The sequence below is a fragment of the Pseudomonas sp. RA_35y_Pfl2_P32 genome, assembly GCF_963970735.1.
Lineage (GTDB): Bacteria > Pseudomonadota > Gammaproteobacteria > Pseudomonadales > Pseudomonadaceae > Aquipseudomonas.
The window spans coordinates 115343-172405 of the sequence record NZ_CAXAQF010000012.1 but is presented as its reverse complement, the minus strand read 5'-3'; the positions used below and the strand labels follow the sequence as shown (position 1 = coordinate 172405).

At 59.8% G+C, this 57063-nt stretch carries 54 protein-coding genes, 2 tRNA genes and 2 pseudogenes (2 of these 58 only partly in view); 17 read left to right on the top strand and 41 right to left on the bottom strand.

Translation table 11 applies throughout. From position 1 onward, the window contains the following. Nucleotides 1-100, bottom strand: the beginning of a protein-coding gene (gene ppa, locus AACY45_RS14260) for an inorganic diphosphatase (protein WP_339546075.1). The gene continues 431 nt to the left of window position 1, outside the view; the window shows 100 of its 531 coding nt (coding positions 1-100); its start codon is at nt 98-100; its stop codon lies off the left edge, out of view. Between the two features lie 9 nt (nt 101-109). Then, a pseudogene (locus AACY45_RS14255) lies at nt 110-452 on the bottom strand (DUF190 domain-containing protein). 284 nt (nt 453-736) lie between these two features. On the opposite strand from AACY45_RS14255, the gene AACY45_RS14250 reads away from it, so the two are divergent. Next, nucleotides 737-868 carry a DUF2256 domain-containing protein gene (locus AACY45_RS14250; RefSeq protein ID WP_339546074.1) on the top strand — a complete coding sequence of 44 codons (132 nt, stop codon included), beginning with the start codon at nt 737-739 and terminating at the stop codon, nt 866-868. A 47-nt stretch (nt 869-915) separates the two neighbouring features. Here the strand turns inward: AACY45_RS14250 and AACY45_RS14245 are convergent, their stop codons facing one another. Continuing rightward, nucleotides 916-1281, bottom strand: a complete 366-nt coding sequence (locus tag AACY45_RS14245; RefSeq protein WP_339546073.1) for a histone-like nucleoid-structuring protein, MvaT/MvaU family — start codon at nt 1279-1281, stop codon at nt 916-918. Nucleotides 1282-1752: 471 nt separating this feature from the next. Between AACY45_RS14245 and AACY45_RS14240 the strand changes: the two genes are divergently transcribed. Continuing rightward, nucleotides 1753-3369 carry a DUF1254 domain-containing protein gene (locus AACY45_RS14240; protein WP_339546072.1) on the top strand — a complete coding sequence of 539 codons (1617 nt, stop codon included), beginning with the start codon at nt 1753-1755 and terminating at the stop codon, nt 3367-3369. A gap of 414 nt (nt 3370-3783) precedes the next feature. Here AACY45_RS14240 and AACY45_RS14235 read toward each other — a convergent pair whose 3' ends face one another. The 4 genes from AACY45_RS14235 to AACY45_RS14220 form a co-directional block, all read right to left on the bottom strand. Continuing rightward, the gene (locus AACY45_RS14235) at nt 3784-4149 is read right to left on the bottom strand and encodes a histone-like nucleoid-structuring protein, MvaT/MvaU family (protein WP_339546071.1); all 366 of its coding nucleotides are present in this window, start codon (nt 4147-4149) and stop codon (nt 3784-3786) included. Nucleotides 4150-4428: 279 nt separating this feature from the next. After that, complete coding sequence (locus AACY45_RS14230) at nt 4429-4671, bottom strand: hypothetical protein (RefSeq protein ID WP_339546070.1); 243 nt, start codon at nt 4669-4671, stop codon at nt 4429-4431. Between the two features lie 110 nt (nt 4672-4781). Continuing rightward, a complete protein-coding gene (locus tag AACY45_RS14225; protein ID WP_339546069.1) occupies nt 4782-5405 on the bottom strand; it encodes a hypothetical protein in 624 nt (207 codons plus the stop codon). A 153-nt stretch (nt 5406-5558) separates the two neighbouring features. Continuing rightward, nucleotides 5559-5858, bottom strand: coding sequence for a hypothetical protein (locus AACY45_RS14220; protein ID WP_339546068.1), 300 nt, complete (start codon nt 5856-5858; stop codon nt 5559-5561). A 198-nt stretch (nt 5859-6056) separates the two neighbouring features. Here AACY45_RS14220 and AACY45_RS14215 point away from each other — a divergent pair, with 198 nt between their 5' ends. Beyond that, complete coding sequence (locus AACY45_RS14215; protein ID WP_339546067.1) at nt 6057-6356, top strand: hypothetical protein; 300 nt, start codon at nt 6057-6059, stop codon at nt 6354-6356. A gap of 358 nt (nt 6357-6714) precedes the next feature. Here AACY45_RS14215 and AACY45_RS14210 read toward each other — a convergent pair whose 3' ends face one another. The 5 genes from AACY45_RS14210 to AACY45_RS14190 form a co-directional block, all read right to left on the bottom strand. After that, on the bottom strand, nt 6715-7071 hold the full coding sequence (locus AACY45_RS14210; protein ID WP_339546066.1) for a hypothetical protein: 357 nt from the start codon (nt 7069-7071) through the stop codon (nt 6715-6717). A 49-nt stretch (nt 7072-7120) separates the two neighbouring features. Further along, nucleotides 7121-7525 carry a DUF6957 family protein gene (locus tag AACY45_RS14205; protein ID WP_218425403.1) on the bottom strand — a complete coding sequence of 135 codons (405 nt, stop codon included), beginning with the start codon at nt 7523-7525 and terminating at the stop codon, nt 7121-7123. Between the two features lie 108 nt (nt 7526-7633). Further along, nucleotides 7634-8362 carry a metallophosphoesterase family protein gene (locus AACY45_RS14200; protein ID WP_339546065.1) on the bottom strand — a complete coding sequence of 243 codons (729 nt, stop codon included), beginning with the start codon at nt 8360-8362 and terminating at the stop codon, nt 7634-7636. A 106-nt stretch (nt 8363-8468) separates the two neighbouring features. Beyond that, nucleotides 8469-8891 carry a hypothetical protein gene (locus AACY45_RS14195; RefSeq protein ID WP_053154046.1) on the bottom strand — a complete coding sequence of 141 codons (423 nt, stop codon included), beginning with the start codon at nt 8889-8891 and terminating at the stop codon, nt 8469-8471. A gap of 42 nt (nt 8892-8933) precedes the next feature. Further along, nucleotides 8934-9341 (bottom strand): DUF6957 family protein, encoded by a 408-nt coding sequence (locus AACY45_RS14190; protein ID WP_339546063.1) that lies wholly within the window; start codon nt 9339-9341, stop codon nt 8934-8936. 155 nt (nt 9342-9496) lie between these two features. On the opposite strand from AACY45_RS14190, the gene AACY45_RS14185 reads away from it, so the two are divergent. Continuing rightward, a complete protein-coding gene (locus AACY45_RS14185) occupies nt 9497-9985 on the top strand; it encodes a helix-turn-helix domain-containing protein (protein WP_150763534.1) in 489 nt (162 codons plus the stop codon). Between the two features lie 164 nt (nt 9986-10149). Here the strand turns inward: AACY45_RS14185 and AACY45_RS14180 are convergent, their stop codons facing one another. Further along, nucleotides 10150-11805, bottom strand: a complete 1656-nt coding sequence (locus AACY45_RS14180) for an NAD+ synthase (RefSeq protein WP_339546062.1) — start codon at nt 11803-11805, stop codon at nt 10150-10152. A gap of 304 nt (nt 11806-12109) precedes the next feature. Between AACY45_RS14180 and nadE the strand changes: the two are divergent. Next, nucleotides 12110-12418 (top strand): annotated as a pseudogene (gene nadE, locus AACY45_RS14175) (NAD(+) synthase); the annotation flags it as partial. Between the two features lie 189 nt (nt 12419-12607). Here nadE and azu read toward each other — a convergent pair. Then, a complete protein-coding gene (gene azu / locus AACY45_RS14170; protein WP_339546061.1) occupies nt 12608-13054 on the bottom strand; it encodes an azurin in 447 nt (148 codons plus the stop codon). 342 nt (nt 13055-13396) lie between these two features. On the opposite strand from azu, the gene AACY45_RS14165 reads away from it, so the two are divergent. Then, nucleotides 13397-13984: an LOG family protein gene (locus AACY45_RS14165; RefSeq protein ID WP_339546060.1), complete on the top strand. Its 588-nt coding sequence runs from the start codon at nt 13397-13399 to the stop codon at nt 13982-13984. A gap of 68 nt (nt 13985-14052) precedes the next feature. After that, nucleotides 14053-14244: a hypothetical protein gene (locus AACY45_RS14160; RefSeq protein WP_339546059.1), complete on the top strand. Its 192-nt coding sequence runs from the start codon at nt 14053-14055 to the stop codon at nt 14242-14244. A 68-nt stretch (nt 14245-14312) separates the two neighbouring features. On the opposite strand, the gene AACY45_RS14155 is transcribed toward AACY45_RS14160, so the two are convergent. The 11 genes from AACY45_RS14155 to rnr all read right to left on the bottom strand — a co-directional run bounded on the left by AACY45_RS14155 (nt 14313) and on the right by rnr (nt 31107). Next, nucleotides 14313-15206, bottom strand: a complete 894-nt coding sequence (locus AACY45_RS14155) for a transglutaminase family protein (RefSeq protein WP_339546058.1) — start codon at nt 15204-15206, stop codon at nt 14313-14315. Continuing rightward, the gene (locus tag AACY45_RS14150; RefSeq protein ID WP_339546057.1) at nt 15203-17689 is read right to left on the bottom strand and encodes a circularly permuted type 2 ATP-grasp protein; all 2487 of its coding nucleotides are present in this window, start codon (nt 17687-17689) and stop codon (nt 15203-15205) included. Before AACY45_RS14150 ends, AACY45_RS14155 begins: the two co-directional genes overlap by 4 nt. Nucleotides 17690-17746: 57 nt before the next feature. Then, on the bottom strand, nt 17747-21037 hold the full coding sequence (locus AACY45_RS14145; RefSeq protein WP_339546055.1) for a transglutaminase family protein: 3291 nt from the start codon (nt 21035-21037) through the stop codon (nt 17747-17749). A gap of 271 nt (nt 21038-21308) precedes the next feature. Continuing rightward, on the bottom strand, nt 21309-23615 hold the full coding sequence (locus tag AACY45_RS14140; protein WP_166589841.1) for a YgiQ family radical SAM protein: 2307 nt from the start codon (nt 23613-23615) through the stop codon (nt 21309-21311). 187 nt (nt 23616-23802) lie between these two features. Then, complete coding sequence (dnaB, locus tag AACY45_RS14135; protein ID WP_017336265.1) at nt 23803-25197, bottom strand: replicative DNA helicase; 1395 nt, start codon at nt 25195-25197, stop codon at nt 23803-23805. 123 nt (nt 25198-25320) lie between these two features. Next, nucleotides 25321-25767: a 50S ribosomal protein L9 gene (gene rplI / locus AACY45_RS14130; protein ID WP_095169562.1), complete on the bottom strand. Its 447-nt coding sequence runs from the start codon at nt 25765-25767 to the stop codon at nt 25321-25323. Between the two features lie 19 nt (nt 25768-25786). Then, the gene (locus tag AACY45_RS14125) at nt 25787-26680 is read right to left on the bottom strand and encodes a hypothetical protein (RefSeq protein ID WP_166589840.1); all 894 of its coding nucleotides are present in this window, start codon (nt 26678-26680) and stop codon (nt 25787-25789) included. 36 nt (nt 26681-26716) lie between these two features. Then, on the bottom strand, nt 26717-26947 hold the full coding sequence (gene rpsR, locus AACY45_RS14120; protein ID WP_002551829.1) for a 30S ribosomal protein S18: 231 nt from the start codon (nt 26945-26947) through the stop codon (nt 26717-26719). Between the two features lie 28 nt (nt 26948-26975). Then, the gene (rpsF, locus tag AACY45_RS14115; protein ID WP_003217491.1) at nt 26976-27398 is read right to left on the bottom strand and encodes a 30S ribosomal protein S6; all 423 of its coding nucleotides are present in this window, start codon (nt 27396-27398) and stop codon (nt 26976-26978) included. A gap of 314 nt (nt 27399-27712) precedes the next feature. Then, on the bottom strand, nt 27713-28480 hold the full coding sequence (rlmB, locus tag AACY45_RS14110) for a 23S rRNA (guanosine(2251)-2'-O)-methyltransferase RlmB (protein WP_339546054.1): 768 nt from the start codon (nt 28478-28480) through the stop codon (nt 27713-27715). Continuing rightward, nucleotides 28477-31107, bottom strand: coding sequence for a ribonuclease R (rnr, locus tag AACY45_RS14105; protein WP_339546053.1), 2631 nt, complete (start codon nt 31105-31107; stop codon nt 28477-28479). The genes rlmB and rnr overlap by 4 nt, the downstream gene beginning before the upstream one ends. A gap of 225 nt (nt 31108-31332) precedes the next feature. Here rnr and AACY45_RS14100 point away from each other — a divergent pair. The 4 genes from AACY45_RS14100 to AACY45_RS14085 all read left to right on the top strand — a co-directional run bounded on the left by AACY45_RS14100 (nt 31333) and on the right by AACY45_RS14085 (nt 34445). Then, nucleotides 31333-31419, top strand: a tRNA-Leu gene (locus AACY45_RS14100). Between the two features lie 165 nt (nt 31420-31584). Next, nucleotides 31585-31671 (top strand) — tRNA-Leu (locus AACY45_RS14095). Between the two features lie 198 nt (nt 31672-31869). Then, nucleotides 31870-32880 (top strand): extracellular solute-binding protein, encoded by a 1011-nt coding sequence (locus AACY45_RS14090; protein ID WP_339546052.1) that lies wholly within the window; start codon nt 31870-31872, stop codon nt 32878-32880. Further along, on the top strand, nt 32880-34445 hold the full coding sequence (locus AACY45_RS14085) for an ABC transporter permease (RefSeq protein ID WP_339546051.1): 1566 nt from the start codon (nt 32880-32882) through the stop codon (nt 34443-34445). Before AACY45_RS14090 ends, AACY45_RS14085 begins: the two co-directional genes overlap by 1 nt. Nucleotides 34446-34487: 42 nt before the next feature. Here the strand turns inward: AACY45_RS14085 and AACY45_RS14080 are convergent, their stop codons facing one another. From AACY45_RS14080 to AACY45_RS14025, 12 genes are all read right to left on the bottom strand, one after another. Further along, entirely contained in the window at nt 34488-36422 is a 1935-nt protein-coding gene (locus AACY45_RS14080; protein WP_339546050.1) for a methyl-accepting chemotaxis protein, read from the bottom strand. Nucleotides 36423-36560: 138 nt separating this feature from the next. After that, a complete protein-coding gene (locus AACY45_RS14075) occupies nt 36561-37850 on the bottom strand; it encodes an adenylosuccinate synthase (protein WP_339546049.1) in 1290 nt (429 codons plus the stop codon). Nucleotides 37851-37904: 54 nt separating this feature from the next. After that, nucleotides 37905-39092 (bottom strand): ATP phosphoribosyltransferase regulatory subunit, encoded by a 1188-nt coding sequence (locus tag AACY45_RS14070; RefSeq protein ID WP_339546048.1) that lies wholly within the window; start codon nt 39090-39092, stop codon nt 37905-37907. Between the two features lie 306 nt (nt 39093-39398). Then, nucleotides 39399-40268 carry a protease modulator HflC gene (hflC, locus tag AACY45_RS14065; RefSeq protein ID WP_339546047.1) on the bottom strand — a complete coding sequence of 290 codons (870 nt, stop codon included), beginning with the start codon at nt 40266-40268 and terminating at the stop codon, nt 39399-39401. Further along, nucleotides 40268-41434: an FtsH protease activity modulator HflK gene (gene hflK / locus AACY45_RS14060; protein ID WP_339546046.1), complete on the bottom strand. Its 1167-nt coding sequence runs from the start codon at nt 41432-41434 to the stop codon at nt 40268-40270. The genes hflC and hflK overlap by 1 nt, the downstream gene beginning before the upstream one ends. Before the next feature lie 96 nt (nt 41435-41530). After that, a complete protein-coding gene (hflX, locus tag AACY45_RS14055) occupies nt 41531-42832 on the bottom strand; it encodes a ribosome rescue GTPase HflX (RefSeq protein WP_339546045.1) in 1302 nt (433 codons plus the stop codon). A gap of 12 nt (nt 42833-42844) precedes the next feature. After that, complete coding sequence (gene hfq / locus AACY45_RS14050) at nt 42845-43105, bottom strand: RNA chaperone Hfq (protein ID WP_010221594.1); 261 nt, start codon at nt 43103-43105, stop codon at nt 42845-42847. Nucleotides 43106-43200: 95 nt separating this feature from the next. Beyond that, nucleotides 43201-44172: a tRNA (adenosine(37)-N6)-dimethylallyltransferase MiaA gene (gene miaA / locus AACY45_RS14045; protein WP_339546043.1), complete on the bottom strand. Its 972-nt coding sequence runs from the start codon at nt 44170-44172 to the stop codon at nt 43201-43203. Further along, nucleotides 44172-46094: a DNA mismatch repair endonuclease MutL gene (gene mutL, locus AACY45_RS14040; RefSeq protein WP_445261186.1), complete on the bottom strand. Its 1923-nt coding sequence runs from the start codon at nt 46092-46094 to the stop codon at nt 44172-44174. The genes miaA and mutL overlap by 1 nt, the downstream gene beginning before the upstream one ends. After that, nucleotides 46091-47518 carry an N-acetylmuramoyl-L-alanine amidase gene (locus tag AACY45_RS14035; protein ID WP_339546092.1) on the bottom strand — a complete coding sequence of 476 codons (1428 nt, stop codon included), beginning with the start codon at nt 47516-47518 and terminating at the stop codon, nt 46091-46093. The genes mutL and AACY45_RS14035 overlap by 4 nt, the downstream gene beginning before the upstream one ends. 3 nt (nt 47519-47521) lie before the next feature. Then, on the bottom strand, nt 47522-47992 hold the full coding sequence (gene tsaE / locus AACY45_RS14030) for a tRNA (adenosine(37)-N6)-threonylcarbamoyltransferase complex ATPase subunit type 1 TsaE (RefSeq protein ID WP_095169577.1): 471 nt from the start codon (nt 47990-47992) through the stop codon (nt 47522-47524). Further along, nucleotides 47980-48840: an NAD(P)H-hydrate dehydratase gene (locus AACY45_RS14025; RefSeq protein ID WP_339546041.1), complete on the bottom strand. Its 861-nt coding sequence runs from the start codon at nt 48838-48840 to the stop codon at nt 47980-47982. Before AACY45_RS14025 ends, tsaE begins: the two co-directional genes overlap by 13 nt. A 63-nt stretch (nt 48841-48903) precedes the next feature. On the opposite strand from AACY45_RS14025, the gene queG reads away from it, so the two are divergent. Then, on the top strand, nt 48904-49974 hold the full coding sequence (gene queG / locus AACY45_RS14020) for a tRNA epoxyqueuosine(34) reductase QueG (RefSeq protein WP_339546040.1): 1071 nt from the start codon (nt 48904-48906) through the stop codon (nt 49972-49974). On the opposite strand, the gene AACY45_RS14015 is transcribed toward queG, so the two are convergent. Both AACY45_RS14015 and orn read right to left on the bottom strand, forming a co-directional pair. Then, nucleotides 49956-50567, bottom strand: coding sequence for a trimeric intracellular cation channel family protein (locus AACY45_RS14015; protein ID WP_339546039.1), 612 nt, complete (start codon nt 50565-50567; stop codon nt 49956-49958). The two genes, queG and AACY45_RS14015, sit on opposite strands and share 19 nt — an antisense overlap. A gap of 89 nt (nt 50568-50656) precedes the next feature. Then, a complete protein-coding gene (gene orn, locus AACY45_RS14010; RefSeq protein ID WP_339546038.1) occupies nt 50657-51199 on the bottom strand; it encodes an oligoribonuclease in 543 nt (180 codons plus the stop codon). Between the two features lie 107 nt (nt 51200-51306). On the opposite strand from orn, the gene rsgA reads away from it, so the two are divergent. The 4 genes from rsgA (at nt 51307) to AACY45_RS13990 (ending at nt 54404) form a co-directional block, all read left to right on the top strand. Next, entirely contained in the window at nt 51307-52338 is a 1032-nt protein-coding gene (rsgA, locus tag AACY45_RS14005; protein ID WP_339546037.1) for a small ribosomal subunit biogenesis GTPase RsgA, read from the top strand. Between the two features lie 211 nt (nt 52339-52549). Further along, on the top strand, nt 52550-52957 hold the full coding sequence (locus AACY45_RS14000) for a TIR domain-containing protein (RefSeq protein ID WP_339546036.1): 408 nt from the start codon (nt 52550-52552) through the stop codon (nt 52955-52957). Nucleotides 52958-52959: 2 nt separating this feature from the next. Beyond that, complete coding sequence (locus AACY45_RS13995) at nt 52960-53919, top strand: caspase family protein (protein ID WP_339546035.1); 960 nt, start codon at nt 52960-52962, stop codon at nt 53917-53919. Continuing rightward, nucleotides 53919-54404: a toll/interleukin-1 receptor domain-containing protein gene (locus AACY45_RS13990; protein ID WP_339546034.1), complete on the top strand. Its 486-nt coding sequence runs from the start codon at nt 53919-53921 to the stop codon at nt 54402-54404. The genes AACY45_RS13995 and AACY45_RS13990 overlap by 1 nt, the downstream gene beginning before the upstream one ends. A gap of 50 nt (nt 54405-54454) precedes the next feature. Here the strand turns inward: AACY45_RS13990 and motB are convergent, their stop codons facing one another. Together motB and motA are read right to left on the bottom strand one after the other, a co-directional pair. After that, nucleotides 54455-55483 carry a flagellar motor protein MotB gene (gene motB, locus AACY45_RS13985; protein ID WP_339546033.1) on the bottom strand — a complete coding sequence of 343 codons (1029 nt, stop codon included), beginning with the start codon at nt 55481-55483 and terminating at the stop codon, nt 54455-54457. Nucleotides 55484-55486: 3 nt separating this feature from the next. Further along, entirely contained in the window at nt 55487-56338 is an 852-nt protein-coding gene (gene motA, locus AACY45_RS13980) for a flagellar motor stator protein MotA (protein WP_339546032.1), read from the bottom strand. 166 nt (nt 56339-56504) lie between these two features. On the opposite strand from motA, the gene AACY45_RS13975 reads away from it, so the two are divergent. Beyond that, a protein-coding gene (locus AACY45_RS13975; RefSeq protein WP_339546031.1) for an HDOD domain-containing protein crosses the window boundary here: on the top strand, nt 56505-57063 show its 5' end (the start). 971 nt of this gene lie beyond the right edge of the window; only the first 559 of its 1530 coding nucleotides appear in the window; it begins with the start codon at nt 56505-56507; its stop codon lies off the right edge, out of view.

Here is a 57063-nt window from a genome sequence, read left to right as displayed (position 1 = left end):
CCACCTCGTGTGTAACCGGAGAGTGGTTAGCAGGAGTCTCGATAACCGTAAAAAAGTCATTGGGGATCGCGATACCTGGTGGAACATCCGTATAGCTCACGTTCGTACCTCAAAGGTTTAGGAATGGCTTGGAGGCCTTTCTGCCGACGGTGCCCATTTCAATTGGGGTTTTTACGTAGAATACGGAAATCTCCTAAACCTCCAACCTCTTGAACAACATTTCGGATTCGTCCTCGGTGATAGCCATGCGAATCTCCGTAGGTTGATCTGCCAGCTCAAAAAAAATGCGATGAGTGCAATTTACCTGTGTGCCCAAATCCTTCAATTGCTGTGCAGAGGCTCGCGCCGCGCAACCCCATCTCTTTAGCCACGTCGACGATCCATTCGCCCAGCATCTTTCCCTGACAACAACGGTTCTGCTGGGCGAAGAAAATCGCTAGATAACCTCTCATGTTCGTCTCCTCAACGTGGCCCCAGAGTGGAAATAGCGTTGCTGTGCGAGCGACTGGTATCAAGCAGATGTGTGACTATCGCCGTGACTGCGCCTACAAGGTGAGCGGAAACACCAATCACGCGCTCTACTGTCACCTCCGAATGCGTCACGGCAGTCCTTCAGTGTGGTAATCAGAACATGAGTATTGCCTACAAAACCTCGACAAGATGACTGAACCCGAACGACAAGCGCTCTGGGACGTGTTCAGAAGCTGCTCGCCAGACTTGATGCAAGGGAGTTGTTTTGAAGGAGAGTGGACTTCCAGTCAAAACTTGCGTGACTTGCGGCCTTCCCTTCTCATTGAGGAAAAAGTGGGCACACTGCTCGGAGAAAGTTCGCTACTGGTCGGAAAGCTGCCGGCGTAGTAAACGCTGAACTAAAGAAAAAGGGCCATTCCTGGCCCTTTTGTACTCAAACCAAGATCACTTGGTCAGCCAGGACTCTACTGTCGTGGAGCCGTGTTCTGCTTTCCATTCTTTCAAGGTCTTGTGGTTGCCACCTTTGGTTTCGACGACTTCACCGGTGTGAGGGTTTTTGTAGACCTTCACCTGACGAGGCTTGCGAGCGCCAGATTTTGCCTCGACTACAGGGGCACGACGACTAGCTTGCGGATCGAGCAGATTGATCACGTCCTTCAAGCTGTAGCTGTACTCGCCCAACAACGCGCGCAGTTTGGTCTCAAATTCAATTTCTTTCTTCAGGCCGTCATCGCCTTTCAGGGCTTCAAGAGCCTGGAGCTGTTCGGCGAGGTTTTTTTCGAGCTGGCGGTATTCGGCGAGTTTGGACATGACAGGTCTCTTTTCAGTAGTTACCTAACAGTATATTGCAAATCGGTCAGCGCAATAGAGGCTGCTTGCGACAACTGAGTTAGCAGCCGAAAATTATGGCTCAGCAATAATTATGGCGGAGCCATAATTTGGAATAATCCAGTTTTGCTGCGAAATTTCACTCCACGTGACCACTTGCATGCGTTCTGACCAGCGATTGCATCGGATTTGACCAGCACGTGTTGTAACCATGATCGGCAGAGAACGGCCAAAAGCCGCCTGTGGTTGGAGCAATGGCAAATGTGCACCTATGCTCTGCCTGCTGGAAGAACTGATCACGCAGAACGTGCTGCTCCGACAATGGTGCGCAATAACTGTAGTAGGTCAGCGGTTCCGACGGTGCTCACCGTGACGCTGGCCTCAGCTGAAAAGGAGTGAACCCCCGGATTAAGAGCTATGCGAGGCATCGCAAACACACAAGGAGTGGTATCCATGAAAACGTTCCCCCGCACCACCATCGGACAGGGCGGCGCTGTGATTGCCAGCCTGTTGCTCGCTACCTGCGCATGGGCCGAGACGATCCCTGAGTCGCTCACGACGCCCGCCAAGAGCGAAACCCGCCTCGGCACGCTGGAATTCCTGGACGGACAGCCGAACGAGGCGACGGTCGACAAAGTCTATGACCAACTGGACTTCTCGCACGCGACTCGCGCGTTTTCGGACACTCTGCAAGGCGTCAGCATCCACGCTATCCGCAAGGGTCTGCAGGACATCGGCGTGAAAGACAACGAGGTGATCGTCTTCTCGGAGCTGATGGATTCCAAATCGCTGTTCCTGACGCCCAATGCCGACACGATCTATATCATCTCCGGTTTCGACCTCTCGAAGGGGCCGATGGTGGTGGAAGTCCCGCCTGGAGTCCTCGGCACCGTCCAGGATGCTTGGTTCCGCTGGGTTATCGACATGGGCGTGCCAGGCCCTGATCGCGGCCAAGGAGGGAAATATCTAATCGTGCCGCCGGACTACGAAGGCCCATTGCCAGAAGGGGAGTTCAACGTCGCCCACTCCAAGACCACACACGGCGTTTGGTTCGCGCGCGCGTTCATCGAGAACGGCAACGATCCCAAGCCGGTGGTCGAACAGATCAAGAAAACCACCAAGGTCTATCCCTACAAAGCTGGCGGTGTCGGGACACCGATCGCCGAGTTCTTGGCGGACAAGGCCAAGCTTAGCGCGGTCACCCCGCCACCGTCGACCGCGTTCCATGAAGGCAGCGGCAAGGTGATGAACACCATTCCGCCGAACGACTTTTCATATTTCGAAATGTTGAACGAGGTCGTGCAGCAGGAACCGGCCACCAGCCTCGACCCCGAGTTGATGGGGCCAATCGCCGCCATCGGGATCGTTAAGGGCAAGCCCTTTGCACCTGATGCGCGAATGAAGAAGATTCTCATGGAAGCGCTGGTGGTAGCCAACGCGACCTCACGCAGCCTGTTCATGAGTCCGCGCGATAAGTCATGGTATTACTACGACAATGCGAATTGGCAGAACATGCTGTTCGCAACTGGCCACGAGTTCGAAACGCCAATTCCGCAGATCACGCCGGAGGGAGTGAAGCCTTTTCCTGCGACCGGCTACCGCCAACTGGATGCGCGTTCAGCCTTCTTCTACGGCGTCACCGGCATCACACCCGCGATGGCCATGCGACTACCCGGCGCTGGTTCGACGTATTTGTGGACTATGGTCGACGCTCAGAATAACTACTTCGATGGCGCCAAGACCTACAAGGTCAGCCTGCCGAAGGACATCCCCGCAGAAAAATTCTGGTCGTTCACGCTTTACGACAACATGACTCGGTCGATGCTCGACACACCACAGCGCTATCCGCGCTCCGGCAGCCAAAGCTTCCCATCACCGGCTGCGGAGCCAAACGCTGACGGGACGACGACGGTCTACTTCGGGCCGCAGCAACCTAAAGGAGTGGCACGCGGCAACTGGATCCAAACCATACCCGGCAAAGGCTTCTTCCCATGTCTGCGCCTCTATAGCCCGCTGGAGCCCTTCTTCGCCAAAACGTGGCGTCCGAGCGAAGTCGAGTTGGTGAAGTAAGCGAATTTCGATTTTGAACAGCGTGGATCGGTACCTACAGGGATCGGCTTCACGCATTCAAACGCGAGATCACAGCCTTGCACATCCCAGAGACGTTAAACGATGGTCGTGGTTGGCATGGCAGTTATCTGCCTGCCCCCCCTGCACTGATCCGTACGTACGGAACTACCGCATACGGCTCCTGGATTGGGTACTTAACGCGAATCGATCCTCAGGACGTAGACGCTTACGCCGAATTGACCCACGTGCTTAAGTAAGACTGCTCCACCCACAAGTCGGCAAAGATCCAGTACTGGCAACGGTTCGCGAAGAGACAGACTGGGTCAATATTAACTCGGCAACTGGCTTAACTCGGCGTCGGCGCCAACAATTAAGTAAAGGGCCCTCTCGGGCCCTTTTGTACGCAAACTAAAATCACTTGGTCACCCAGGACTCAACAGTCGCGGAGCCGTGTTCTGCTTTCCACTCCTTCAGAGTCTTGTGGTTGCCGCCTTTGGTTTCGACGACTTCGCCAGTGTGAGGGTTTTTATAGACCTTAACCTGGCGAGGCTTCCGCGTGCTGGCTTGAGGCTCAGCGACTGGTGCACGACGACCAGACTTCGGATCAAGCAGGTTGATCACGTCTTTCAGGCTGTAGCTGTACTCACCCAGCAGGGCGCGTAGCTTGGTCTCGAATTCGATTTCCTTCTTGAGGCCTACATCGCCTTTCAGTGCTTCGAGAGCCTGGAGCTGTTCGGTAAGGTGCTTTTCCAGTTGGCGAAATTCTGCGAGCTTGGACATGGTCGTTCTCTAGGTAGTTAGTCGCCTAACAATATACCAAAATCTGTAAATCGGATTAAGGCTCAGCGCTTCCGATGTACCGAAATGTCACTGCTGCTCACCCTTAAAAGAAAATTGCGACTTTGCTCCCAATGGGATCGCGCAGATATGTTCCCTACTGCCTTTTGGACAACGAGAGTCGCACAAAACCATTCGGAGTCGCCAGCCGCGTTGAGTATAGAAATCATGGGTAAGGATCAGTGAGCCCCGCATCCAGCGAGTTAGGTTCGCAGCCCTGGTTTACTCGTCCTCCGCTGCAAGCGGTGAATTGAGGTCAACATCTACCTGACCGAGTAGCGCAAAGATTCGAGCGACCAGACGCGTATCCACAGGCAGCATTCGCTCCGGATACATGTCCATGTCAGCAGCCAGAAGCCCGAGAGTTCGGGATACGGATAGATAGGCTTCCATCGGTTCATTCGCTTGCGAAGTCTTCTGAACGTGGTGCGCAGACTTGATGTTGGGGATACGAGGGTCACTCATGACTCAACCTCATGCGGTTCGACGTTGCAGCAACTGCGGCAGGTTCCGCCTGTTCTGATGCCGAAGTGTTGCTCCGGTTAAAGGGAGCTTTGAGATGTGAAAATTATGGCTCAGCAATAATTATGGCTGAGCCATAATTTGAAATAATCCAGTTTTGTCGCTTCGCCACCGATCGTGGAACTCAAATCACCAGCAGGACACCGTTCAAAGCTCAGCGACCAACGTCGCGATGTACCTCTATGGTGACGGAGCAAACCGAGAGGCCAGTGCCTTGAAAGCTCTGCAAGCATTCGCGCGTCTAGCAATGCATGGTGCGGCAGATCAGATAGATCCTGCTCCTCAAGAGCTTCCGCACTTACCTGATTGGAAAGGATCGTGAGGTCGTTTGGTTGATCCATAACGTGGATTGGCCAGGGTTGATGATCTACACAAACGAGATCACGGAACAACTGCCAATCCCAATGTGGCGCATCTGAACACACCTCAAGTTTCTCATCGAAGCTGCCTAGAAATCTTCGAAGCGAGGCTCGAGCTTCGACAAGCGACTGACCACATCGCAGAGGATCAAGCTGTGGTAGAACGTTCTGAATAACGAAATCACTACAGTCTTCGACCAAATAGGTGTCGGTCAGTTCAACGTAGAACTCTTGGCCCGACTCTGATACCAGAGCTAGGGATATCAGCTTCGAGTCCCGATTGAGCTGAGTAAATTCGCAATCAAGGAATATCTTCAACGCCCTGTCCTTTTCATCGAGTGTTAGCGTGGCCCGTCATTGGCGCCCATGCTCGTCCCACTATTTAGAGTACCGATCGCTCTGCGAGGAGCATGACTACCAAGTCGGCCGAGTATGATGTGGCGCTGCATTTGTGATTGGGCGTGGGGTTTGTCAGTCATCTCCCCAGGGATCGAATTTGTCCCCATACCTAGCGTGTAAGGCGCGATTGCGCTCGATCCGCCTGATCCACGGATCGTAGTCCGCGGGCAAAGCGGTGATCTTAGCGCTGATGATCATTTGCACCGCATTGTCACGCAGTAAGCTACTGGTCAGCTCGCGGTATTCGCCACGCGTAACCACACCATAAATATCGTGATTATCCTTTACATAGAGATCGGTCATTCCTACCCGCATATGGCCATATTTTTTTACGTCTTCGGGGTAGATGTCCTCTAGGCTTAGGTATCCCATTTCGAACTCCGTGCCAAGAATGTACTCACTGAATAGCACTGCCTCTACGCTCCGCAATGTTCAAAGGTGCCACCGATACCGTGCACCATCATTGAAATCGCTCCTTCGCGCCAGCGCCTACGTAAACCAGCCAACAACAAGTGATTTAGTGTGCGCATGATAGCCTCAGCTCAGTTATCACCGTTCCGAGAATCCGCTTTGAACACACATGACGCACGTGCCGATTTCAACACACTGATCAACGCACCGAAATTTTCCGACGACCCCGTTGGGAACCGCCAGAAGAAGCGGTGGCAGCTCATTGCTGGCGACATTTTCAAAAGCACTTCCATCGAAGCCCTGTTGGAGGCGAGAGGAAAAGCTGAAGGCTACATCCATGGCTTGGTGGACGCCGGGCATCTTTCAACAACCGATACCGACCGCGACTATCTAATCCTGTGCGCGGTTCGTAGGCGCCGTGGTTTTTTGCAACAGCTGCTGAACGAGCTCGGTTACTGAGCTAAGGCGAGCGGTGACTCCGCTCGATGGCGAGCGTTACAGGACAGATGCCGCTTGAAGCGCTCCGCATGGTGAACTCGGAGCGCAGCAAACTAAAACCGTAAGAGGCCCAGCAAGCGAAAGTTCAGAGGTTTAGGGGAGCTCGAGCAATGAGCTTGTCCTGAATCGACAGCCATTCCTCCATTGAAATGAACACCGCAGTCCTGCGTTCTCCATCAACGAAAACTGGTTTACGAGTCGTGATCACCTGGTCGAGCAACTCGTCAAAATGGGCTATTGCCCTAACGACTGACCATCGTTCATCTGCCATATGACACGGCCCTACCAGGTTATCAAATGATGGCTTTCATACTACCGATTAGAATCTATCGGCGGACTGGAGAAGCTTCAAAAAGCTAGCTCTGCCGAGGTCTCGCCTGAAGCTAGCGATGACGTAATTACCATCTTGAGTCTCGAGTAACCAAAATCGCCCTTCTTTCCTCGCCGACTGAATTTTACCCGTGTGAAGAATTGAACCATCAGCTCTGTGGTAGGCATCATCCTTCGCAGAGTGATCGAATGACACCCCGACGCATGTGTCATCTGCAATAAAAGCGTCGCTGATGAATGCCGTGACAGGCACCGTGTATTTGCGAAGGCTTGCTCGCACCAACCGGCGCAGCTGAAATTCGCTGACATCTTTACTATGAAATTCCAGCTCAATTACTTCAGGCATCCAACTCAAGCTCCAAAACGACCATGAATATACCGTCGGCAAGCATCGCTCACCCTGCCTTCATTGAAAAAGCGGCACCAATGCTAGCCTCTTTTCTCAGTCCTGGCCCAAGCAGGAGATAGACAGTATTTTTGGTTTCAAACATACAGCCTTCAGTGAAAGAGACACCGAAATTGCTACGAACCCACATTCGAGGCTGGAAGCGTCCTTTGCTGTCCAGGACTATCTCATGAGCAAAAAGCGTCGCGGGAAGTAGACCAAGCCCGCTTAGCTTTTCTTTCTCATCAGGGTTAACCGTAAGGTCGATCAGGATCCACTGCTTCACCACGCAGAATGCTTTGCCTGGGAATGTTTTTGCTGCCAATGCAATCAGCTCATCTTGGGTGCCCTGCCAGCCAAGTGCTTCCTTCCCTGCTCCGTAAAGGAGCTGGGAAATCTCTTCTAACGTAACCATGTGAATTTCTCGATCGATTGGGGTTTAGATCGCAAAAATGGAATTGATCCCAGCGCCAGACGTAGGAAAAAACTCAAATTGCTGAGGTTCATCGCTGCATGCCGCCCCTCAAATCTCGAGCAAAAGATCCTGATCGAAACCGGTATCTTCGGTTGGGTATCCGCGAGGATTTGACACAACTCTGCAACCTCGTTTAACGAAATCCGCAGCGATGTGGGTATGTCCATAAATCCACAGATCGGCATTTTCCAAAAGCTCAGGCCAGTTATTTGCGTACGCAGCAACGAGGTGTTCTGGAAAATCCCCACTTACGTATTCCGACGTAGGGGCATGGTGCGTGACGACAACAGTTTTACCGTCGAAAGGCTTGTCCAATTCCCCAGTAAGCCAGGCGTACGCCGCCTGAGATTTAGCGATCAAGTCATCAGGACGCAAACGTCGGAAATTTGCATCCGTTCTGATCACAGTGAAATCGTTCATCCAGTCCCAAGCGACTCTTTTCGCGGCAACGACATCTCCGGTCGACGAGTAATCTGTCCAAGCAGTCGTGACCAAAAACCTGGTTTGATTCAGGATCAAGGCCTCGTTTTCGAGGACGTGCACATGAGGCGCTGCCGCGTCCCTCATTTTTTGAAGTGTGTGATCAATGTGGCCGCCGTAGTACTCGTGGTTTCCACAAACGTAAATCACAGGGCATTGGAATGTGTCGTTTGCCCAGGAGACTCCACGCGATTTGATATCAATGTCACCGGCGAGAATGACTACGTCCGCGTCGGTTATTACGGGCTCGAACGGAGCGAAGCCGAGGTGCAGATCTGAGTAAATCTGAATCTTCATAGCAGACGACCACTTTCGTTTTAGTTGTACATTGTATACAGCTGTGGCGGGCGGCCTCCGACCATGGCGCGCCTTGCCAGGAGAGGCTGCGATTTACGTACTCGGATTAAAAAATCACTCGAAGCCCTTTGAGAGAGTGAGGGTCAACAAGACAGCCTGGGGCATCCGTATAAGCCTTTTCGTCGCCAATGTTATGAAGGCAAACACGAGCACCACTAGAGTCATATCCGACCAGCAACCCCGAAAGCCCCTCCATAATCCATTTGCCGGCTTTGTTCATCCACCCAGGCGTGACGACCTGAATTTCCGTAACGACAAACTCGCTGGTTTGTTTGGAAAGTATTTCTTCGAGCATATCGACGTCACTAATCATCATGGTGCTTGACCATACCGTGCCCTCCAAGCGCTCCTGAAGGACGACGTGATACCAAGGATGAGCCAAGTGGCGTTCAAACATCCGCCAGTTCGAATACCCATCCCCAAAAATATTAGGAGTGCCCTCGGCAACAGTTTCATGACTTCTAAACATTTCACATTCCCGTGGATCTACAGGCCGCTGTTGCAGCTGACATCACTGATAAAGAGACAGTATCGCGGCGAGGCTGGCTGCCTTTTCGTCGCCGTCTCCCGCCAAAACGTACACCGTGTTTTTGGTTTCAAAGAGAAAGCCATCTTGGAATGAAATGGCCATGGTGCTGCGAACCGAGTTTCCGTAATCGAAGCGTCCTCGGCTGTCTAGGATGACTTTTTCGGCGAAAACAAAGAGCGGCAAGTGGCCATGAACGTGGATTTTGGTGAGATCCGCATCGCTAGCTATCGCGCGTACGATCGTCCACTGCTGGACGATGCAAAAGCCTTTGTCGGGGAAGCGGGTCTGCGCGATATGAATTAGCGCTTCTTGGCTTTCTTCAGATCCAGAGCGTGGCTCTCCAGTGGTGGAGAGGAGCTCGCTGGCTGCTTGGATTTTTTCGATTTCCAATCAAAAAGCCTCTGACAATACATGTGATATGTTTGCGCGGGATCTCGCTCCCTGATCGGAGCGCGGATGATACCGGTGATTCCCAAATAAGAACTATATTGCATAGATGGGAATTTATCAATGTGGCCTTATCCTTTCCTTTGTGGGAAGTACTCATGCCACTGCGATTAGCGCTAGCCGCGATCCTACGATTGACCAGGAAAGCACGCGGCTTGTCCCAAGAGCAGCTTGCTGCCGCAATAGAAGCGAGGCACCTACACAACCTTGAGCACGCAAAGTCCAGCGTGACCCTTGACACTCTTGAAGGGATTGCCAAGCGTCTTGATGTCGATGCTGTAGCTTTACTGGCTGTGGCATCCAAATACGAGAGGCAACAGTCCACCGCTGACTATCTTTTATTCCTGAGCGATGAGATCCAGAAGCTTGAACAGCTAGGTGTGCTGGCCAGCCTGCCAAATGAATTTCAAGATGGTGATTTGCGGACGGGTAAAGCAGGCAAGCGACCGGTGCCCGCTGACAAGATCCAGGCAGTGCTTGCCTGCAAGGGACAGGGTTTAACTCAGAAACAAACGTGCTCAGAGCTTGGCATGGCGGCTTCAACGGTGAACAAGATTTGGCACTCGGATGCAGTTGATGCATCGTAGCTGAGTTCATCCGATAGGTTGAGCAGTTTGGTCGTTGAGCAAGAGGCCTGAAGCGCTAGCAAAAAAACCGTTCAGGTATTTCGAGAAGATCTCCATACCTACGGTCTGAGCGTAAACGGTAAGCAAAATAGGCCGACCATTGCGGACGGCCTAACTCTGCTCATCTATTCGCCAATGCTCCAACGCGAAGTAATTGGATATCGTCGATCACGTCCAAATCCTCGCTCAGTTACTCGCGGGCCAACTGCAGCCTGGCGGCGCTTGTACTCGTTGATATCAACTAGCCTAATCACCTTGTGCACCACTTCTTTGTCGAAACCGGCATCAACAATGGCATCTGCCGAGTAGTCATGCTCAACGTATAAACGCAAGATTTCATCGAGAACAGGATAAGGAGGAAGCGAATCTTCGTCCTTCTGATCTGGTGCAAGTTCTGCTGACGGAGGTCGATCAATAACACGCTGAGGAATGACATATCCAAGAGTATTTCGGTATTCGCACAAGCGGAACACCAGAGTCTTAGGAACATCCTTCAATACATCGAAGCCACCTGCCATATCGCCATAGAGGGTTGCATAGCCGACTGCCATTTCGCTCTTGTTACCAGTGGTTAGAACCAAGTAGCGTTTTTTATTGGAGATAGCCATGAGAATCACCCCACGACAACGGGCCTGCAGGTTTTCTTCGGTGGTGTCTTTGGGCAGCCCTTCGAAAGCGGGTGTAAGTGTACTTAGGAAAGCCTCAACCATCGGCTGAATCGGCATCACGCTGTACTTGACGTTAAGCAGCTCGGCCTCTTCCTTCGCGTCGTCCTGGCTCATTTGGGCGGTGTAGTGGTACGGCATCATCACCGCTTCCACGTTTTCAGCTCCCAAGGCATCGACCGCCACGGCAAGGGTTAAGGCCGAGTCGATACCGCCAGACAAGCCTAGCACAATGCCCTTAAAGCCGTTGCGCTGAACGTAATCACGTACACCAATAACCAATGCTTGGTAAACACTCGCCTCTACGCTCAAAAGTTCAGCTTTCCCTGCCTCAACTGGTACGAGGGAATTTTCTTTTATGGCGAAGTCAGCATGAAAGAGTCCTTCTTCGAAGGCAGGGGCTCGTTGAGTAACTTTTCCGTTCCCATCAACAACGAAGCTGTTGCCATCGAAGACGAGTTCGTCTTGGCCTCCAACTTGGTTCACATAAATCATCGGAATCGAGCATTCATTTGCTCTCTGCGCAAGAAGCTCTTCGCGCTCAGCTTGTTTGCCGCGATGGAAAGGTGATGCATTCAGGGTGAGCATGATTTGCGCACCTGCGGCACATGCTTCATTCAAAGGTTCCGGGAACCATATATCTTCGCAAATACCGAGAGCTATCTTTACACCAAAAAGATCAACAACACACGGCCCAGTGCCAGGCACGAAATATCGTTTCTCATCAAAGACTCGATAATTCGGAAGTTTCTGTTTATGGTAACGACTGAGCTCTGCCCCATCAACAAAGATAGCGCAGCTGTTGTACCTATTACTTTGTAGCTCTTCGTGGCCAGAACCACTTTCAACCCAAGGAAAGCCAACCACTACAGCTATACCTTGAGAACTTTGGCGAACTTTATCTAGGGCCTTTTCAATTCGGAGCTGCATGCTAGAGCGCAGCAAAAGATCCTCCGGTGGATAGCCGCACAAAGTAAGTTCAGGGAAAACGATGATCTGGGCATGGAGTTCGTCACGCGCTTTCTTCGCAGCGTCGATGATCTTCTCAACATTGCCTTGAATATCCCCCACTCGGATATTCAACTGGGCCATTACCACCCTTAAACTCTGCGCCATGGTTCCTCCTATGCCTTTGAGCCGAACGCCAAAATGTAGCTCCCCAGCCGACTCATCATCAGGTCGCTTGCCTTGCCAGGCTCGAACGAGAACCTATTAAAGGTAGAGCCGCATCTCGCCAATGTCGTTCATTATGCCTCATCCATTCCTCGAGCCTAGGACTCGAATGGAGACAAGGTAAGGGGGTGTCCGAAAACTCTTACACTTTTTTTCTGACTGTGCAGCTTTTCCTTTTGCACAACGCACAAGCTAGCTTTTACGCTAATATTTACAACGGATTGGGCACTTTTTTGGGGGGCGGAAGGTTTTGGGCTTCTTCACCAAGTTCGGAGACGGCGCCTGCGACCTCGCCCCCCTCAGCGGCCTGGTGAAACACCAGGTACGGGCCATCGCCCGGCACTTCGGCGCACCTGAGTCACTGGTGGAAAAAGTCCCTACCGCCGACCTCGAAGACCTGTCGCCGGGTAAACCGGACGAAGCCTCCCATGGTGTCACCTACACCGAGATCGATGCCTTCCTGCACGGCGAGCCGGTGCGCGAAGAGGCATTCAGGATCATTTGCGACACCTATAAAAAGACCCAGCACAAGCGGGTGATGCCGTTTGCCCCGTGATTGACCAAAGGGGTCTGTGGCGCGATCAAACGCCAGGCACAAAAAAAGCGTCCCAGCGGGTAATGCCGATCAGTTAAGGAGAAACGACCCCCTATGTGGGAGCGAGCAAGCTCGCTCCCACAATGGTCGGCGTCGCTTAACTGCTCGGCATGAGTGCCAGAGGGACGCTTTTTTGTGGGCGCTACAGGCTTACTTCAGGGTAATGGTGCCTTTCATCATCGAGATGTGGCCAGGGAACGAGCAGAAGAAACCGTATTTTTGCGCAGCGTCGAGTTTCGACACGTCAAAGGTCACGGCGTCTTTCTCGCCAGCACCGATGATCTTGGTGTGAGCGATCACGCGGGTATCGCCGTCCTTGAGGTAGTTTTTGTCGATGCCGGCAGCCAGGCCATCGGTGGCGATCGGCTGCATGTCAGCTTCAGTGCTGATCACCAGGTTATGGCCCATGACGTTCTTCGGCAGGTTGCCGGAGTGGGTCAGCTCGACGGTGAATGTTTTGCAGCTCTTGTCGATTTCAATGGCCTTGGTGTTGAAGGACATCTGGTCAGTGGAGTCAACGGTGACCTTGCATTCGGCAGCCATCAGTTGGCTGCTGGCCAGTGTCAGCAGGGATACCGCAACAAGTTTGGCAAACATGGTGAATCTCCAAGGCAGGGTTAAAAAATCCATATCCTGTAAAGACTGCCTGAAATATTCGTAAGTTCCTATGACCTGAATCAAGAATTGTATACAACTTTCGAGCTATGACACTCATCGAAACAATCTACCAGCCAGACCGCACGCTCGCGCCTAAGATCACCCCATTGCCCCCTAATGGAGTGTCCGTCATGTCCCTCAATAGCCTGTTGTGCAGTTTGCTCGCCGCCTACGCCTGTGGGGCCAGTGGCACCTTTGAAGAAGCCCGCGCCCCGGATTAATTCTTGGAGCAACCCGGCGCCAGCCATTACTCTGCGCTCGTCACTGATCACGGAGGAAGGCATGTCTTTAACATCTGTTTGTGTGTTTTGCGGCGCCAGCACCGGCACTGACCCGGTCTATCGAGAGGCGGCGATTGCCTTGGGCCAGGCGCTGGCCCGGCGCAAGCTGACGCTGGTGTATGGCGGCGGCGCGGTCGGTTTGATGGGGATTGTCGCCGACGCCGCACTGGCGGCCGGTGGCGAAGTGATCGGAATTATTCCCGAAAGCCTGAAAAACAAGGAAATCGGCCACAACGGCCTGACGCGCCTGGAAGTGGTCGATGGCATGCACGCCCGCAAGGCGCGCATGGCAGAACTGAGCGACGCCTTCATTGCCCTGCCCGGCGGCCTGGGGACCCTCGAGGAACTGTTCGAGGTCTGGACCTGGGGCCAGCTCGGCTACCACGGCAAACCACTGGGCCTGCTGGAAGTGAATGGTTTCTACAGCAAACTCACTGCATTTCTTGATCATGTCGTCGGTGAAGGCTTCGTTCGCGGGCAGCACCGTGACATGCTGCAAACGAGCGAATCGCCGCAGGATCTGCTGGATGCACTGGATGCCTGGCAGCCGGTGGTCAGCCCCAAATGGGACGGGCAAAAACCCGATTAACCCTTGCCCCCGGTTTAAAGGCAGAATACGCGCCGCTCAACCTCACCTTCGACCCCAGAGGATCGCCCATGGCTAAACCTAATTACTCCTTCGCCAAGCGTCAAAGAGACTTGGCCAAAGAGCAGAAGAAAGAGGAAAAGTTGCAACGCAAGAAAGCGGCTGCCGATGAAGAGGCCGGTGCACTGAGCCCGGATGCAGAAGGCGAAGTGACTGCCGAAGACGCTGTAGAAACACCGAAAGAGCAGGCGCCAGACGCCTGAGCCCCACCGGACAGTGTCCCGCCTATCTTCTGTAGGAGCTGGCCAGCCAGCTCCTACGGCGGACCGCGCTAGTCCAACGGCATGACCGTCACCCGCACCTCCGGGTCATGGCTGCCGCCCCCCAGAATCACCCCACGCAACGGCGACACATCGGAAAAATCCCGGCCCCAGGCCAGGGTGATGTGCTCCAGCGCCGGCTGCACATTATTGGTCGGATCAAAATCCACCCAACCCACGACCGGACAGAACACCGACACCCAGGCATGGGAGGCATCGGCACCGATCAACCGCGCCTGCCCGGGGGGTGGCTGCGTCAACAGGTAGCCACTGACGTAACGCGCCGCCAAGCCCCTGGAACGCACACACGCCAGCATCAGGTGCGCGAAGTCCTGGCACACCCCACGCCGGCGCTCCAGCACTTCCACCAGCGGGGTTGCGACCTGCGTGGCCTCGGCGTCGAAGGTGAATTCGCTGAAGATCTTCTGCATCAACGCCTGCACCCCGAGCATCAGCGGCCGCCCCGGCGCAAAACAGCTTTCGGAGAACTCGACGAAGGGGCTCTTCAAGTGCACATAGGGCGACTCGAAGCGAAAACGACACGCCTGCAGCACCTCGCTGGCGATCGGCTGGCCACTGTAGGTCAGCACGCTGCGAGTCGCCTCCCAGGCCGGCGACTGCTGGAAGTCGGGCAATACCCGGGCCAGCACTTCGACCGTCAGCCGGGCATTGACCTGCAACTCATCGTGGGGCCGCTCGAATGCCAGGCGGGTCAGCGGGTTGCCGAACACGTCCAGCTCATCGCGGCGGGTCGTCGGCAACGGGCTGATCAGCAACTGCTGCTCGGTGCAGCGTTGCCAGGCGCAAGGCCGCGGCCACAGATGGGCCAACTGCTGGGCGAGGGACACCGGGCTGTCGTAGTGATAATGGGTGTCGTGGAGAATCTGATAGCGGGCACTGTTCACACGGACACCGTTCGTTGGCTGACATCGTCGACATGGGCGAAATGCCGCAAGGCCAGGCGGTCGGACACCTGATTGCTGACATCGGCGACTTCCTGGAGCAAGTCCGCCAGGCCATCAAGGGCAGCGCGCACGCTGCTGTCACCGAACAGCGGGTTTTCCAGGCAGCCGAGGTCGAACCCGGCCAGGCGCTCCACCAGAAGTGGCAACGCCGCCTCGGCAGGCGCGCCGAAGTCATGGTTCAAGCGCTTCAGGGAGCGGCTCACCAGTTTCAACTGGAACAACACCGCATGGGGGTTCTGTTCATCGAGCAGCAACAGGTCCAGCACCGGGATCAACTGCGCCACGGCCAGGTAGCGGGAGCGGTAGGTGATGCTGCTGTTACCCAACTCCAGCAACCATTCCAGGCCCGCCTGATCGAACGCCCCGGCCCCGCGCAGGAAGCCCGCCAGGCTGCTGCTCAAGAACTGCAAACGCTCGATGCGTCGACCAATCATCAAGAACCGCCAGCCTTCGTCGCGAGTCATGTCGTCCAGGGCAAACCCCGACAACGCGGCCAGCGACATCACCAGGCGGTTGAGAAAGTCCAGCAACTCGCCAAAATCCGCGGCCTCGGTCTCCAGCTCCATGGCCTCGCGCTGCAACTCCACCAGCGCCTGCCAGTTCTCGCGCGAGAGCTTACCGCGCACTTGGGACGCTGCCCACTGCAAGCGCTGCAGATTGGCGCGCAGGCTGAACGACCAGTCGGCGCCGAGCAAAGCGGCGAGCAGGCGCTCGGGCAACTCGCCCTCCTCGGGTAGCACCATCAGGCTTTCGCCCAGTTCCACGGCTGCTTGCAGGGCCTGCGGATCGTCGCCGTCGACATAACGCGCGAGCATGATGCGCAACAATCGCGCGCTGTCATCGCAGCGCTCGCAGTAACGGCCGAACCAGAACAGGTTTTCCACCACCCGCGACGGCAGGTATGGATCGCGCCGCACCAGCTCGTGTACGCCGAGGGTCCGGTGGGCTTTCCATTGCTCGCCGACGGGGGCCCCCTCGCCCAGCACCCAGGTGTCTTTGCTCGCGCCGCCACGCTGCATCGATACCACTTCGGCATCCGCCTCGGCGGCGACCCGGGTCAGGCCCCCGGGCAATACTCGATAGCCGTCGCGGCTGGCCACCGCGTACACCCGCATGCCGATGGCCCGTGGTTGCACCTGGCCGGTCTCGGCCTGCCACACCGGTGCCTGGGACAGTTGGGCGAGTTCTTGCGCCACATAGGCATAAGGCCGCGCGCGCATGCGCCGGACCAAATCATCGCGCTGCTTTTCACTCAAATCACGACCAAACACCGGGACAAAGCTCTGGGAAGGAAAGGCCGGTTTGATCAGCAGTTCAGGGAGTTTTTCCAGGGCTTGCTCCAGCACCGGCGGCTCCCCGCACCACCAAGTGGCAATGGACGGCAGGAGTAGCTCCTCGCCGAACAGGTAGTGATTGATCTTCGGCAGAAACCCCAACAGACCCGGCGACTCCAGCACACCGCTGCCCAGGGCATTGGCCACCAGCACCCGCCCCTGGCGCACCGCATCGAGCAGTCCCGGAACGCCGAGGGCCGAGTCGGTGCGCAGTTCCAGCGGGTCGCAGAAGTCGTCGTCGAGCCGGCGCATGATCGCGTGGACCCGGCGCAGGCCGCTCAGGGTCTTGAGGTAGACGGTGGCATCACGCACCGTCAGGTCACCGCCTTCGACCAGCGGATACCCCAGTTGGCGGGCCAGGTACAGGTGCTCGAAATAGCTCTCGTTGAAACGCCCGGGGGTCAACAACACCACCAGCGGCACTTCCTCGGCGCTGGGTGCCTGGCGGGCCAGGGTTTCCTGCAGGGTCCGGAAGAACCCCGCCAGGTGCTGCACTTGCAGGTCGCGGTAGAGTTCGGGAAACGCGCGGGAGACGATGGTGCGGTTTTCCAGGGCATAACCGGCGCCGGACGGGGCCTGGGTGCGATCCGCGGTGACCCACCAGCGCCCGTCGGGAGTCCGCGCCAGGTCCACTGCATACAGGTGCAGGAAGGTTTCGGCGGGTGGCTGGATCCCCTGGCACGGCCACAGGAAGTTGTTATGGCCAAACACCAGTTCCGCCGGCAGCAGGCCCTCGGCAACCAGGCGCTGCGGGCCATACAGGTCCGCCAGTACGGCGTTGAGCAGCCGCGCACGCTGGGCAATCCCGGCCGACAGGTGCTGCCACTCATCGGCGGCGATCACGTGGGGCAACAGGTCCAGCTCCCAGGGGCGGTCGGCGCCCTTGGGGTCGGCGTAGACATTGTAAGTGACGCCGTTTTCCTGGATCTGCCGCGCCAGCAACGCCTGGCGCTGCACCAGTTGCGCGGGCGAACTGCGCTGCAAGTGCTCGAACAGGCGCCGCCAATGCGCGCGCACGGCGCCGCTGTCGTCGAGCAATTCGTGATAGGTGCCCGCCGTGAGCGGGTAACGGTCTAGCAGGTCAGGCATGGAACGCTCGGCAGGCTCAAGAAAAAATCAGGTTAGCGCACAACTATGGCAGCTCTGTCATTGGCTGTTGTGCGCAAAACGGCGCAAATCCAGGGTCATGGGCAGCTCATCACTGAGGGTCAGGGTCGGGATCTCCAGGCGGCCCGGGCTGTGGCCGAGCCGGAAGAACCGCGCCATGCGCCGGCTCTCGGCTTCGTTGGCGTTGACCGGCAGGCTGTCGTAGTTGCGCCCTCCCGGATGGGCAACGTGGTACTGGCAGCCCCCCAGGGAGCGTTGCATCCAGGTGTCGAGCAGGTCAAACACCAAGGGCGCATGCACCGCGATGGTGGGCTGCAGGCAGTTGGCGGGCTGCCAGGCGCGGAACCGCACGCCGGCGACAAATTCGCCGACCCGACCAGTAGGCTGCAGCGGCACCGCCACTCCATTGCAGGTCAGCACATAACGCTGTGGCGCCAGCCCCGTAAGCTTGACCTGCAGGCGCTCCAGGGACGAATCGACATAACGCACCGTACCGCCCGCCGCGCCCTCCTCGCCCAGCACATGCCAGGGCTCCAGTGCCTGGCGCAGCTCCAGTTCGATCCCGCTGACCGCATAATCGCCGACCTTGGGGAAACGGAATTCCAGATGGGCGGCGAACCATTCGGCGCGCAATGCATACCCGGCCGCGTTGAGGTCCACCAACACATCGGCGAAGTCCTGCTCGATACAGTGCGGCAGCAGGAACCGATCATGCAGTTCCGTCCCCCAGCGCGCCAGCTTCGCGGGCGCATAGGGCTCGCGCCAGAAACGCGCCACCAAGGCCCGCAGCAACAGTTGCTGGACCAGGCTCATGCGCGCATGGGGCGGCATCTCGAAAGCCCGCAACTCCAGCAGGCCCAGGCGCCCAGTCGCACCGTCCGGTGAATAGAGCTTGTCGATACAGAACTCGGCGCGGTGGGTGTTGCCGGTGACATCGATCAGCAGGTTGCGCAGCAGGCGATCCACCAGCCAGGGGGCACAGGCCTCACCCGGCGGTGGCATTTGCGCGAAGGCGATTTCCAGTTCGTACAAGGCATCGTTGCGCGCCTCGTCGACCCGCGGCGCCTGGGATGTCGGGCCGATGAACAGGCCGGAAAACAGGTAGGACAAGGACGGATGGTTGTGCCAGTAGCTGATCAAGCTGCGCAGCAGGTCCGGACGACGCAGAAAGGGGGAGTCCGCCGGGGTCGCGCCACCCAGCACAAAGTGGTTACCGCCGCCGGTGCCGGTGTGGCGGCCGTCGATCATGAACTTCTCACTGGTCAGGCGGGTCTGGCGGGCCTCTTCGTAAAGGAACTCGGTGCGCTCCACCAGCTCATCCCAACTGGCGGACGGCTGCACGTTGACCTCGATCACGCCCGGGTCCGGGGTCACCCGAAAGTTGCTCAGGCGCGGGTCACTGGGCGGTTCATAGCCTTCCAGCAATACCGGGCAATGCAGCTCCTGGGCAGTGGCTTCGATGGCGCTGACCAGTTCCAGGTAGTCCTCGAGCCGCTCCAACGGCGGCATAAACAGGTACAAGCGCCCGTCCCGAGCCTCGGCACAGAACGCAGTGCGGGTCAGCCAGTCGGCAGACTCATCGAGCACCGGCACACGCTCCTCAGCCTGCGCGGGCGTGGCGTGGGCCGCCAATTGCGCGGTGTCCGGCAGTGGCGGGAAGTCCTGGTTGGGGTCCTGCGGGTGGATGAACGGATACTCCGCCGCTTTCACCCAAGGCTGGGAGCCCAGCGGCAATCGATAGCCCAGCGGTGAATCGCCGGGGACCAACCGGCAATGCTCATCGCGCAGGTACCAGCGCCCGCTTTGCCACTGGTCGCCCTGGGCGGTGCGCGCCAGGGGCAGGACCTGGCCGATCACCTTGTCCAGGCCCTGGCTGAACACCTTGCGCAACCGCGCACGCTCCAGCGGCTCCTCCAGGCGCGGGTCTTCGGCGCTGACGTTCAGCGGCAAGTTGCCTTCGCGCCAGAGGTAATAGAAGTGATCTTCGTAAGCGGGAAACACAAACCGTGCAGGCAGTTTCAAGCGCTCGGCGACGCTCGCCAGAAAGCGCCCGGCCAACGCGCCATCCGCGCCGTAGTCCTGCTGCTCATCGGCGATCAACGCGCTGTTGTGCCAGACCGGCACGCCGTCACGCCGCCAGTAGCAGTTCAGTGACCAGCGCGGCAGTTGCTCGCCGGGGTACCACTTGCCCTGGCCGAAATGCACCAGGCCTTTGGGTGCGTAATGCTTGCGCAGGCGCTGGAACAGCTCGGCCGATAGCCGGCGCTTGTCCGGGCCGAGCGCGGCGGTGTTCCATTCGGCGCCGTCCGGATCGTCGATCGAGACGAAGGTCGGCTCGCCCCCCATGGTCAGCCGCACATCGCCGGCCTGCAGGTCGCCGTCGATCTGCCGACCTAGGGTCTGGATGGCTTGCCACTGCTCTTCGGTGTAGGGCTTGGTGACCCGGGGCGCTTCCCAGATCCGCTCCACCGACATCTCGTGGCTGAATTCACACTCACAGGGTTCGACCAGGCCGCTGATCGGGGCCGCAGAGGACGGATCTGGACTACAGGCCAACGGGATATGCCCTTCACCGGCAAACAGCCCGGAGGTGGCATCCAGGCCGATCCAGCCCGCCCCCGGCAGATAGACCTCGCACCAGGCGTGCAGGTCGGTGAAATCCACTTCGGTACCGGATGGCCCGTCGAGGCTCTTCACGTCCGCCGTGAGCTGGATCAGGTAACCCGAGACAAACCGCGCCGCCAACCCGAGGTTGCGCAGCAGTTGCACCAGCAACCAGGCGGAGTCGCGGCATGAGCCGGACGCGTGCTCCAGGGTGTACTCCGGGGTCTGGACCCCGGGCTCCATGCGGATCAGGTAACTGATGTCTTCGCTCAGGCGCTGGTTAAGGGCCACCAGGAAATCCACGGCCGGCAGCGGCGTACGCTCGATCCCCTGGAGGTAGGCTTTGAGTCTGGGCGTCAGCGGCAGGGTTTCCAGGTACGGCGCCAGTTCCTTGCGTTCATCGGCGGCGTAGGTGAACGGGATGCGCTCGGCGTAGGGCTCGAGGAAAAAATCGAACGGATTGAACACCGCCATTTCCGCCAGCAAGTCGACTTCAATGCGCAGTTGCTCGGTTTTTTCCGGGAATACGAGTCGCGCCAGGTAGTTGCCCTGGGGGTCTTGCTGCCAGTTGATGAAGTGTTGCTCGGGCAACACCTTCAGCGAGTAAGAGAGGATCCGCGTGCGGCTATGGGCCGCCGGGCGCAGGCGTACGATCTGCGGACCGAGTTCGACGGCGCGGTCGTAGCGGTAGTGCGTGACGTGGTGCAATGCGACATGAATCGACACGGCGTGCCTCCTGCGAGCCTAAAGCGTACCGGGCACCGCGCAAGACTTATGCCATACAGCCGCGCTGGCGCTTTCTCCGGTTGCTTGAGGCAGTACAGCACCAAAATCGGGCAGCGCGGGGAATTGCTTGGATGCCGTTGCACGTAAATGTGGCGTAGGCCGTAAAAGATCGCAGCCTTCGGCAGCGCCTGCAGGCTGCGATCTTTGGATCTTCAGGCCCAACGCAAAACGCCAACCCGAAGGTTGGCGTTCTGTTCAGCTCATACGCGGCTTAGCGTGGCACAACCGGCTTGCGCGCAGGTTTCGGGCCCTTGCCCTTGGCCGCATCCTTGCGCTCCTTGGCCGCCTGCTGGTTGCGGGCGAACGCCGCAGCCTTGGCCTGTTCACGCTTGTCCCACGGGTTGCCACCGTCACTGGCACGCGGCGGCAGGCCGGTGTGCTGGGTGAGGATCTTGGTGGTCTTTTCCGTCGCCGCCACTTTATGGCTGCCGGCCGGCGTCGAGTTCTTGCGACGGGCGCTCTGGTAGCTGTCGGTGGCCGGCTGGTGCAACGGGATCAACTGGTTCTTGCCCGGCCCGATCAGGTCGGCGCGGCCCATGCGGGTCAGCGCTTCACGCAGCATTGGCCAGCCTTTCGGGTCGTGATAACGCAAGAACGCCTTGTGCAGGCGACGCTGCTCCTCGCTCTTGACGATGGTCACGCCGTCGCTCTTGTAGGTGACCTTGCGCAGCGGGTTCTTGCCCGAGTGGTACATGGCGGTGGCGGTGGCCATCGGCGACGGGTAGAACGCCTGCACCTGGTCGGCGCGGAAACCGTTGCCCTTGAGCCACAGGGCCAGGTTCATCATGTCTTCGTCGGTGGTGCCCGGGTGGGCCGCGATGAAGTACGGAATCAGGTACTGCTCCTTGCCCGCTTCCTTGGTGTACTTCTCGAACATGCGCTTGAACTTGTCATAGCTGCCGATGCCCGGTTTCATCATCTGGTTGAGCGGACCTTCCTCGGTGTGTTCCGGGGCGATCTTCAGGTAGCCACCGACGTGGTGGGTCACCAGCTCCTTGACGTACTCAGGCGACTCGACCGCCAGGTCGTAACGCAGGCCCGAGGCGATCAGGATCTTCTTCACACCCGGCAAGGCACGGGCGCTGCGATAGAGCTGGATCAACGACGAGTGGTCCGTATTGAGGTTCGGGCAGATGCCCGGGAACACGCAGGATGGCTTGCGGCACGCGGATTCGATTTCCGGGCTCTTGCAGGCGATGCGGTACATGTTCGCGGTCGGCCCGCCAAGGTCGGAAATGACCCCGGTGAAACCTGGCACCTTGTCGCGGATCTCTTCGATTTCGCGAATGATCGACTCTTCGGAACGGTTCTGGATGATCCGGCCTTCGTGCTCGGTAATGGAGCAGAAAGTACAGCCACCAAAGCAGCCGCGCATGATGTTCACCGAGAAGCGGATCATGTCGTAGGCTGGAATCTTCTCCTTGCCGTACGCCGGGTGCGGGACACGGGCGTAGGGCATGCCGAACACGTAGTCCATTTCTTCGGTGGTCATCGGAATCGGCGGCGGGTTGAACCAGACATCGACTTCGCCATGTTTCTGCACCAGCGCACGGGCGTTGCCCGGGTTGGTTTCCAGGTGCAATACCCGGTTGGCGTGGGCGTAGAGCACCGCGTCACCGCGGACTTTTTCCACCGACGGCAGGCGAATCACCGTCTTGTCGCGGGTCATGCGCGGGCTGGCCAAAATCTGCACGACCTTGGCTTCGCTCGGGTCTTCAACCGGCCCTTTTTCCTGTTCGATGGCGCAGGCCTGGGTGTCCTGGGTGTTGACGTACGGGTTGATGATCTTGTCGACCTTGCCCGGACGGTCGATGCGCGTGGAGTCGACTTCGTACCAGCCTGCGGGCGTGTCACGACGAATGAACGCGGTGCCGCGTACGTCGGTGATGTCTTCGATCTTGTGGCCGTAGGACAGGCGCTGGGCCACCTCGACAATGGCCCGCTCGGCGTTGCCGTACAGCAGGATGTCGGCGCAGGCGTCGATCAGGATCGAGTTGCGCACCCGGTCCTGCCAGTAATCGTAGTGGGCGATGCGGCGCAGGGACGCTTCGATGCCACCGAGCACGATCGGCACGTTCTTGTAGGCTTCCTTGCAACGCTGGCTGTACACCAGGCTCGCCCGGTCCGGACGTTTGCCGGCCATGCCACCTGGGGTGTAAGCGTCGTCGGAACGGATCTTCTTGTCGGCGGTGTAGCGGTTGATCATCGAGTCCATGTTGCCGGCCGCGACGCCGAAGAACAGGTTCGGCTCGCCGAGCTTCATGAAGTCGTCTTTGGACTGCCAGTTCGGCTGGGCAATGATCCCGACGCGAAAGCCCTGGGACTCCAGCAGCCGGCCGATGATGGCCATGCCGAACGATGGGTGGTCGACGTACGCATCACCGGTGACGATGATGATGTCGCAGGAATCCCAGCCAAGCTGATCCATCTCCTCCCTGCTCATTGGCAGGAATGGCGCTGGACCGAAACATTCGGCCCAGTACTTGGGATAGTCAAATAACGGCTTGGCTGTTTGCATGACGGTGACCGGTGTTGAGATGAAAAATCGCGGGCGCGGAATATAGCACAAAATTTGACCAATTCCGACGGCTATGGTCGGAAATTAGTGGCGCAGCCATCGCGGGCAAGCCCGCTCCCACAGGGATCACACTAAACCTGTGGGAGCGGGCTTGCCCGCGATGAGGCCCTTTCAGGCGCTACACCACTTATTCGTCGTCGAAATTGTAGCTGCCCGGCGCCAGGTTTTCGAAGCGTGTGTACTTGCCGATGAACGCCAGTCGTGAGGTACCGATCGGGCCGTTCCGCTGCTTGCCGATGATGATCTCCGCGATGCCTTTATGCTCGGTCTCCGGGTGATACACCTCATCCCGGTACACGAACATGATCACGTCGGCATCCTGCTCGATCGCTCCGGATTCCCGCAAGTCGGAGTTGATTGGGCGCTTGTTCGGTCGTTGCTCCAGGGAACGATTGAGCTGGGACAACGCCACCACCGGGCAGTTGAATTCCTTGGCCAGGGCCTTCAAGGAACGGGAGATCTCGGAAATCTCGTTGGTCCGGTTGTCGCCACCCGACCCCGGGATCTGCATCAGTTGCAGGTAGTCGATCATGATCAACGCGACGTCACCGTGCTCACGCACCAGTCGACGGGTCCGCGCGCGCATCTCCGAGGGGCTGATACCGGCCGTGTCGTCGATGAACAGCTTGCGGTCATTGAGCAGGTTGACCGCCGAGGTCAGGCGCGGCCAATCGTCGTCGTCCAGGCGACCGGCCCGGACCTTGGTCTGGTCGATACGGCCCAGGGACGACAGCATACGCATGATCAGCGATTCGCCTGGCATCTCGAGGGAGTAGACCAGTACGCACTTGTCGCTGCGCAACACGGCGTTTTCCACCAGGTTCATCGCAAAGGTGGTTTTACCCATGGACGGACGGCCGGCGACGATGATCAGGTCAGCCGGCTGCAGGCCGCTGGTTTTCTCGTCGAGGTCGGTGTAGCCGGTAGACAGGCCGGTGATGGCGTTGTCGGTGTTGAACAGGGTGTCGATGCGATCGATGGCCTTGGTCAGCAGGTCATTCACACTCACCGGGCCGCCGGTTTTCGGCCGGGCCTCGGCGATCTGGAAGATCTGCCGTTCAGCTTCGTCGAGAATCTCTTCCGCCGTGCGCCCTTCGGGGTTGAAGGCGCTGTCGGCAATTTCGGTGGCGATGCCGATCAACTGCCGCAACGTCGCCCGGGCACGAACGATCTGGGCGTAGGCCTTGATGTTGGCGACCGACGGGGTGTTTTTCGCCAGCTCGCCAAGATAACCGAGGCCGCCCACCTGAGAGGTCTGGCCTTCCTTGTCGAGCTGTTCGGCGAGGGTCACCACGTCGATCGGCGAGTTCTGGTCGGCCAGCTTGGCAATCGCACGGAAAATCAGGCGGTGGTCATGACGATAGAAATCACCGTCCGAGACCTGATCGAGCACGCGTTCCCAGGCGTTGTTGTCCAGCATCAAACCACCGAGTACAGCCTGTTCGGCCTCGATGGAATGGGGCGGCACTTTCAGCGCTGCGGTTTGCAGATCGTATTGCTCAGGAGCGGAGATATCGTTCATGGCCACTTGGAATTAGATTGTAGAAAATCAGGAACTGCAGAAAGACAAAGGGCACGACCTGTAAACAGGATCGTGCCCGATGTTACCGGCAAGCACCCGAGGGTGCCAGCCGACAAGTGCTGCTTAAGCTGCTACCACGACAACGCGTACGGTGGCTTCAACTTCAGCGTGCAGGTGCACGGCTACGTCGAATTCACCTACGTTGCGGATGGTGCCGTTCGGCAGACGAACTTCGCTTTTTGCAACTTCAACGCCAGAGGCGGTCAGTGCATCAGCGATGTCGTGAGTACCGATCGAACCGAACAGCTTGCCTTCGTCACCGGCGGTGGCAGTGATAGTCACTTCCAGCTCAGCCAGTTGGGCAGCGCGGCTTTCAGCCGAAGCTTTTTTGTCTGCAGCCAGTTTTTCCAGCTCAGCACGACGCTCTTCGAACGCAGCCAGGTTGGCAGCGGTCGCAGCGGTAGCTTTGCCGTAAGGCAGCAGGTAGTTACGGCCGTAACCAGCCTTAACGTTTACTTTGTCGCCCAGGTTGCCCAGGTTGGCGACTTTTTCCAGAAGGATCAGTTGCATGTGAAAATCCTCTTAACTTTTAACCTTCACCGTTCGCGCTATCGACGTCTTTCGGCGTCAAACGACCGCGAAAATCAATCAGGCTGTCGACAATGGCCAGGACCACCAGCAACGGATAGATCAGCTGCATAAACAGCAACAGCGTTACGTACAACCCCACCAGCCAAAACTTGGCCAGTCGCTTTTCAGCCACCAGCCCATGAATCAAGGCCAGCCCGGCGAACACCAGCGGTACGCTGCACAACGGCGTCAACATGGCCATCTGGGTACCGAAGTTCGGCCCCAGAAGCATGCACGCCAGCAGCAACATCGCCGGCCCCAGCGGGATTCGGATGGCGCGAAACTCGCGACCAAAACCACCGGGGTTGTACAACAACGCCTGCCAGTAGCGCCCGACAATCAGGCTCAGCACACTGACGATTTGCAACAAGGCCGCTATCAGGCCAGTCAGGACCGGTGCAATCAGGGCGGCGAGACGCGCTCGCTCCTCTACCGACAATTGCTGGTAGAGGTCACCGAGGGCCAGCGGCAGGATCTTGACCAGTTCCTGTGCCAGCATCTCGATGTGGGGGCGGTAAACCGCACCCAGTACCACCGAAAACACCACTCCCATCGCTACGCTGACCAGCAGCGTGCGGTTCCAGGACTCACTTGCGCGCAAAACCAACGCAAGGCCCGAGGATCCCAGCAGCACCATGAGTGCCCGTGGATCATCGGAATACAGCCACCAAATCAAGGCTGGCAGCATCCCCAGAGCAAGGACGCCCAAGGCGTCCTTCAATCCGCGCCGCAGCAGCACAAGGCTCCCGGCGGCAGCACCCAACCAATACAACAACGGCAATGCCGCGCATCCGGCCACTACGAGGGTGGCCTGCATACGACCGCGCATGATGAACTCAGCTATGGCACGCATGCATTCGATCCTTTGCTACGTGTCGACTGCCCGGTCTCAGCGGCCGTGGCTGTCGGTGTAGGCCAGCAGGGCCAGGAAGCGGGCGCGCTTGATAGCGGTGGCCAGCTGACGCTGATAACGTGCTTTGGTACCGGTGATACGGCTTGGAACGATTTTGCCGGTCTCGGATACGTAGGCTTTCAGAGTGTTGAGATCTTTGTAATCGATCTCTTTCACGTCTTCAGCGGTGAAGCGGCAGAATTTACGACGACGGAAGAAACGTGCCATTTGATAGGCTCCTTAAAAGGTCCGTGGATTACTCGTCAGCGTTATCGCTGTTGTCGCTGTCATCACTATCAGCGCTTTCGGCGCCTTCGTGCTCAGGACGGTCGCGACGCTCACGGCGCTCACTGCGGTTTTCTTCAGCCTTGAGCATCTCGGATTGACCGGTAACGGCTTCTTCGCGACGGATGACCAGGTTACGGATCACTGCATCGTTGTAGCGGAAGTTGTCTTCCAGCTCGGCCAGGGCCTTGCCAGTGCACTCAACGTTCAGCATCACGTAGTGAGCCTTGTGAACATTGTTGATTGCGTAGGCCAGTTGACGACGGCCCCAATCTTCCAGACGGTGGATTTTGCCGCCGTCTTCTTCGATCAGCTTGGTGTAACGCTCAACCATGCCGCCGACTTGCTCGCTTTGATCCGGGTGGACCAAAAAGATGATTTCGTAATGACGCATGAATGCTCCTTACGGGTTGTAGCCTGCCGCTCAAAAGCGGTCAGACAAGGAGTGAATGACACTTATGGACTTGCTTGCGATAGACACATGCGTGCCTGCCGTCACAGCAAGGGGCGCAATTGTAGAGAAGGGACAGGAGAGGTGCAAGGATATTGGTGAATATTTGAACAGTTCGTTCGCATGCGCATTTGCGCGACACCACAACCCCCTGTAGGAGCGAGCTTGCTCGCGATGAGGGCGCAATATTCAACATTGATGCCGAATGTTGCACCGCTATCGCGAGCAAGCTCGCTCCTACAGGGAACACAACCGGATCAGGACTTTTTGCCGGTCCCTGCAGCTTTTACGCTGCGCTGACGCTGGGCTTCGAACAGGCAGACGCCGGTGGCCACGGACACGTTGAGGCTACTGACGCTGCCGGCCATCGGCAAGTGCACCAGGTAGTCGCACAGGTCACGGGTCAGGCGACGCATGCCACTGCCTTCGGCGCCCATGATCAGGATCGTCGGGCCGGTCATGTCCTGCTGGTACAGGCTCTGCTCGGCTTCACCTGCCGTACCGACCACCCACAAGCCACGCTGCTTGAGTTTTTCCAGGGTGCGCGCCAGGTTGGTCACGGCCACCAGCGGAATCACTTCCGCGGCGCCGCAGGCTACTTTTCGTACAGTCGGGGTCAGGGTTGCCGACTTGTCCTTCGGCACGATCACCGCCAGCGCACCGGCCGCATCGGCCGAACGCAGGCACGCACCGAGGTTGTGCGGATCGGTCACACCGTCGAGCACCAGCAACAGTGGCGCGCCTTCGGTACGGTCCAGCAGCTCGTCGAGCATCGCCTCACCCCAGACCTGGCTCGGACTGACGTCCGCGACCACGCCCTGGTGCACGCCCTCGACCCAGGCATCCAGCTCGCGCCGCTCGGCCTGGCCGACCGCAACGCGGTTTTCGCTGGCCAGTTCGATCAGCGTCTGCACCCGCGGATCGCTGCGGCCTTCGGCCAGCCAGATCTGCTTGACGCGTTTCGGGTGGTGACGCAGCAATGCTTCTACCGCATGCACGCCGTAGATTTTTTCCAACTGACTCATGACTTGGCCTTAGGTTTACGTGCCCCGCCGCTTTTGGCTGGAGCCGAGCCCGCTTTTGGCGGACCCTTACGGTGTTTACTCGGTTTGGCTGGCTTGCCGCCGGTGGCCTTTTCAGGCGCCGACCGTCCGGTCTTTCCCCCAGACGCCGCTTTACCACCGCTTTTCGCTTCGGCCAGCAACGCCTGTTTCATTTCCCGACTTTTGCGTACTTCGGCGTTTTTCGCCGCGGCATCGCTTGGGCGGTAGGCTTCGACGGCCTTTTCCTTGGCAGGACCACGACGACCGGTTTTTGCCGGCGCCGGTTCTGCGGCGGTCTTGGCGGCCGGGGCGGCGGTTTCGCTGCCGCGCTTCTTGCGGCCGATCGGCGCGCTGATGGTTTTTTCCGCCATCTCGAAGTCGATCTTGCGCTCGTCCAGGTCAACCCGCATGACGCGCACTTCGACGGTGTCACCGAGGCGGAAGCTGCGACCGGTACGCTCACCGGCCAGGCGGTGGTGCACAGGGTCGAAGTGGTAGTAGTCGCCCGGCAACGCGGTGACATGGACCAGGCCTTCGACATAGATATCGGTCAGTTCGACGAACAGGCCAAAACCGGTCACGGCGGTGATCACGCCCGGGAACGACTCGCCCACGCGATCTTTCATGAACTCGCACTTGAGCCAGTTCACCACGTCGCGGGTGGCTTCGTCGGCGCGGCGCTCGCTCATCGAGCACTGCTCGCCGAGTTGCTCCAGCGTCGCTTCGTCGTACGGATAGATACGCGCTTTCGGAATCGTCATCGCGCCAGCACGTTTGACGTGCGGCGTGTTCATTTTCGAATGGATGACACTGCGAATCGCCCGGTGCGTCAGCAGGTCCGGGTAGCGGCGGATCGGCGAGGTGAAGTGGGTGTAGGCTTCGTAATTCAGGCCGAAGTGGCCCTGGTTGTCCGCGCTGTACACCGCCTGGCTCAAGGAGCGCAGCATGACCGTCTGGATCAGGTGGAAATCCGGGCGATCCTTGATACCGGCCAGCAAGGCCTGGTAATCCTTCGGCGACGGGCCATCCTTGCCTTTGTGCAGGGACAGGCCAAGCTCGCCCAGGAAGGCGCGCAGTTTTTCCAGGCGCTCCGGTGGCGGGCCATCGTGAACACGGTACAGCGCAGGAATCTCGTGCTTCTTGAGGAACTCGGCGGTGGCCACGTTGGCCGCCAGCATGCACTCCTCGATCAGCTTGTGCGCATCGTTACGCACAGTCGGGCGGATTTCCGCGATCTTGCGCTCGGAGCCGAAGATGATCCGAGTTTCCTGGGTTTCGAAATCGATCGCGCCACGCACGTGACGAGCGGCCAGCAACACCTTGTACAGCGAGTAGAGCTGCTTGAGATGCGGCAGGACGTCGTTGTACTCGCCGCGAAGCTGACGCGCCTCGGAGAGTTTCGGCGTTTCCAGCATCGCGCTGACCTTGTTGTAGGTCAGGCGGGCGTGGGAGTGGATTACCGCCTCGTAGAAGCAATAGTCGGTCATTTCGCCGGACTTGGAGATGGTCATCTCGCAAACCATGGCCAGACGATCGACGTGCGGGTTCAGGGAGCACAGGCCGTTGGACAGCTGCTCAGGCAGCATCGGAATCACGCGCTCGGGGAAGTACACCGAGTTGCCGCGAACCTGGGACTCGTTGTCCAGGGCCGAACCGATCTTCACGTAGCTGGAAACGTCGGCAATCGCCACGTACAACTTCCAGCCGCCGGAGAACAGGCGCAGCTTGCCGGGCTTGGACTCGCAGTAGACGGCGTCATCGAAGTCGCGGGCATCTTCACCGTCGATGGTGACGAACGGCAGATGACGCAGGTCGATGCGCTTCTCTTTGTCCTTCTCTTCGACTTCCGGCTTGAGCTTGGCCGCTTCCTTGAGGACCGCTTCCGGCCAGACGTGAGGAATGTCGTAGGTGCGCAGGGCGACATCGATTTCCATGCCCGGCGCCATGTAGTTACCCACCACCTCGACCACATCGCCTTGCGGCTGGAAGCGTGGGGTTGGCCAGTGGGTAATCTTCACTTCAACGAATTGACCGATCTTGGCGTTGGCGTTACGGCCCGGGGTCACCAGCACTTCCTGCTGGATCTTCGGGTTGTCGGCGACGACAAAGCCGATGCCACCTTCTTCGAAGTAGCGGCCGACGATGGTTTCGTGAGCGCGGGACACCACCTCGACGATCATGCCTTCGCGACGCCCGCGACGATCCAGGCCGGACACGCGCGCCAGGGCACGGTCGCCGTCGAACACCAGGCGCATTTGCGCCGGACTCATGAACAGGTCGTCACTGCCGTCGTCCGGCACCAGGAAACCAAAGCCGTCACGGTGACCGCTGATGCGACCCAGGATCAGGTCGAGCTTGTCCACCGGCGCATAGGTACCACGACGGGTATAGATCAGTTGAGCGTCGCGCTCCATGGCGCGCAGGCGGCGGCGCAGGGCTTCGATCTGGTCTTCTGTGGTCAGACCAAACTCTTCGACCAGTTGCTCGCGGTTAGCAGGCGAACCTCGATCAGCAAGGTGCTGAAGGATCAGTTCACGGCTAGGAATAGGGTTTTCATATTTTTCCGCTTCACGAGCGGCCTCGGGATCGAGGGACTGCCAATCGGCCATTAGAGAGTTTTCACCTTGTCTATATGCGGGTTAGTTTGGCATAGGCGTAATGAAACGGGAAATTTCAGGCTATTGAAGGCCCTAAATGCCCTTTCCTGCCGCTGGAATGCGACCGCCTGGCAGCATTCGCAAAATTTTCCCTGTTTTTTTGATATCAGGGGTTTACAGTTAAAACGACGCTCCGTATAGTGCGCGCCATCGACGACGGACAACGTTGCCGATACTGCCCAGATGGTGAAATTGGTAGACACGCCAGCTTCAGGTGCTGGTGACCGCAAGGTCGTGGAAGTTCGAGTCTTCTTCTGGGCACCAATTACGAGCTTGAGATTAGTTCAATTTCAAGGCTCACACAAAAACCCGCGAAAGCGGGTTTTTGCATTTTAGCGGTTTGATTTAATTTTATTAAATCAGGGGTTTACAGATCAAACAGCGCTCCGTATAGTGCGCCACATCAACAGCGGCAACGTTGTCGATACTGCCCAGATGGTGAAATTGGTAGACACGCCAGCTTCAGGTGCTGGTGACCGCAAGGTCGTGGAAGTTCGAGTCTTCTTCTGGGCACCAATTCAAATTCAAGGTCGGTGATCTTGAATCTCACAAAAACCCGCGAAAGCGGGTTTTTGCGTTTCCGGGGTTCAAAAAACACCACAACCTTCGGCAACACCTACCAGACCCTCCGCCTCCCCGCAAGGCGCACTTGAGAAACAATATCGTTTATCATTGTTGCAAGTTTTTACAATGCGACAGTGAGGAACCCTGCGAATGATGTTTCGAAATACCCTGCGCCGCGGCCTGACCATCACGCTACTGGGGTTGGCCCTGGCCTCCCCGCTCACCCAGGCGGCCGATCCGGTTTCCCTCACGCTTTACAACGGCCAGCACAAGGAAGTCGGCGACGCCGTCGCCAAAGCCTTCGAAGCCAAGACCGGGATTCACGTCAACGTGCGCAAAGGCAGCAGTAACCAGCTTGCCAGCCAGGTCGTGGAAGAAGGCGACCGCTCCCCTGCCGACGTGATCTACACCGAAGAATCGCCGCCGCTGAACAAGCTGGGCGAACAAGGCCTGCTGGCCAAGGCCGACGATGCCACCCTGGCGGTGCTGCCCAAGGATTACGTGGCCAGCAATGGCACCTGGATCGGCGTCACCGCCCGCGTCCGCGTGGTGGCGTACAACCCGAAGCTGATCGACGAAAAAGACCTGCCAAAATCGGTGATGGAGTTCTCCGATCCAAAATGGCAAGGCAAGGTCGGGTTCGTACCCACCAGCGGCGCGTTCCAGGAACAGGCCGTGGCGATCATCAAAGTGCATGGCATGGACGCGGCCGAAGAATGGCTGACCGGCCTGCGGGCGTTCGGCAAGACCTACAGCAACAACATGGTCGCCCTCAAGGCCGTGGAAAACGGCGAAGTGGCCACGGTGCTGGTGAACAACTACTACTGGTTCGCCCTGCAACGGGAAAAAGGCCAGCTCGATTCGAAACTGTACTACTTCAGCGACGGCGACGTAGGCGGCCTGATCACCGTCTCCAGTGCCGCCGTGCTCAAGTCCAGCAAGCACCCGCAAGAAGCCCAACAACTGCTCGCCTATATGGCCAGCGAAGAGGGCCAGCGCGTGATCACCCAGACCACCGCCGAGTACCCGCTGCACAAAGGCATGGAGTCGGACCGCGGACTCAAGCCGTTCAGTGAACTGCAAGCGCCGAAAGTCACCCCGGCCGACCTGGGCAATGCCGAGGAAGCCCTGGAACTGGAACGTGAAGTTGGCTTGAACTGATGAGCGCCTCCCTGCCCGCCTCCACCTCGCGCGCAGCCTATGTACCCCGCCGCAAACGGCCTTCGATCTGGCTGCTGCTACCGGTGCTGCTGCTGGTCTGCCTGAGCCTGTTGCCGCTGCTGTATGTCGGCCTCAAAGCCTGGCAGGCGGGCTGGGCGCAGGCGGTGCATCTGCTCTGGCGGCCCTATGTGTTCGGCCTGCTGCGCAACACCTTGCTACTGATGATTGGCGTCACGCTGGCCTGCGCCCTGGTCGGCCTGTCGCTGGCCTGGCTGCTGGAGCGCAGCAACCTGCCGGGGCGGCGCGCGTGGGGGGTAGTTCTATGCCTGCCGTTTGCCGTCCCGGCCTTCGTCAGCAGTTTCACCTGGGTCTCCCTGAGCGCCAGCTTCGAAGGCCTGGGCGGGGCGATCCTGGTGATGAGCCTGTCCAAGTACCCGCTGATCTTCCTGCCGGTGGCCGCGACCCTGCGCAATCTCGACCCCGCCCTGGAGGAGTCGGCCCGCACCCTGGGCCTGAATCGTTGGGGCGTGTTCTTCAAGATCACCCTGCCCCTGCTCTGGCCCTCGCTGCTGGCGGGCTCGCTGCTGATTGCCCTGCACATGCTGGTGGAGTTCGGCGCCCTGTCGATCATTGGCCTGCAAACCTTTACCACGGCGATCTATCAACAGTTCGAACTTGAATTCAGCAACGCCAACGCAGCCATGCTCTCCGCCGTCCTGCTGGCGCTGTGCCTGGTGCTGTTGTGGCTGGAACTGCGAGTGCGCGGCAAGGGCCGTCACGTGCGGATCGGCCAGGGCGCCGCGCGGCATGCCGAGCAGGTTCACCTGGGCGCCCTGGCACCGCTCGGCCAGCTTTACTGCCTGCTGCTGGCGATTGTCGGCAGCGGGATCCCTTTGGGCATGCTGGGGTATTGGCTGGCAGTGGGCTCTTCGGCCGCCTTCCCGATGGCAGCCATCAGCCAAGCACTGCTGTCATCGCTGGCCTTGTCCCTGGGCGGTGCCGCGCTGTGCCTGGTGCTGGCGGTGCCCGTGGGCTTGCTGGTGGTTCGCTACAAGGGCCGCCTGGCGCTCTGGGCTGAACGCCTGCCGTACTTGCTGCACGCGCTGCCCGGCCTGGTGATCGCCCTGACGCTGGTGTACTTCGCCCTGCACTACGTGCCGGTGCTGTACCAGACCTCGGGGCTGCTGTTGATCGCTTACGCCTTGCTGTTCCTGCCGCTGGCCCAGGCGCCGATTCGCACGGCCCTGAACAAAGCCGCACCGCAACTCGAAGAAGCCGCCCGCACCCTCGGCGCCTCTTCGTTCAGCGCCTTTGCGCGGGTGACACTGCCGATCATCTTCCCGGCGCTGGGCGCAGCCTTTGCCCTGGTGTTCCTGGATGCGATGAAAGAGCTGACGGCGACCCTGCTGCTCAGCCCGACCGGGCTCAACACCCTGGCGACCGAAGTCTGGGCCCACACTGCGAATGTCGAGTTTGCGGCAGCAGCGCCCTATGCGGCGCTGCTGATTCTGGTGTCGGGGCTGCCGGTGTATCTGTTGACTACCCGAATGTATCTGAGCCGCTGAATCCGTCATCGCGAGCCTGCTCGCGATAGCCGATACCCCGCATCAAGCCCGGAACTGCCCCAGGCTGGCCTTCAACTGCGCCGCCAACCCATCCAGCACCTGACCGCTGGCCGTGGTCTCGACCACCGCCTGGGCCGCTTTCTCGGCCTGGGCATGGATGATCTGGACCCGCCCGCGCACCGCTTGCGCGCCCTTGGCCTGGTGCGCCGCCGCCTGGGTTGCCAGGCCGATGGCCGCATGCACCTGCTCGACGGAGGCCTGCACCGACTGCTGCAACCGCGCACTGTCGCGCAGCACCAGCAGCCCTTCGTTGGCCTGGCGCCCCGCCTGGCCGATCGCCGCCACCGCTTCACGGGCGCCCTGCTGCAGGGCGCCGATGTGGGCCTGGATGTCACCGGTGGAGCTTTGCGTCTTGCTCGCCAGCGCCCGCACTTCGTCTGCCACCACCGCGAAGCCACGCCCGGTCTCACCGGCCCGCGCTGCTTCAATGGCGGCGTTGAGCGCCAGCAGGTTGGTCTGCTCGGCGATCCCGTGGATCACTTCCAGGACCACCTCGATCTGCTCGCTTTGCTGGGCCAGCCGTTCGATCACCTTGGCCCCCGTATCCACCTGCCCGGCCAGCGCCTCGATCAGACTGCCGACCTGAGCCGAGGTGCGGGTGTTTTCATCGCTCGCCCGGCGAATATCCACCACCTGCTGCAAAGCCGCCTGCATGGCATGACTCTCAGCCTGCGCCTCATCCGCCATCTGCGACAGCGCCCGCAGGCTCTCAGCCACTTCGTCGCGCTGGGACTTCGCCGCCGCATCGGCCCCGGCGTTACGCTGGCTCATGGCGCCGATTTCCACGCCCGTGCGCTGGGCCACGTCACCCGCCTCGCGAACGATCGGCTGCAACTTATCCACGAACCGATTGACCGCCGACGCCATGTCGCCGATTTCGTCCTGGCTGTTGATCTGCACGCGTTTGGTCAGGTCGCCCTCACCCGCCGCCAGGTCATCCATCGCCGCAATCAGCAACTTCAGGCGATTGACCACTCGCCGCCCGAGCACCACCGCGAGCAGCAGCAACACGCCAAAGCCGACCACGGCCAGGGCCATGCCGATCCGCCAGCGCAGGGTCGTTGCGGCTTCCTGTACGGTAGCGGTGGTATTGGCCTGCATTTCGCTGGCGGTGGCTTGCGCCGACTGCAGGCGCGCGCGCATGGCGGTAGCGCTGTCGGCCGCGGCGCCCTTGAGGCTGTCGCCGACCAGTTGATCGCTGCTGGCGATCAGCGCCGAGAAGCGCTTGTCGAGTGCCGCCAGATCCGCCTCGACCGAAGCCGTGGAAACCCCCATCAGCACCTTGCCGATTTCCACGCCATTGGGGCTGATTGACGCCTCGACGTAGAACACGGAGGGATCGTTTTTCGCCGCATCCAGCACTTTATCCAGGGCACGATCGCCCTGACCTTTTTCCAAAAGGGCCTTGTTGATCGGGTTTTCCCGGTTCAGGTAGCGGGTCAGGTGCTGACCGGCAGCATCGTCATACACCACAAACAGCACATTGGGATTGCGCTGGGCGCGCCGGGCGAACTCGGACAGGGTCGGAACATCGCTGTCCCACATGGCGCGGGGTGCGACCGAGGCCAGGAGCTGGGCCATGTCATTGGCCGAGTCCTTGAGGTCCTTTTCCAGGGTGGCGCGCAGTTGCGCCTGCTCATCCTCGAGTCGCGAGGACAAACCGGTCGTCAGGCGCTGGCGGGTGCTGGTGGAGAGATTATCCAGGCTGGTAGTGACCTCGCGCCCGGCCTGCTCCAACTCACCCGAGAGCTTCTGACTATCGGCGCCCAGACGCACCCCCAGATCCGCCTCCAGGGCGGTCACGGTGCTCCGGGTCAGGGCAACAGCTACCAGCACCTGCACCAAAAGGGCGATACCAAGGGTAACGAATACGGGCCGCAACAAACGGCTTTGTAACAGTGAGAGAACGGCCGACACAGAAAATCCCTCTACTTGGATGCTATTAAACTGATAGCACGCTCGAAGGGATATTCACAGCAAAGGTCATGCCGCCCGGCAGGCAGAAACGACAAAGGGCCCCATCGAGGGCCCTTTGTGTTTTACATCAACAGCTTATTAAGCGAACGGGTGACGCAGAACGATGGTTTCGTTGCGGTCCGGACCGGTCGAAATAATGTCGATCGGCGCGCCGATCAGTTGTTCAACACGCTTGATGTAAGCACGGGCGTTGGCTGGCAGCTCTTCCAGGGTTTTGGCACCCACGGTCGATTCGGTCCAACCTGGCACTTCTTCGTACACAGGCTGCAGGCCCAGGTAGCTGTCGGCGTCGGTCGGAGCAATGTCCTTGCCTTCTGCATCTTTGTAGCCGACGCAGATGTTGATGGTTTCCAGACCGTCGAGTACGTCCAGCTTGGTCAGGCAGATGCCCGAGATGCTGTTCACATCGATAGCGCGACGCAGGATAACGGCATCGAACCAGCCACAACGACGAGCACGGCCGGTAGTCGCGCCGAACTCGTGACCTTGCTTGGCCAGGTGCGCACCGACTTCGTCGAACAGCTCAGTCGGGAACGGGCCCGAACCCACACGCGTGGTGTAGGCCTTGGTGATGCCCAGGATGTAGTCCAGGAACATCGGACCAACACCCGAACCGGTCGCAACGCCGCCAGCGGTGGTGTTGGAGCTGGTCACGTACGGGTAGGTGCCGTGATCGATGTCCAGCAACGAACCCTGGGCGCCTTCGAACATGATGTCTTTGCCGGCGCGACGCAGGTCGTGCAGCTCGGCAGTCACATCCAGCATCAGCGGGGTGAGCAGCTCAGCGTATTGCTTGCACTCGGCCAGGGTCTTGTCGAAGTCGATGGCTGGCTCTTTGTAGTAACCCACCAGCATGAAGTTGTGGTAATCCACCAGTTCACGCAGCTTGTCTGCGAAGCGCGGCATGTTGAGCAGGTCGCCCACACGCAGGCCACGACGAGCAACCTTGTCTTCGTAGGCCGGGCCGATACCGCGACCGGTCGTACCGATCTTCAGCTCGCCACGGGCCTTTTCACGGGCCTGGTCCAGCGCTACGTGATACGAGAGGATCAGCGGGCAGGAAGGGCTCACACGCAGGCGCTCACGCACCGGCACGCCTTTCTCTTCCAGCTTGGTGATCTCGCGCAGCAGGGCGTCTGGTGCAACCACCACGCCGTTGCCGATCAGGCACTGCACGCCTTCGCGCAGTACGCCCGAAGGGATCAGGTGCAAGACCGTTTTTTCGCCATCGATCACCAGCGTGTGGCCAGCGTTGTGGCCACCTTGGTAGCGCACTACGGCGGCAGCATGTTCGGTCAGCAGATCAACGATCTTGCCTTTGCCCTCATCACCCCATTGGGTGCCCAGGACTACGACATTCTTACCCATAACACTTGTCCTCATTCGCGCAAACTTGGTGCCGGCAGCGGCCGGCAGGAAAACTCAAGAAGCCAGCGGCAATACTTGCCAAAGCCCGTTCTGCTGAATCAATTGCCGGTCGCAGTCCGCGTCACGGGCGGCGGCCAATGGTTGCCCAGGCAATGCCTGGACGACACGCTGACCCTCACTGCGCAACTGGCAAACCTGCTGCCAGAGTGCCGCATCCGTACTGTCAGGCATCCAGATACCGCCAGACGGTAACTCGATGTCAGCACGCCCCAGGGTCACCAGGGTTTTCAAATCGGTGGAGAAACCGGTGGCTGGACGGGCACGACCGAAGTCGGCGCCAATGTCGTCGTAACGACCGCCCTGGGCAATGGACTGGCCGACACCCGGCACGAACACGGCGAACACCACACCGGTGTGGTAGTGGTAGCCACGCAACTCGCCCAGGTCGAAGTACAGCGGCAACTGCGGGAAACGCACGGACAGCCGCTCGGCAATTGCCAGCAGGTCGTCCAGCGCCGCCAGCACCGGCGCCGGCGCATGGGCCAGGCGCTCACGGGCGGCAGCCAGCACTTCACGGCCGCCACACAGGTCGACCAGCGCCCGCAGCATGCCCGCCAGGTCGGCAGGCAGGCCTTCGGTCAAGGTAATGACCTCGTCGATGGCCTTGCGCTGCAGGGCGTCGAACAGCTGTTGCTCGACTTCACCGGACAACCCGGCCGCACGGGCCAGGCCGCGGTAGATGCCGACGTGCCCCAGGTCCATGTGTACATCCGGCACATCGGCCAGCTGCAACATGGCCAGCATCAGGCTGATGACTTCGACGTCGCTACTCGGGCTGGCATCGCCGTACAACTCGGCACCCAGCTGGATCGGGCTGCGCGAAGTCGACAAGGCGCGCGGCTGCGCATGCAGCACACTGCCGGCGTAGCACAGGCGGTTCGGGCCTTCGCGGCGCAAGGTGTGCGCATCGATGCGCGCCACTTGCGGCGTGATGTCGGCACGAAAGCCCATCTGCCGGCCCGATTGCGGGTCGATGACCTTGAAGGTGCGCAGATCCAGGTCCTGGCCCGCACCGGTCAGCAGGGATTCCAGGTACTCGATATGGGGAGTCACGACAAACTCGTAACCCCAGCTCTGGAACAGATCCAACACCTGACGGCGCGCCACTTCAATGCGCGCCGCCTCTGGTGGCAGTACTTCTTCGATGCCATCTGGCAGCAGCCAGCGGTCTACCGTTGCCATTACGCCATTCCCCTTTGATCCGGGCGGCCAGCCCTCGGCCGGCCTTGAGTGAAGCAGAAAATGTCTGGCTCATGCACAAAACTTAACGCGCATGGACGACGTGGCGATCGGCCTGATTGCGGCCTCGCCCAACACTTTCCTCGAAAAACCTGTCGAATTGTTCAACCCGACTGCACGCAATCAAACGTGCAGACGCAAAAAAGCCGGGAATTTCCCGGCTGCCGCATCATACACACGTTTTCCCAAAGGATCACCCCGCGAGAGGCTTTAGCCGCCCGGCGGGGTTCCTTTTGGATCAGTGTCGGATCAAGGCTTGGCTTTTTCCAGGTAACGGAAGAAGTCGCTGCTTGGATCCAGAACCATGACGTCGGATTTGTTCGCGAAGCTTTCACGGTAGGCGCGCAGGCTACGGTAGAACGCGTAGAACTCCTGGTCCTGGCCGTAGGCCTTGGAGTAGATCGCAGCGGCCTGGGCATCACCGTCACCGCGAACCTCTTCGGACTCACGATAGGCTTCAGCCAGCAGTACGCGGCGCTGACGATCAGCGTCGGCACGGATGCCTTCAGCCAGCTCGTTACCCTTGGCACGGTGCTCACGGGCTTCGCGCTCACGCTCGGTGCTCATGCGCTCGAACACGCTGCGGTTCACTTCCTTCGGCAGGTCGATGGTCTTGACGCGAACGTCGACCACTTCGATACCCAGCTCTTTTTCCGCCATTGTGTTCAGCGATGCGGTGATGTCAGCCATCAATGCATCACGCTCACCCGACACAACCTCGTGCAGGGTGCGCTTGCCGAACTGGTCCCGCAGGCCCGATTCCAGACGACGGGACAAACGCTCGTCAGCAATCTGCTTAAGACCGGAAGTCGCGGTGTAGAAGCGCTCGGCATCTTTCACACGCCACTTGGCGTAGGCATCGACCATCACGGCTTTCTTTTCCAGGGTCAGGAAACGCTGTGTCGGTGCATCCAGGGTCATCAGGCGTGCGTCAAATTTACGCACCTGGTTAACGTAGGGCACTTTCACATGCAAGCCTGGCTGGACATCCGCCTGGACCACGCGACCGAACTGCAGCAACACCGCACGCTCGGTCTGAGCCACGATGTAGAAGCAGTTCCAGGCAGCGATCGCCACGACAACGCCGACAATAAGGGCGATCAGCGATTTATTGCTCATCAGCGACTCTCCCTGGTACGTGCCTGTTGCTGCAGGTCTGCTGCCGCACGCGCATTCGCTTCATTGCTGCTGGCCGCGGCGCCGGTCGCCGGAGCGCTGGCAGGGCGACCACTGTCGATCATCTTGTCCAGCGGCAAGTACAGCAGATTGCTCTGGCCATTCTTGTTGCCGGTCACGAGAACCTTGCTGGTGTTGCTGAAGACTTCCTGCATGGTGTCCAGGTACAGACGCTCACGAGTGACTTCCGGGGCTTTGCGGTACTCGGCCACCAGCTTGGTGAAGCGGTCGGCCTCACCCTTGGCGCGCGAGACGGTTTCGTCACGGTAACCGTTGGCATCCTCGATGATGCGCTGGGCTTGACCACGGGCTTCTGGCACAACGCCGTTGGCATAGGTTTCAGCCTGGTTGCGCGAACGCTGCTCGTCTTCACGGGCGCGGATCACGTCATCGAAGGCTTCTTGTACTTCACGCGGCGCTGCGGCGTTCTGTACGTTGACCTGGGTCACGGTGATACCGGTGCGATAGGTATCGAGGAAGCGTTGCAGACGCTCCTTGATTTCGCTGGCCATCAATTCACGGCCTTCCGTCAGCACCTGGTCCATGGCGGTGGAACCCACCACGTGGCGCAAAGCACTGTCGGTTGCGTGTTGCAGGCTGATTTCCGGCTGATCGACGTTCAGCACGAAGTCCTGCAGGTTGCTGATCTTGTACTGCACGGTCAGCGGCACTTCGACGATATTCTCGTCTTCAGTCAGCATTTGACCCTGCTTGGTATAGGCACGCTCACGCGTGACGTTTTCCATGAACTTCTTGTCGATCGGCGGGAAGTAGATGTTCAGGCCCGGGCCAACGGTTTCGTAGTACTTGCCGAAGCGCAGCACCACGGCTTGCTCCTGCTCGTCGACTACATAAACCGCGCTGTACAGCCACACGGCCGCCAGCACGACGAGACCGATGCCAAGCAGGCCGTAACCACCACCCTTGCTCGAACTACCGCCATCGTCACCACGTTTCTTACCGCCACCGAACAACCCATTCAGGCTTTCCTGCAGCTTTCGGAAGGCCTCGTCGAGATCCGGTGGCCCCTTGCGGTCGCCATTATTGCGGCGCTTACCACCCCAAGGATCCTGATTATTCGAGTTGCCACCCGGCTCATTCCAAGCCATAGCGCTCTCCATCTGATAAAGCAAAGACGCACCCACGGCGCGCCGACCAATGCTACAGAATGCCCGTCATAGCGGCACAACCGCTTTTTCAGGCTTTTATTGCAAAGTGTGTTGCTCGATGAATTCCAGCGGCTGCATTCCCTCGCGGCTCACCAGTCGATTGAGCTCGACCCGTGGCAAACGAACGGCCAGCAAACTGATGCCTTCTTCGTCGTGTTCTTCTTTCTGTACTGCACCCAGTTCGAAGAACTGTGCACGCAGTCGAGCAAAACGCTGTGGCAAGCGCAATGTGCCCACAAACAAATCACTGCCCAGTAACTCGGCAATGGCTTGCTCAAGCAATTCCAGACCACTGCCATCACGTGCCGAAAGCCAGACCCGTTGCGGTTTGCCATCGGCATCGCGCTGGATTTGTGGCTCAACGCCCTCAAGCAAATCGAGTTTGTTATAGACCTCGAGGATCGGCAAGTCCTGGGCCCCAATCTCGCCAAGCACCACCATCACCTGCTCGATCTGCAACATGCGGTCAGGTTCGGCCGCATCGATCACGTGCAACAGCAGGTCGGAATTGCTCGACTCTTCGAGCGTAGACCGAAATGCCTCGACCAGTTTGTGCGGCAAGTGGCGGATGAAGCCCACAGTGTCCGCCAGAACAATCGGCCCCAGGTCGTCCAGTTCCAGACGGCGCAAGGTCGGGTCCAGCGTGGCAAACAACTGGTCAGCCGCGTACACGTCGGATTTCGTCACGTTGTTGAAGAGTGTGGATTTACCGGCGTTGGTATAGCCCACCAGGGACACGGTAGGAATATCCGCACGCGATCGGCCGCGCCGCGATTGCTCGCGCTGGCTGCGCACTTTCTCCAGCCGGCCCTTGATCTGCCGCAGGCGAACCCGCAGCAGACGGCGGTCGGTTTCCAACTGGGTTTCACCCGGACCACGCATGCCGATGCCGCCACCCTGACGCTCAAGGTGGGTCCAGCCACGAACCAGCCGCGTGCTCATGTGATCAAGCTGGGCCAGTTCGACCTGGAGCTTACCTTCATGGGTACGTGCGCGCTGGGCGAAAATATCGAGAATCAGACCGGTACGGTCGATCACGCGACACTCGAAAACACGTTCGAGGTTACGTTCCTGACTGGGCGTGAGGATGTGATTGAAAATAACCAGATCGGCCTTTTCGGCATGGACCAAGTCGCGTAGTTCCTCGACCTTGCCGCTGCCAATCAGGAACTTAGCGGTTGGCCGATGACGCGGCACGTTAAAAAACGCAACGGTCTCGGCGCCCGCCGAATTCGCCAGTTCCTGAAACTCCTGCGGATCTTCGCGCGCCTCAGGGTCCTGTCCATCCAAGTGAACAAGGATCACTCGTTCACCACCACCGTGGCGCTCAAAGAACAAAGGAGACTCCTATCAGGCGTTACCTGGCTCAGCGTCACCCTGTTCGGATTCGGTTGCGCTAGGCAGACGAATTGGACGAACCGGTACCACTGTAGAGATAGCGTGCTTGTAGACCATCTGGCTGACGGTGTTTTTCAGCAGGATGACGAACTGGTCGAACGACTCGATCGTGCCTTGCAGTTTGATCCCGTTGACCAGGTAGATGGAAACCCCAACTTTCTCTTTACGTAAAGTATTCAAGTAAGGGTCTTGTAGCGAATGCCCTTTTGACATGTGCCGCACTCCTTTAAGGATTCAATAATAAAAAATAGGTAAGCAGAAAGCTTTCAGCCGTCACACCCCCAAGGATAGACGGCAATTGCAAGGACTCAGCTCAATATGGAGACCGTTCCCAAGTATTTCAAGGCGCGTGGCAGATTGTCGCAATCAAGGCTGTCGAGCCAGTGCAAATCAGCCCAACTGCGCAGCCAGGTGAACTGGCGCTTCGCCAATTGGCGCGTGGCGATGATTCCACGCTCCTGCATCTCGGCTGACGTCAGCTTGCCATCCAGGTAATCCCAGACTTGTCGGTAGCCTACAGCGCGTATAGACGGCAACCCCGAATGCAGGTCACTTCTTTTACGCAGGGCTACGACCTCGTCAATGAACCCCTGTTCCAACATTTGTGTGAATCTTTGTTTAATTCGCTCATGCAGCACCTGGCGATTTGCCGGGGCAATGGCCAAGTTTGCGACAGTATAGGGCAATTGTGGGCGTCCCGAAGCGCCTGCTTCAGTACTTTGCGCAGATTGTCGTGCGCGCAGCTCGGTCATGCTCTGGCCGCTGGCCCGATAAACTTCCAGCGCCCGGCTCAGACGCTGCGGATCATTGGGGTGAATGCGGGCCGCGGAAACCGGGTCGATCACCGCCAACTGATCGTGCAGAGCCTGCCAACCCAGGCGGGCCGCCTCTGCCTCGATCTCGGCACGGATCTGCGGATCGGCGGCGGGCATCTCGGCCAGGCCGTCAATCAAGGCCTTGTAATAAAGCATGGTGCCGCCCACCAGCAGCGGGATCTTGCCGCGCGCGGTGATCTCGGCCATGGCCTCAAGGGCATCGCGGCGAAAGTCCGCGACCGAATAGGCCTCGGCCGGGTCAAGAATATCGATCAGGCGGTGGGGAAACTCGGCCAGCAAGGCTTTTGAGGGCTTGGCCGTGCCGATGTCCATGCCCCGGTAGACCAGCGCCGAGTCGACACTGATCAGCTCGCAGGGCAGCACCTTGGTCAACTCGATGGCCAGGTCGGTCTTGCCCGCAGCGGTCGGGCCCATCAGGAAAATGGCTGGAGGGAGCTGGCTCATCAACGACCGCGCAAGAACAGTTTGTCCAGATCGTCCAGGCCCAATTGGGTCCAGGTCGGTCGGCCATGGTTGCATTGACCGCTGCGCTCGGTGTTTTCCATGTCACGCAGCAGACCGTTCATTTCCGGCAAGGCCAGGCGCCGATTGGCGCGGATCGCGCCGTGGCAGGCCATGGTCCCGAGCAACTCGTTGAGGTGTGCCTGGATACGGTCGCTGGTGCCGTACTCCATCAGGTCCGCCAGAACATCCTGCACCAGGCGGTTGGCCTCGGCCTGCTTGAGCAACGCCGGGATCTGCCGGATACCCAGGGTTTCCGGGCCCAGGCGCTGCAGTTCAAAGCCCAGGCGCTGGAACCAACTGACGTGCTCTTCGGCACAATCGGCTTCGCGCTGGCTGACCGCCAGGGATTCGGGTACCAGCAGCGGCTGGCCGCTCAGGCCTTCGCTGGCCATTGCCACCTTCAGGCGCTCGTACATGATCCGCTCGTGGGCGGCGTGCATATCCACCAGCACCAGCCCCTGGGCGTTTTCCGAAAGAATGTAGATACCCTTGAGCTGCGCCAGGGCGTAGCCCAGTGGCGGGATGTCGTCCTGGCCTTCCGGCAACGCTGCGGCGTTCGCCTCAGGCAAGGGCGCAAAGAACTCGCGATAAGCGGCCTGGGCCTCAGCCACCGGCACGCCGGCGCCCTGGGGCCGCGGCGTGTATGGGTACTGATAACCGGCACCGGCACCCGAGCCCGGCGCAGCGCCGGTATTGAATGTCGGCTGGCCCTGGGGTTGCTCAAGCAGCGCATTGGCGGCCAGGCGCATTTCCCCTTGCGGACCGAACTCCCCGGCCTCGATCCCGGTGGGACGAACCATGCCGGCGACCGGCGCTGGCGCTGCCAACTGATCTTCCGGACGCACATCGCCGAGGGCGCGGTGCAGGGTGCCATAGAGGAAGTCATGGACCATGCGCCCATCACGAAAGCGCACTTCGTGCTTGGTCGGGTGCACGTTGACGTCGACCGCCGCCGGATCGACTTCGAAAAACAGCGCGAACGTCGGATGGCGCCCGTTGAACAGCACGTCGCGATACGCCTGGCGCACCGCATGGGCCACCAGCTTGTCGCGCACGGCACGGCCGTTGACGAAGAAATACTGCATGTCCGCCTGGCTGCGGTTGAACGTCGGCAGCCCGACCCAGCCCCACAGATGCAAGCCATTGCGTTCGATTTCGATTGGCAATGCCTGCTCCAGGAAGCCCGAGCCGCAGATGGCCGCCACCCGCCGCGCACGGGCCGCATCATCATGGGCTTCGTGCAGGCTGAGGAGGGTCTTGCCGTTGTGACGCAGGTGGAAGGCCACATCAAAGCGCGCCAGTGCCAGGCGCTTGATCACTTCTTGCAGGTGATCGAATTCGGTTTTTTCCGTTTTGAGAAACTTGCGTCGCGCCGGGGTGTTGAAAAACAGGTCGCGCACTTCCACCGACGTGCCCACCGGGTGGGCTGCCGGCTGGACCCGCGGGGCCATGTCACGGCCTTCGGTCTCGACCTGCCAGGCCTGGTCGGCATCCCGGGTGCGCGACGTCAGGGTCAGGCGTGCCACGGAACTGATGGAGGCCAGGGCCTCACCGCGGAACCCCAGACTCATCACCTGTTCGAGGTCTTCCAGGTTGCGGATCTTGCTGGTGGCGTGACGAGCCAGGGCCAGGGGCAGGTCATCGGCCGGGATCCCCCGACCATCGTCGCGAACCCGCAGCAGCTTGACCCCACCCTGCTCGACATCGACATCGATGCGCCGGGCGCCGGAGTCGAGGCTGTTCTCCAACAACTCCTTGATCACCGAGGCCGGGCGTTCAACCACTTCACCGGCGGCAATCTGGTTCGCCAGGCGCGGGCTGAGCAGTTCGATGCGTGCGCCGCTGTTCACCGACTCGTTCATTCCTTAGCCGCCAGTTCGGTGCCGGGAATGTTCAGGTGCTGGCCGATCTTCAGCTCATCGGATTGCAGGTTGTTGGCGCTGCGCAACGCGGCCGCAGACACCTGGTAGCGCACGGCAATCATCGCCAGGGTCTCGCCCGGGCGCACGGTATGGTCCCGTGGGCCCTGGGCGATTTTCCCGGAATCACGCAGCCAGGCAATGTAGGTGCCCGGTGGCGGATTTTGCTGGAAGAACTGCCGCACGCCACTGCTGATGGAGCGGGCAAGTGCCTGCTGGTGGCTCGGGGCGGCCAGTTTCGAGGCTTCATTGGCGTTGGAGATAAACCCGGTCTCCACCAGGATCGACGGAATATCCGGGGATTTGAGCACCATGAACCCGGCCTGCTCAACCCGCTGCTTGTGCAGTGGCGTGACCCGGCCGATGTTGCTCAAGACCTTCTGGCCAACGTTGAGGCTGGAGGTCAGCGACGCGGTCATCGACAGATCGAGCAGCACCCCGGCGAGCATCCGGTCCTTGTCGTCGAGGCTGACGTTGCCGGCACCGCCGATCAGGTCGGAACGGTTTTCGCTGTCAGCCAGCCAGCGCGCGGTCTCGGACGTCGCCCCCCGGTCGGACAAGGCAAACACCGAGGCGCCAAAAGCGGCTTTCGACGGTGCGGCGTCGGCGTGGATCGAGACGAACAGGTCGGCGCCCTTCTTGCGGGCGATTTCGGTACGCCCACGCAACGGAATGAAATAGTCGCCGGTGCGGGTCAGTTCGGCGCGGAAGCCCTTCATACCGTTGACCTGGCGCTGCAGTTCCCGGGCGATAGCCAGCACCACGTCTTTCTCACGCTGGCCGCGCGAGCCCGAGGCACCCGGGTCTTCACCGCCGTGGCCGGCGTCGATCACCACAATGATGTCACGCTTGCCGGCCGGCGCTGGCGGCAGCTTGATTGCTGGTTCGGTCGGCGTCACCGGCACCGCCGGAATGGTCGCGACTCTAGGCGATGGGGCAGGCGGGGGGGCGGCGTCGGCCGGGTTGTCAAACAGGTCGACCACCAAGCGGTTGCCGTACTGGGCATTGGGCGGCAGCACGAAGCTTTTTGGGGTCACGGCCTTTTTCAGGTCGATGACCACCCGCAGGTCAGTCGGCGTACGCTGGGCCGAACGCATGGAGGTAATCGGGGTGTTTGCGGTGGCAACGTTCAGCGGCGCGCCGAGCACGGCACCGTTGATGTCGATCACCAGGCGATCCGGGGCCGTCAGGGTAAAGACGCTGTGCTGGACGGTGCCAGACAGGTCAAACACCAGTCGCGTGTTGTCCGGCGCCCGCCACAGGCGAACACTGTTGACCTTGGTCGCGGCCACAGCGTCAACGGCCAGTGCCGTAAGCAGCATTCCTACGACAGCAACCAACGCGCGAAAGCGCATACCTAACCCCATCATCTATTTGAATTCCAATGCCAAAGCGGCACACCAGGTCTCGCCACGCGGACTCTGGGGCAACAAACTCAGCGAACGTCCGCTGTCATGCGGGCTAATGGTAATGGTCAGGTCGGGCTTTGGCAAAAAGCCTGCACCCTTCTGGGGCCACTCGATCAAGCACAACGCATCGTCTTCGAGGTAATCACGAATACCCAGGTACTCCAACTCTTCCGGATCGACCAAGCGGTACAGGTCGAAGTGGAAGGCGCGAATCTCACCGATTTCGTAGGGTTCGACCAAGGTGAATGTAGGGCTCTTTACCGAGCCTACATGGCCCAGGCCGCGAATGATGCCCCGGGACAGGGTGGTTTTACCCGCACCCAGGTCGCCGTCCAGAAACACGATGCCATGCCCCTGGGTCACTTGGGCAATACGGGTACCCAGTGCCACCATGGCGTCTTCATCGGCCAGATACAGGGTTACTTCAGACACGGTGCTTGCTCCTCCAGCAACTGACGAATGGCGGGAATCAAATCACTGGCCGCCAGCCCTCGGCCCAATTTACCTTCACGCTCGCCCGCCGTGGCATGTAGCCATACCGCCAGCGCAGCGGCCTCGAACGCAGCCATCCCCTGGGCCAGCAACGCCCCCAGCAAACCGGCCAGGACATCGCCCAGGCCCGCGCTAGCCATGGCCGGATGACCACGGTCGCAACGATAGACACGACCATCGGGGCTGGCGATCAGACTGCCCGCGCCCTTCAAGACGGTGACGGCATTAAATTGCTGGCTCAACGCGCGCGCCACGCTAAGACGGTCTGCCTGAACCTCGGCTGTCGAAATCCCCAATAGTCGCGCCGCCTCGCCTGGATGCGGGGTGATCACACAGCCCTTGGGCAGGCTGACGCCACCATGGGCCAACAGATTCAGCGCATCGGCATCCCAGACCTGGGGCAGCGCTGCGTTCGCGGCGGCCGACAACAGGCTGCGCCCCCAGGCGCCCTGCCCCAGTCCAGGCCCCACCACCAGCACTGACGCCTGCTCCAGCAGGCCCATCAACTGGTTCGCCGACGAGGTGCCCAGCACCATGACTTCGGGCAACCGGGCCAGTGCCGCCGGCACATGCTCGCTGCGGGTGGCCAGCGAGACCAGCCCGGCCCCACAACGCAGGGCGCTCTGGGCACTGAGCAGGATGGCGCCGCCAAACCCGCGGTCGCCGCCGATCAACAACACATGGCCAAACTGGCCTTTATGAGCGCTCGCCGAACGTGCGGCGAGTCTCGGCAAATGGCCGGGTTCCAGTGACTGAACGTCGGGTAACGGGTGATTTGTCTGCGGCATGCGTCTTCGGGCTCCGATGTCTGGCAGAATTATACGCACCTCAGCTCCGGTTTCTCTTGTCTCATGCCCGCAATTACTACAGACCTCCCCGCACTCGCCCAATCGATCAAGGACTGGGGCCGCGAACTGGGCTTTCAACAAGTCGGCATCAGCGGCCTGGACCTGGCTGAGCATGAGCAGCACCTGGAGCGCTGGCTCGCCGCCGGCTACCACGGCGAAATGGACTACATGGGCGCCCACGGCAGCAAACGCTCACATCCCGAGGAACTGGTACCGGGCACCTTGCGTGTGGTCTCGCTGCGCATGGACTACCTGCCGGGCGATACCCAGATGGCGCAGTTACTCGCCCAACCGGAAAAAGCCTACGTCTCGCGCTACGCCCTGGGCCGCGACTATCACAAGCTGATCCGCAAGCGCGTGCAACAACTGGCAGAAAAGATCCAGGCGGTCATCGGCCCGTTCGGCTATCGGGCCTTTGTCGACAGTGCGCCGGTGCTGGAAAAAGCCATCGCCGAGCAGGCCGGTCTTGGCTGGATCGGCAAAAACACCCTGGTGCTGAACCGCAAGGCCGGCAGTTACTTCTTTCTCAGCGAACTGTTCGTCGACCTGCCGCTCCCCGTGGACCCACCCCACAGCACAGAACACTGCGGGCGCTGCACCGCCTGCCTGGACATCTGCCCGACCAACGCCTTTGTCGGTCCCTACGTGCTGGATGCGCGACGCTGTATTTCCTACCTGACCATCGAACTGAAAGGCCCGATTCCCGAAGAGTTGCGGCCGTTGATCGGCAACCGGGTGTTCGGCTGCGACGATTGCCAGATCGTCTGCCCCTGGAACCGCTTCGCCCGCCCCAGCGGAGAAAGCGACTTCAAGCCCCGCCACAACCTGGACAATGCCGGCCTGGCCGAGCTGTTCCTGTGGGAAGAAGACAAATTCCTCAGCAGCACCGAGGGCTCGCCCCTGCGGCGCGCCGGTTATGAACGCTGGTTGCGCAACCTGGCCGTGGGCCTGGGTAACGCACCGTCGAGCATTCCTGTGCTGGAAGCCTTGAAGGCCCGCGCGGACCACCCCTCAGAACTGGTGCGCGAGCACGTGCAATGGGCCCTCAAGCAACATCAGGCTTCGTCGTTGTAAACGAACTTGGGCATTTCCCAATGAAAGCGGATGGCCAGCAAGCGCAGCAGGAATCCGCCGAACAGGGTAATCAGGATCGCCTGCTCACCCGGTAACTGCAGGTAAAGGCAGAACATGTAGCACCAGGCAGCCGCAAACGAGACGCTGGCGTAGAGCTCGCGACGGAAGATCAGCGGGATGTCGTTGCAGAAAATGTCGCGCAGGATGCCGCCGAATACCCCGGTGATCACCCCGCTGACAGACGCCACCAGCATGCCGTGGCCCATTTCCAGGGCGGTCATGCAGCCGATCAGGGTAAAGGCCACCAGCCCTACGGCGTCGAGCACCAGGAACAGCGAGCGCAGGTGGCGCATCCAGCGCGCGGTGAACACCGTGACCATCGCCGCCACCGACGTCAGCACCAAGTACTCCGGGTGCTTGACCCAGGTCAGCGGGTAGTGCCCCAGCAACACATCACGCACCGAACCACCGCCCAGGGCGGTGACGCAGGCGATCAGCACCACCCCGAACCAATCCATGCCCCGACGGCCGGCAGACAACGCGCCAGTCATGGCTTCAGCGGTAATGGCAATCAGGTAGAGCATCAGCAACATGGTGGCGGTCCTTGCAGGAAGGCGCGCAGTCTAGCCATTTCGGATCGGCACCAGAAGAGGGCACGCGCTGATCAGCCTGCTTTGGTGGATCAGGCCTTGATGAAGTGCTGGCGGTAGTGCTGCAGTTCGGCGATGGATTCGCGGATGTCGTCCAGGGCCAGGTGGGTGCTGCCCTTCTTGAAGCTGTCGCGCACCTCAGGTGCCCAGCGGGCAGCCAGCTCCTTGAGGGTCGAGACATCCAGGTTACGGTAGTGGAAGTAGCTTTCCAGGGATTTCATGTGGGTATAAAGGAAGCGTCGATCCTGGCAGATGCTGTTGCCGCAGATCGGCGACTTGCCCTTGGGTACCCACTGCTCCAGAAACGCGATCGTCTGGGCTTCGGCTTCGGCCATGCTGATGCGGCTGTCACGCACCCGCTGGGTCAACCCGGAACCGCCGTGTTGACGGGTGTTCCACTCGTCCATGCCGGCCAGGATCTCGTCGCTGTGGTGAATCGCGATCACGGGGCCTTCGGCCAGGGTATTGAGATGACTGTCGGTGACAATGGTCGCCATCTCGATGATGACGTCAGTGTCAGGGTTCAGACCGGTCATTTCCAGGTCGATCCAGATCAGGTTCTGTGGGTTTTGCATGTGTCGGCTCCTAAGCAGTGTTGCGCAGTTTAGCCTAGGCAACTGCGTGGGCGTGCTAAACTCGCGGCCGCTTTACCTAATCGCTGCATTATCAACACGGAACACCCATGGCCAAACGCCAACTCAATCGTCGTCAAAACTGGCGCATCGAAAAGATTCAAGGCGAGCGCGCCGCCCGCGCCGCCAAACGCGAATCCAGCGCCGTGCAAGCGCTGGAAGGTGGCGACCTAGGCCTGGAGCAGACCGGCCTGGTCATCGCCCACTTTGGCGTCCAGGTCGAGGTCGAGGCTTGCGAAGGCGAACTGGCCGGCCAGGTATTCCGCTGCCACTTGCGCGCCAACCTGCCTGCGCTGGTGACCGGTGACAAGGTGGTCTGGCGTGCCGGCAACCAGGGCATTGGCGTGATCGTCGCGCAACTGCCGCGCAACACCGAGCTGTGCCGTCCGGACAGCCGTGGCCAGCTCAAGCCGGTCGCGGCCAACGTCGACATGATCGTCATCGTCTTCGCCCCGCTGCCCGAGCCCCACGCCAACCTGATCGACCGCTACCTGGTAGCCGCCGAGCATGCTGGCATCCGCCCGTTGTTGCTGCTCAACAAGTTCGACCTGATCGACGAGCACAATGCCCCGGCGCTCAATGCCCTGCTGGCGGTGTATCGCACCCTCGGCTACCCGGTGCTGGAAGTCTCGGCGCACCACGGCAATGGCATGGAAACCCTGCAACAGCAGCTGGACGGACGCATCAGTGTGTTTGTCGGCCAGTCCGGCGTCGGTAAGTCGTCGCTGGTCAACAGCCTGCTGCCGGAAGTCGAAACCCGCGTCGGGCCGCTGTCCGAGCTGTCAGGCCAAGGCACCCACACCACCACCACCGCGCGGTTGTTCCACTTCCCAGGTGGCGGTGAGCTGATCGACTCCCCGGGCATTCGCGAATTCGGCCTGGGCCACGTCAGCCGCGCCGACGTCGAAGCCGGCTTCATCGAGTTCAACGACCTGATCGGCACCTGCCGCTTCCGCGACTGCAAACACGACCGCGAGCCTGGCTGCGCCCTGCTCAAGGCCCTGGAAGACGGCCGTGTGCAGCAACAACGGATGAACAGCTACCGCTCGATCATCGCCAGCCTGCCTGAAACCAGCTACTAAACAGACGCGCTCGCCGCTCCAACCCTGATGGAGCGGCGGGCCGTTCGTCGTGCCCGACAAATCCCCTCACTTTTTAAACATCGGAAATTTCTGTAAGGCCCGCGCACGCCTGCTTGTAGGGCACTTCTCTTTCTCTCGGCCGACCTTGCGACCCCCATTCAAGTGCATACATTCACTCTCTCTCGCATTCAGGCGATACCGAGGGAAACCCATGCAAACCTATCATCTGTTCATCAGCCATTCGTGGAACTACGCCGACAAACACGACCGACTGGTGGAGTTGCTGTCCGCACACCCGAGCTTTTCCTTCAAGAACTTCTCGGTGCCGCCGCAGAATCCGATCGTCGGCGCCTTGAACGACATGCAACTGGAACTGGCCATCGAAAACAAGATCCGCCCCTGCTCTGCGGTGTTGATCATGGCGGGCGTGTATTCGACGTACAGCAAGTGGATCAACAAGGAAATCGAGATTGCCAAACGCCTTGGCAAGGTGATCATCGCGATCAGGCCTTTCGCTGCCGAGCGCACATCGACGGTCGTGCGTGACGCGGCCCACGCCGAATGTGCGTGGAACACCAACAGCATTGTCAATGCGATCCGCCAGCATACGGCGGTGTAACCATGCGCAAGGGATTGTTCATCGGGATCAACAACTACACCCATATTTCTTCGCTTTCGGGCTGTAACAACGATGCCATGGCGATGGCCTCGTTGCTCGAACGACATGCTAACGGTCGCCCCAACTTCAGCAGCAAGGTGCTGACATCGGCGGAGGAAAAACTTACCTGCCATACCGTCAAGCAACAGATCCAGAACCTGTTCTCGGGTGATTGCGATGTGGCACTGCTGTACTTCGCCGGGCACGGTCAATTCGACACCAGCATTGATGAAGGCACGCTGATCCCACAGGACTACCAGCCAGGAGGCGAAGGCATTCGCATCAGTGACATCCTGGACTGGGCTGACAAAGCCGAGCACATCAAGAACAAGATCATCATCCTCGACTGCTGCCAGGCGGGCGCTGCGGGTGCCATGCGCGGCTGGCGAGGTGGCCGGAGCGTGATTGGTGAAGGCATGACCATCCTGACGGCGTGCAAAAAAGAACAGGTCGCGCTGGAAAACGGCGGGCATGGCGTATTTACCGGTCTGCTTCTGCAGGCCCTGCACGGTGGAGCCGCCAATGTACTGGGCAAAGTAACACCCGGCAGCGTGTACTCGTTTGTCGACAACGCGCTGGGCGCTTGGGAGCAGCGCCCAGTCTTCAAGACCAACGTATCGCAATTCGTGGCTTTGCGCGAAGTCGCGCCACTGATCGCCGAGGAAACACTGCGCAAGCTGCCTGACTGGTTTCCCGAGGCAAGTTTTGTGTTCCCTCTGGATCCCAGCTTCGAGCCCACGGAGGCGGCCTACAACCCCGAGAACGGCGACGTCTTCGCCCAACTGCAAAAGTGCAATCGCCACAGCCTGGTCGAGCCGGTCGATGCCGAACACATGTACTACGCCGCCATCCACTCCACCGGCTGCCGCCTCACTGCCCTCGGCGCCTATTACCGCGAACTCGCGATCAAGGGACACTTCTGATGCCCGTTTTTATCAGCTACCGCCACACCGACCGCCCCATGACCATCAACGACCACCTGAGCCAGGCCGGGATAAAAACCTACCTGGATGTACTGGATCCCGAATCGCAAACCACCGACGACATCACCGGGGTGATTACCCGCAACATTACCGAGTGCAGCCATTTGCTGGCAGTGGTATCGGACAAAACCGCGCACTCCTGGTGGGTACCCTTCGAAATTGGCGAAGCAACCATCAGTGATCGGCGAATCTGCTCATTCAAGACCGGCGCCGGAGAACTGCCAGAGTACCTCGACAAGTGGCCAAAACTGGCGAAGATGGCCGACCTCGACTTCTTTATCGACGCCTACCGCAACGAGCAGACACTCAGACGCTCAATGACACTGGACTCGATCGTCAGCAACGAGTCGATACGCTCGAACAACCGCACTAATGCAGAGCGCTTCCATACCGAACTCAAGACCAGGGTCCGCCGCGGCTTTTAAGGCAAACGGCGACCACAAAAAAGCCGACATCGCTGTCGGCTTTTTGTGGGTCACTGCTTCTGTGGCTCCACCGGCTTGGGCAGCGGATCATCAAACAGATTCAAGCGCTCGCGCAGCTCATGGGCCGGCAGCGGTTGCTGGTCTGCGGGCAAGGCATCGGGGTCGACCGGCACCGCCGGCACTTCACCCGGGGCGCCCTGGCCCTGGGTGGGCACCGGTGCTGGCTCGGCGCCTTGCTCGCCTTCGATGGCACGCTGGGCCTTCTTGGTCAGCACCACAATGTCGATCCGGCGGTTGACCGGGTTGAACGGGTTCTTGCGGTCGAACATGGCCGACGAAGCGTAGCCCACCACCCGCGCCACCTGGGTCTCCGGATAGCTACCCGCCACCAGCGCCCGCCGCGCGGCGTTGGCACGGTTGGATGACAGCTCCCAGTTGCCGAAATCACCGCTGCCAGCATAGGGCTTGGCATCGGTGTGGCCGCTGATGCTGATCTTGTTGGGCACCGCCTTGATGGTGTCTGCCATGGCCAGCAGGATGTCTTCGAAGTACGGCTTCAGGCGTGCACTGCCGGAGTCGAACATCGGCCGGTTTTCCGAATCAATGATCTGGATGCGCAAGCCATCCGACGTGATCTCGAACAGGATCTGGTCCTTGAACTTCTGCAGTTGCGGGTTTTCTTCCACCTTGTTCTGCAGTTCCTGCAGCAACAACTCAAGGCGCTCCTGCTCGACCTGCTCGGCCATGCCTTCGACCTGCTCGGTATCGACCGTCACCTTGTCCGGCTGCGGCTGGAACTTGGCTTCAGGGTTGAGGGTCTTGTCCGGCGCCAGCTCCGGCGAGCCGCCGAGGTCGATGACGTAGGGCGTACCGCTCTCGGTGAAGCCGATCGGGTCCTTGAAATAGCCGGCGATGGCGATCTTCTGCTCCGGCGTGGCCGTGGACAGCAGCCACAGCACCAGAAAAAACGCCATCATCGCCGTCGCGAAGTCAGCGAAGGCGATTTTCCAGGCGCCCCCGTGATGCCCGGCCGCAATGCGCTTGACGCGCTTGATGATTATCGGCTGATTGTTTTCCATGACTCAGCGACCGCGAACTGCTTGTTCCAGCTCGGCGAAGCTAGGACGGTGCGCCGGGTACAGCACCTTGCGCCCGAATTCCACTGCCAGCGACGGCGGCATGCCGGACGCCGAGGCCACCAGCGAGGCCTTGATGGCTTCGTAGATGTTCAGCTCTTCCTTGGCGTCGTGGGCCAGGGAATGGGCCAGCGGACCGAAAAAACCGTAGGCGGCGAGAATACCGAAGAAGGTCCCCACCAGTGCCGCGCCGACGTGCAGGCCGATGGACTTCTGGTCGCCCTCGCCCAGCGAGGCCATGGTGACCACGATCCCCAGGACCGCCGCGACAATACCAAAGCCGGGCATCGCATCGGCAATGCCGTTCACCGCATGGGAGGGGTGTTCCAGGTCTTCCTTGAGGCTGTACAGCTCCATGTCGAACAGGCCTTCGAGCTCATGGGGCGCCATGTTGCCGGAGGACATAATGCGCAAGTAGTCGCAGATGAACGCCGTCATGCGTTCGTCCTTGAGCACGGTCGGGTACTTGGCAAAGATCGGGCTGGCGGCGGCGTCCTCGATATCCCCTTCAATCGCCATCATGCCTTCGCGGCGGCTCTTGTTGAGGATCTCGTAGATCAGGCCCAGCACCTCCAGGTAGAAGGCGTGGGTGAAGCGTGTGCTGAACATACTCAGGGACTTCTTGAGCACATGCAGGGTCATGTAGCCGGGGTTGGCCTGGAGGAATGCGCCCAGGGCCGCACCGCCGATGATCAGCACCTCGAAGGGTTGGATCAGCGCGGCAATCTTGCCATGGGAAAGCACGTATCCGCCGAGCACGCTCGCGAATACGACGATGATGCCGATAATTTTAGCCATAGGTAGAAGGTACTTACTTAAGTCGGGTTCAAGGTCATATTCGGAAGTTAAACAATCTCTTCTTCTACTTATCGGCAAAACTGCGCCAGACTATAGCCCGTTATGGTGAAAAGCTAATTTGCCCCGCCCCGGGCGTGTTTGAAGTCAACGATGATCGCACCCGACCATGGTTAATGAAACGAACGTCCCAACGGCAAGCCCCTCCACCCTGCAGGATTGGGTCCAGCGCCTCGACGCTGTGATCCTGCCCGTACCGCAGGCCAGCCATGACCGCGTCTGCAAAGCCCTCAACAGCAGTCGCAGCTCCCTGCGCGATATCGCCGACCTGATCCAGGGCAGCCCGGCCCTGGCCCTGAGCGTGATCCGCGAAGCCAATCGCCACGCCCACGGCAGCCTCAGCGAACCCTGTGAAAACCTTGAGGTGGCGCTCAATCGCCTGGGCCTCAAACGCACCGCCGAACTCCTGGCCCGCCTGCCGGCCATGCCCGAGCGCGAGATCCCGCCAGCGCTGCGCAAGCTGCAACAGATCAGCCAGCACGCCTCGCAACAGGCCAATGGTTTTTTTGCCAGCCGCCTGGCGCGCCTGTGGCAGGACATCCATTGGGGCAGCCTGTTGTTTCTCGCGCCCCTGTGGCCGCTGGCCCTGAGTCACCCACAGTTGCTCCAGGAATGGGAGCGCCGGGTGATCCACCGGGGCGAAGCGGCGCACACGGTCGAAAAACAGC

Excerpts from the sequence above, each read along its gene's own strand:
- AACY45_RS14245 (WP_339546073.1), bottom strand. The coding sequence starts at position 1,281 with ATGTCCAAACTCGCCGAATACCGCCAGCTCGAAAAAAACCTCGCCGAA.
- AACY45_RS14240 (WP_339546072.1), top strand. The coding sequence starts at position 1,753 with ATGAAAACGTTCCCCCGCACCACCATCGGACAGGGCGGCGCTGTGATT.
- AACY45_RS14235 (WP_339546071.1), bottom strand. The coding sequence starts at position 4,149 with ATGTCCAAGCTCGCAGAATTTCGCCAACTGGAAAAGCACCTTACCGAA.
- AACY45_RS14230 (WP_339546070.1), bottom strand. The coding sequence starts at position 4,671 with ATGAGTGACCCTCGTATCCCCAACATCAAGTCTGCGCACCACGTTCAG.
- AACY45_RS14220 (WP_339546068.1), bottom strand. The coding sequence starts at position 5,858 with ATGGGATACCTAAGCCTAGAGGACATCTACCCCGAAGACGTAAAAAAA.
- AACY45_RS14210 (WP_339546066.1), bottom strand. The coding sequence starts at position 7,071 with ATGCCTGAAGTAATTGAGCTGGAATTTCATAGTAAAGATGTCAGCGAA.
- AACY45_RS14205 (WP_218425403.1), bottom strand. The coding sequence starts at position 7,525 with ATGGTTACGTTAGAAGAGATTTCCCAGCTCCTTTACGGAGCAGGGAAG.
- AACY45_RS14200 (WP_339546065.1), bottom strand. The coding sequence starts at position 8,362 with ATGAAGATTCAGATTTACTCAGATCTGCACCTCGGCTTCGCTCCGTTC.
- AACY45_RS14195 (WP_053154046.1), bottom strand. The coding sequence starts at position 8,891 with ATGTTTAGAAGTCATGAAACTGTTGCCGAGGGCACTCCTAATATTTTT.
- AACY45_RS14185 (WP_150763534.1), top strand. The coding sequence starts at position 9,497 with ATGCCACTGCGATTAGCGCTAGCCGCGATCCTACGATTGACCAGGAAA.
- AACY45_RS14180 (WP_339546062.1), bottom strand. The coding sequence starts at position 11,805 with ATGGCGCAGAGTTTAAGGGTGGTAATGGCCCAGTTGAATATCCGAGTG.
- azu (WP_339546061.1), bottom strand. The coding sequence starts at position 13,054 with ATGTTTGCCAAACTTGTTGCGGTATCCCTGCTGACACTGGCCAGCAGC.
- AACY45_RS14165 (WP_339546060.1), top strand. The coding sequence starts at position 13,397 with ATGTCTTTAACATCTGTTTGTGTGTTTTGCGGCGCCAGCACCGGCACT.
- AACY45_RS14160 (WP_339546059.1), top strand. The coding sequence starts at position 14,053 with ATGGCTAAACCTAATTACTCCTTCGCCAAGCGTCAAAGAGACTTGGCC.
- AACY45_RS14150 (WP_339546057.1), bottom strand. The coding sequence starts at position 17,689 with ATGCCTGACCTGCTAGACCGTTACCCGCTCACGGCGGGCACCTATCAC.
- AACY45_RS14140 (WP_166589841.1), bottom strand. The coding sequence starts at position 23,615 with ATGCAAACAGCCAAGCCGTTATTTGACTATCCCAAGTACTGGGCCGAA.
- dnaB (WP_017336265.1), bottom strand. The coding sequence starts at position 25,197 with ATGAACGATATCTCCGCTCCTGAGCAATACGATCTGCAAACCGCAGCG.
- rplI (WP_095169562.1), bottom strand. The coding sequence starts at position 25,767 with ATGCAACTGATCCTTCTGGAAAAAGTCGCCAACCTGGGCAACCTGGGC.
- AACY45_RS14125 (WP_166589840.1), bottom strand. The coding sequence starts at position 26,680 with ATGCGTGCCATAGCTGAGTTCATCATGCGCGGTCGTATGCAGGCCACC.
- rpsR (WP_002551829.1), bottom strand. The coding sequence starts at position 26,947 with ATGGCACGTTTCTTCCGTCGTCGTAAATTCTGCCGCTTCACCGCTGAA.
- rpsF (WP_003217491.1), bottom strand. The coding sequence starts at position 27,398 with ATGCGTCATTACGAAATCATCTTTTTGGTCCACCCGGATCAAAGCGAG.
- rlmB (WP_339546054.1), bottom strand. The coding sequence starts at position 28,480 with ATGAGTCAGTTGGAAAAAATCTACGGCGTGCATGCGGTAGAAGCATTG.
- rnr (WP_339546053.1), bottom strand. The coding sequence starts at position 31,107 with ATGGCCGATTGGCAGTCCCTCGATCCCGAGGCCGCTCGTGAAGCGGAA.
- AACY45_RS14090 (WP_339546052.1), top strand. The coding sequence starts at position 31,870 with ATGATGTTTCGAAATACCCTGCGCCGCGGCCTGACCATCACGCTACTG.
- AACY45_RS14085 (WP_339546051.1), top strand. The coding sequence starts at position 32,880 with ATGAGCGCCTCCCTGCCCGCCTCCACCTCGCGCGCAGCCTATGTACCC.
- AACY45_RS14075 (WP_339546049.1), bottom strand. The coding sequence starts at position 37,850 with ATGGGTAAGAATGTCGTAGTCCTGGGCACCCAATGGGGTGATGAGGGC.
- AACY45_RS14070 (WP_339546048.1), bottom strand. The coding sequence starts at position 39,092 with ATGGCAACGGTAGACCGCTGGCTGCTGCCAGATGGCATCGAAGAAGTA.
- hflC (WP_339546047.1), bottom strand. The coding sequence starts at position 40,268 with ATGAGCAATAAATCGCTGATCGCCCTTATTGTCGGCGTTGTCGTGGCG.
- hflK (WP_339546046.1), bottom strand. The coding sequence starts at position 41,434 with ATGGCTTGGAATGAGCCGGGTGGCAACTCGAATAATCAGGATCCTTGG.
- hfq (WP_010221594.1), bottom strand. The coding sequence starts at position 43,105 with ATGTCAAAAGGGCATTCGCTACAAGACCCTTACTTGAATACTTTACGT.
- miaA (WP_339546043.1), bottom strand. The coding sequence starts at position 44,172 with ATGAGCCAGCTCCCTCCAGCCATTTTCCTGATGGGCCCGACCGCTGCG.
- mutL (WP_445261186.1), bottom strand. The coding sequence starts at position 46,094 with ATGAACGAGTCGGTGAACAGCGGCGCACGCATCGAACTGCTCAGCCCG.
- AACY45_RS14035 (WP_339546092.1), bottom strand. The coding sequence starts at position 47,518 with ATGGGGTTAGGTATGCGCTTTCGCGCGTTGGTTGCTGTCGTAGGAATG.
- AACY45_RS14025 (WP_339546041.1), bottom strand. The coding sequence starts at position 48,840 with ATGCCGCAGACAAATCACCCGTTACCCGACGTTCAGTCACTGGAACCC.
- queG (WP_339546040.1), top strand. The coding sequence starts at position 48,904 with ATGCCCGCAATTACTACAGACCTCCCCGCACTCGCCCAATCGATCAAG.
- AACY45_RS14015 (WP_339546039.1), bottom strand. The coding sequence starts at position 50,567 with ATGTTGCTGATGCTCTACCTGATTGCCATTACCGCTGAAGCCATGACT.
- orn (WP_339546038.1), bottom strand. The coding sequence starts at position 51,199 with ATGCAAAACCCACAGAACCTGATCTGGATCGACCTGGAAATGACCGGT.
- rsgA (WP_339546037.1), top strand. The coding sequence starts at position 51,307 with ATGGCCAAACGCCAACTCAATCGTCGTCAAAACTGGCGCATCGAAAAG.
- AACY45_RS14000 (WP_339546036.1), top strand. The coding sequence starts at position 52,550 with ATGCAAACCTATCATCTGTTCATCAGCCATTCGTGGAACTACGCCGAC.
- AACY45_RS13995 (WP_339546035.1), top strand. The coding sequence starts at position 52,960 with ATGCGCAAGGGATTGTTCATCGGGATCAACAACTACACCCATATTTCT.
- AACY45_RS13990 (WP_339546034.1), top strand. The coding sequence starts at position 53,919 with ATGCCCGTTTTTATCAGCTACCGCCACACCGACCGCCCCATGACCATC.
- motB (WP_339546033.1), bottom strand. The coding sequence starts at position 55,483 with ATGGAAAACAATCAGCCGATAATCATCAAGCGCGTCAAGCGCATTGCG.
- motA (WP_339546032.1), bottom strand. The coding sequence starts at position 56,338 with ATGGCTAAAATTATCGGCATCATCGTCGTATTCGCGAGCGTGCTCGGC.